The organism is Microbispora sp. NPDC049125 (genome assembly GCF_040802045.1).
Lineage (GTDB): Bacteria > Actinomycetota > Actinomycetes > Streptosporangiales > Streptosporangiaceae > Microbispora.
Genome location: NZ_JBEZDW010000004.1, coordinates 113,289 through 169,537, shown reverse-complemented (window position 1 = coordinate 169,537; position 56,249 = coordinate 113,289). Strand labels below are relative to the sequence as shown.

57 protein-coding genes and 1 riboswitch (2 of these 58 cut by a window edge) are annotated in these 56,249 nt (G+C 71.5%); of the genes, 26 read left to right on the top strand and 31 right to left on the bottom strand.

Annotation, left to right across the window (positions count from 1 at the left end; translation table 11 throughout):
• Both AB0B72_RS06625 and AB0B72_RS06620 read right to left on the bottom strand, forming a co-directional pair.
• Positions 1-584, bottom strand: partial view of a phosphatase PAP2 family protein gene (locus AB0B72_RS06625; protein ID WP_367737347.1) — the 5' portion only. It extends 193 nt beyond the left edge of the window; only the first 584 of its 777 coding nucleotides appear in the window; it begins with the start codon at positions 582-584; its stop codon lies beyond the left edge, outside the window.
• A gap of 198 nt (positions 585-782) precedes the next feature.
• Entirely contained in the window at positions 783-2,030 is a 1,248-nt protein-coding gene (locus AB0B72_RS06620; RefSeq protein WP_367737346.1) for an MFS transporter, read from the bottom strand.
• 70 nt (positions 2,031-2,100) lie between these two features.
• Here AB0B72_RS06620 and AB0B72_RS06615 point away from each other — a divergent pair, with 70 nt between their 5' ends.
• Complete coding sequence (locus AB0B72_RS06615; protein WP_367737345.1) at positions 2,101-3,069, top strand: ArsR/SmtB family transcription factor; 969 nt, start codon at positions 2,101-2,103, stop codon at positions 3,067-3,069.
• Positions 3,070-3,186: 117 nt separating this feature from the next.
• On the opposite strand, the gene AB0B72_RS06610 is transcribed toward AB0B72_RS06615, so the two are convergent.
• Positions 3,187-4,461 carry an MFS transporter gene (locus AB0B72_RS06610; protein WP_367737344.1) on the bottom strand — a complete coding sequence of 425 codons (1,275 nt, stop codon included), beginning with the start codon at positions 4,459-4,461 and terminating at the stop codon, positions 3,187-3,189.
• A 266-nt stretch (positions 4,462-4,727) separates the two neighbouring features.
• On the bottom strand, positions 4,728-5,666 hold the full coding sequence (locus AB0B72_RS06605) for an RNA polymerase sigma-70 factor (protein ID WP_367737343.1): 939 nt from the start codon (positions 5,664-5,666) through the stop codon (positions 4,728-4,730).
• 185 nt (positions 5,667-5,851) lie between these two features.
• Here AB0B72_RS06605 and AB0B72_RS06600 point away from each other — a divergent pair, with 185 nt between their 5' ends.
• The gene (locus AB0B72_RS06600) at positions 5,852-6,154 is read left to right on the top strand and encodes a hypothetical protein (protein ID WP_367737342.1); all 303 of its coding nucleotides are present in this window, start codon (positions 5,852-5,854) and stop codon (positions 6,152-6,154) included.
• A 13-nt stretch (positions 6,155-6,167) separates the two neighbouring features.
• Complete coding sequence (locus tag AB0B72_RS06595; protein WP_367737341.1) at positions 6,168-6,914, top strand: SDR family oxidoreductase; 747 nt, start codon at positions 6,168-6,170, stop codon at positions 6,912-6,914.
• Positions 6,915-7,031: 117 nt separating this feature from the next.
• On the opposite strand, the gene AB0B72_RS06590 is transcribed toward AB0B72_RS06595, so the two are convergent.
• Complete coding sequence (locus tag AB0B72_RS06590; protein ID WP_367737340.1) at positions 7,032-7,568, bottom strand: GNAT family N-acetyltransferase; 537 nt, start codon at positions 7,566-7,568, stop codon at positions 7,032-7,034.
• Between the two features lie 505 nt (positions 7,569-8,073).
• Here AB0B72_RS06590 and AB0B72_RS06585 point away from each other — a divergent pair.
• Both AB0B72_RS06585 and AB0B72_RS06580 read left to right on the top strand, forming a co-directional pair.
• Positions 8,074-8,724, top strand: a complete 651-nt coding sequence (locus tag AB0B72_RS06585) for a lysophospholipid acyltransferase family protein (RefSeq protein WP_367737339.1) — start codon at positions 8,074-8,076, stop codon at positions 8,722-8,724.
• Between the two features lie 132 nt (positions 8,725-8,856).
• Positions 8,857-10,461 carry a penicillin-binding transpeptidase domain-containing protein gene (locus AB0B72_RS06580; RefSeq protein ID WP_367737338.1) on the top strand — a complete coding sequence of 535 codons (1,605 nt, stop codon included), beginning with the start codon at positions 8,857-8,859 and terminating at the stop codon, positions 10,459-10,461.
• 183 nt (positions 10,462-10,644) lie between these two features.
• Here AB0B72_RS06580 and AB0B72_RS06575 read toward each other — a convergent pair whose 3' ends face one another.
• On the bottom strand, positions 10,645-11,874 hold the full coding sequence (locus tag AB0B72_RS06575; protein WP_367737336.1) for an ice-binding family protein: 1,230 nt from the start codon (positions 11,872-11,874) through the stop codon (positions 10,645-10,647).
• Positions 11,875-12,430: 556 nt separating this feature from the next.
• Here AB0B72_RS06575 and AB0B72_RS06570 point away from each other — a divergent pair.
• Entirely contained in the window at positions 12,431-12,820 is a 390-nt protein-coding gene (locus AB0B72_RS06570) for a lipopolysaccharide assembly LapA domain-containing protein (RefSeq protein ID WP_367737620.1), read from the top strand.
• A 128-nt stretch (positions 12,821-12,948) separates the two neighbouring features.
• Here AB0B72_RS06570 and AB0B72_RS06565 read toward each other — a convergent pair whose 3' ends face one another.
• Entirely contained in the window at positions 12,949-13,218 is a 270-nt protein-coding gene (locus AB0B72_RS06565) for a DUF3040 domain-containing protein (RefSeq protein ID WP_367737335.1), read from the bottom strand.
• A 134-nt stretch (positions 13,219-13,352) separates the two neighbouring features.
• On the opposite strand from AB0B72_RS06565, the gene AB0B72_RS06560 reads away from it, so the two are divergent.
• The 8 genes from AB0B72_RS06560 to AB0B72_RS06525 all read left to right on the top strand — a co-directional run bounded on the left by AB0B72_RS06560 (position 13,353) and on the right by AB0B72_RS06525 (position 20,893).
• Positions 13,353-14,534 (top strand): Rv2578c family radical SAM protein, encoded by a 1,182-nt coding sequence (locus tag AB0B72_RS06560; RefSeq protein WP_367737334.1) that lies wholly within the window; start codon positions 13,353-13,355, stop codon positions 14,532-14,534.
• 23 nt (positions 14,535-14,557) lie between these two features.
• The gene (locus AB0B72_RS06555; protein ID WP_367737333.1) at positions 14,558-15,232 is read left to right on the top strand and encodes a methyltransferase; all 675 of its coding nucleotides are present in this window, start codon (positions 14,558-14,560) and stop codon (positions 15,230-15,232) included.
• 121 nt (positions 15,233-15,353) lie between these two features.
• Positions 15,354-16,613, top strand: a complete 1,260-nt coding sequence (locus AB0B72_RS06550) for a glycosyltransferase family 4 protein (protein WP_367737332.1) — start codon at positions 15,354-15,356, stop codon at positions 16,611-16,613.
• Positions 16,614-16,848: 235 nt separating this feature from the next.
• A complete protein-coding gene (locus AB0B72_RS06545; RefSeq protein WP_367737331.1) occupies positions 16,849-17,748 on the top strand; it encodes an ABC transporter ATP-binding protein in 900 nt (299 codons plus the stop codon).
• Positions 17,748-18,473 carry an ABC transporter permease gene (locus tag AB0B72_RS06540; protein ID WP_367737330.1) on the top strand — a complete coding sequence of 242 codons (726 nt, stop codon included), beginning with the start codon at positions 17,748-17,750 and terminating at the stop codon, positions 18,471-18,473. The genes AB0B72_RS06545 and AB0B72_RS06540 overlap by 1 nt, the downstream gene beginning before the upstream one ends.
• 22 nt (positions 18,474-18,495) lie before the next feature.
• Positions 18,496-19,626 carry a sensor histidine kinase gene (locus tag AB0B72_RS06535; protein ID WP_367737329.1) on the top strand — a complete coding sequence of 377 codons (1,131 nt, stop codon included), beginning with the start codon at positions 18,496-18,498 and terminating at the stop codon, positions 19,624-19,626.
• A complete protein-coding gene (locus AB0B72_RS06530) occupies positions 19,623-20,228 on the top strand; it encodes a response regulator (RefSeq protein WP_367737328.1) in 606 nt (201 codons plus the stop codon). Before AB0B72_RS06535 ends, AB0B72_RS06530 begins: the two co-directional genes overlap by 4 nt.
• A 176-nt stretch (positions 20,229-20,404) precedes the next feature.
• Complete coding sequence (locus tag AB0B72_RS06525) at positions 20,405-20,893, top strand: cupin domain-containing protein (protein ID WP_367737327.1); 489 nt, start codon at positions 20,405-20,407, stop codon at positions 20,891-20,893.
• Between the two features lie 25 nt (positions 20,894-20,918).
• On the opposite strand, the gene AB0B72_RS06520 is transcribed toward AB0B72_RS06525, so the two are convergent.
• Together AB0B72_RS06520 and AB0B72_RS06515 are read right to left on the bottom strand one after the other, a co-directional pair.
• On the bottom strand, positions 20,919-22,145 hold the full coding sequence (locus AB0B72_RS06520; RefSeq protein WP_367737326.1) for a beta-ketoacyl synthase: 1,227 nt from the start codon (positions 22,143-22,145) through the stop codon (positions 20,919-20,921).
• Positions 22,146-22,331: 186 nt separating this feature from the next.
• Complete coding sequence (locus tag AB0B72_RS06515; protein WP_367737325.1) at positions 22,332-22,799, bottom strand: MarR family winged helix-turn-helix transcriptional regulator; 468 nt, start codon at positions 22,797-22,799, stop codon at positions 22,332-22,334.
• Between the two features lie 62 nt (positions 22,800-22,861).
• Here AB0B72_RS06515 and AB0B72_RS06510 point away from each other — a divergent pair, with 62 nt between their 5' ends.
• Positions 22,862-23,248, top strand: coding sequence for a 4-oxalocrotonate tautomerase family protein (locus AB0B72_RS06510; RefSeq protein ID WP_367737324.1), 387 nt, complete (start codon positions 22,862-22,864; stop codon positions 23,246-23,248).
• 122 nt (positions 23,249-23,370) lie between these two features.
• Here the strand turns inward: AB0B72_RS06510 and sigJ are convergent, their stop codons facing one another.
• Entirely contained in the window at positions 23,371-24,306 is a 936-nt protein-coding gene (gene sigJ / locus AB0B72_RS06505) for an RNA polymerase sigma factor SigJ (protein ID WP_367737323.1), read from the bottom strand.
• 164 nt (positions 24,307-24,470) lie between these two features.
• Between sigJ and AB0B72_RS06500 the strand changes: the two genes are divergently transcribed.
• Entirely contained in the window at positions 24,471-25,100 is a 630-nt protein-coding gene (locus tag AB0B72_RS06500) for an LUD domain-containing protein (RefSeq protein WP_367737322.1), read from the top strand.
• 100 nt (positions 25,101-25,200) lie between these two features.
• Complete coding sequence (locus AB0B72_RS06495) at positions 25,201-25,809, top strand: TetR/AcrR family transcriptional regulator (protein WP_367737321.1); 609 nt, start codon at positions 25,201-25,203, stop codon at positions 25,807-25,809.
• A gap of 82 nt (positions 25,810-25,891) precedes the next feature.
• Here AB0B72_RS06495 and AB0B72_RS06490 read toward each other — a convergent pair whose 3' ends face one another.
• Positions 25,892-27,721 carry a 2-isopropylmalate synthase gene (locus AB0B72_RS06490; protein WP_367737319.1) on the bottom strand — a complete coding sequence of 610 codons (1,830 nt, stop codon included), beginning with the start codon at positions 27,719-27,721 and terminating at the stop codon, positions 25,892-25,894.
• A 170-nt stretch (positions 27,722-27,891) separates the two neighbouring features.
• Between AB0B72_RS06490 and AB0B72_RS06485 the strand changes: the two genes are divergently transcribed.
• Positions 27,892-28,596: a FadR/GntR family transcriptional regulator gene (locus tag AB0B72_RS06485; RefSeq protein WP_367737318.1), complete on the top strand. Its 705-nt coding sequence runs from the start codon at positions 27,892-27,894 to the stop codon at positions 28,594-28,596.
• A gap of 21 nt (positions 28,597-28,617) precedes the next feature.
• Here the strand turns inward: AB0B72_RS06485 and AB0B72_RS06480 are convergent, their stop codons facing one another.
• A complete protein-coding gene (locus AB0B72_RS06480; RefSeq protein WP_367737317.1) occupies positions 28,618-29,433 on the bottom strand; it encodes an SGNH/GDSL hydrolase family protein in 816 nt (271 codons plus the stop codon).
• A gap of 170 nt (positions 29,434-29,603) precedes the next feature.
• Between AB0B72_RS06480 and AB0B72_RS06475 the strand changes: the two genes are divergently transcribed.
• Positions 29,604-30,827: an isochorismate synthase MenF gene (locus AB0B72_RS06475; RefSeq protein ID WP_367737316.1), complete on the top strand. Its 1,224-nt coding sequence runs from the start codon at positions 29,604-29,606 to the stop codon at positions 30,825-30,827.
• Here AB0B72_RS06475 and AB0B72_RS06470 read toward each other — a convergent pair.
• The gene (locus AB0B72_RS06470; RefSeq protein ID WP_367737315.1) at positions 30,802-31,470 is read right to left on the bottom strand and encodes a YigZ family protein; all 669 of its coding nucleotides are present in this window, start codon (positions 31,468-31,470) and stop codon (positions 30,802-30,804) included. The two genes, AB0B72_RS06475 and AB0B72_RS06470, sit on opposite strands and share 26 nt — an antisense overlap.
• Before the next feature lie 130 nt (positions 31,471-31,600).
• On the opposite strand from AB0B72_RS06470, the gene AB0B72_RS06465 reads away from it, so the two are divergent.
• Complete coding sequence (locus AB0B72_RS06465) at positions 31,601-32,338, top strand: GntR family transcriptional regulator (RefSeq protein ID WP_367737314.1); 738 nt, start codon at positions 31,601-31,603, stop codon at positions 32,336-32,338.
• Here the strand turns inward: AB0B72_RS06465 and AB0B72_RS06460 are convergent.
• The 3 genes from AB0B72_RS06460 to menB form a co-directional block, all read right to left on the bottom strand.
• A complete protein-coding gene (locus AB0B72_RS06460) occupies positions 32,325-32,960 on the bottom strand; it encodes a DedA family protein (RefSeq protein WP_367737313.1) in 636 nt (211 codons plus the stop codon). The genes AB0B72_RS06465 and AB0B72_RS06460 overlap by 14 nt on opposite strands.
• Positions 32,961-33,079: 119 nt before the next feature.
• Complete coding sequence (menD, locus tag AB0B72_RS06455; RefSeq protein ID WP_367737312.1) at positions 33,080-34,729, bottom strand: 2-succinyl-5-enolpyruvyl-6-hydroxy-3-cyclohexene-1-carboxylic-acid synthase; 1,650 nt, start codon at positions 34,727-34,729, stop codon at positions 33,080-33,082.
• Between the two features lie 163 nt (positions 34,730-34,892).
• On the bottom strand, positions 34,893-35,762 hold the full coding sequence (gene menB, locus AB0B72_RS06450) for a 1,4-dihydroxy-2-naphthoyl-CoA synthase (protein WP_367737311.1): 870 nt from the start codon (positions 35,760-35,762) through the stop codon (positions 34,893-34,895).
• 54 nt (positions 35,763-35,816) lie between these two features.
• On the opposite strand from menB, the gene AB0B72_RS06445 reads away from it, so the two are divergent.
• The 3 genes from AB0B72_RS06445 (at position 35,817) to AB0B72_RS06435 (ending at position 39,026) form a co-directional block, all read left to right on the top strand.
• The gene (locus AB0B72_RS06445; RefSeq protein WP_367737619.1) at positions 35,817-36,959 is read left to right on the top strand and encodes an AMP-binding protein; all 1,143 of its coding nucleotides are present in this window, start codon (positions 35,817-35,819) and stop codon (positions 36,957-36,959) included.
• A 38-nt stretch (positions 36,960-36,997) separates the two neighbouring features.
• The gene (locus AB0B72_RS06440) at positions 36,998-37,339 is read left to right on the top strand and encodes a hypothetical protein (protein ID WP_367737310.1); all 342 of its coding nucleotides are present in this window, start codon (positions 36,998-37,000) and stop codon (positions 37,337-37,339) included.
• A 325-nt stretch (positions 37,340-37,664) separates the two neighbouring features.
• Complete coding sequence (locus tag AB0B72_RS06435; protein ID WP_367737309.1) at positions 37,665-39,026, top strand: RNA polymerase sigma factor; 1,362 nt, start codon at positions 37,665-37,667, stop codon at positions 39,024-39,026.
• 179 nt (positions 39,027-39,205) lie between these two features.
• Here the strand turns inward: AB0B72_RS06435 and AB0B72_RS06430 are convergent, their stop codons facing one another.
• Entirely contained in the window at positions 39,206-39,601 is a 396-nt protein-coding gene (locus AB0B72_RS06430; protein ID WP_367737308.1) for a hypothetical protein, read from the bottom strand.
• A gap of 113 nt (positions 39,602-39,714) precedes the next feature.
• Between AB0B72_RS06430 and AB0B72_RS06425 the strand changes: the two genes are divergently transcribed.
• Positions 39,715-40,293 (top strand): TetR/AcrR family transcriptional regulator C-terminal domain-containing protein, encoded by a 579-nt coding sequence (locus tag AB0B72_RS06425; protein ID WP_367737306.1) that lies wholly within the window; start codon positions 39,715-39,717, stop codon positions 40,291-40,293.
• A 354-nt stretch (positions 40,294-40,647) separates the two neighbouring features.
• Positions 40,648-40,848: a DUF5999 family protein gene (locus tag AB0B72_RS06420; RefSeq protein WP_367737305.1), complete on the top strand. Its 201-nt coding sequence runs from the start codon at positions 40,648-40,650 to the stop codon at positions 40,846-40,848.
• Here the strand turns inward: AB0B72_RS06420 and AB0B72_RS06415 are convergent.
• The gene (locus AB0B72_RS06415; RefSeq protein ID WP_367737303.1) at positions 40,835-41,443 is read right to left on the bottom strand and encodes an alpha/beta family hydrolase; all 609 of its coding nucleotides are present in this window, start codon (positions 41,441-41,443) and stop codon (positions 40,835-40,837) included. The genes AB0B72_RS06420 and AB0B72_RS06415 overlap by 14 nt on opposite strands.
• Before the next feature lie 91 nt (positions 41,444-41,534).
• Here AB0B72_RS06415 and AB0B72_RS06410 point away from each other — a divergent pair, with 91 nt between their 5' ends.
• Positions 41,535-41,945, top strand: coding sequence for a hypothetical protein (locus tag AB0B72_RS06410; RefSeq protein WP_367737302.1), 411 nt, complete (start codon positions 41,535-41,537; stop codon positions 41,943-41,945).
• A 42-nt stretch (positions 41,946-41,987) separates the two neighbouring features.
• Here the strand turns inward: AB0B72_RS06410 and AB0B72_RS06405 are convergent, their stop codons facing one another.
• From AB0B72_RS06405 to AB0B72_RS06345, 13 genes are all read right to left on the bottom strand, one after another.
• Complete coding sequence (locus AB0B72_RS06405; protein WP_367737301.1) at positions 41,988-42,290, bottom strand: hypothetical protein; 303 nt, start codon at positions 42,288-42,290, stop codon at positions 41,988-41,990.
• A gap of 5 nt (positions 42,291-42,295) precedes the next feature.
• Positions 42,296-42,781 (bottom strand): hypothetical protein, encoded by a 486-nt coding sequence (locus AB0B72_RS06400; protein WP_367737300.1) that lies wholly within the window; start codon positions 42,779-42,781, stop codon positions 42,296-42,298.
• 104 nt (positions 42,782-42,885) lie between these two features.
• Positions 42,886-44,826, bottom strand: a complete 1,941-nt coding sequence (locus tag AB0B72_RS06395) for a hypothetical protein (protein ID WP_367737299.1) — start codon at positions 44,824-44,826, stop codon at positions 42,886-42,888.
• Positions 44,827-45,343: 517 nt separating this feature from the next.
• A complete protein-coding gene (locus AB0B72_RS06390) occupies positions 45,344-45,874 on the bottom strand; it encodes a hypothetical protein (RefSeq protein ID WP_367737298.1) in 531 nt (176 codons plus the stop codon).
• A 117-nt stretch (positions 45,875-45,991) separates the two neighbouring features.
• Positions 45,992-48,829 (bottom strand): aminomethyl-transferring glycine dehydrogenase, encoded by a 2,838-nt coding sequence (gcvP, locus tag AB0B72_RS06385; protein ID WP_367737297.1) that lies wholly within the window; start codon positions 48,827-48,829, stop codon positions 45,992-45,994.
• Between the two features lie 176 nt (positions 48,830-49,005).
• Positions 49,006-49,096, bottom strand: a riboswitch (glycine riboswitch).
• 188 nt (positions 49,097-49,284) lie between these two features.
• A complete protein-coding gene (locus AB0B72_RS06380; protein WP_367737296.1) occupies positions 49,285-49,902 on the bottom strand; it encodes a MerR family transcriptional regulator in 618 nt (205 codons plus the stop codon).
• Between the two features lie 155 nt (positions 49,903-50,057).
• On the bottom strand, positions 50,058-50,528 hold the full coding sequence (locus tag AB0B72_RS06375; RefSeq protein ID WP_157099272.1) for a bifunctional nuclease family protein: 471 nt from the start codon (positions 50,526-50,528) through the stop codon (positions 50,058-50,060).
• Between the two features lie 77 nt (positions 50,529-50,605).
• A complete protein-coding gene (locus tag AB0B72_RS06370; RefSeq protein WP_367737295.1) occupies positions 50,606-51,262 on the bottom strand; it encodes a MerR family transcriptional regulator in 657 nt (218 codons plus the stop codon).
• A 19-nt stretch (positions 51,263-51,281) separates the two neighbouring features.
• Positions 51,282-51,785: an FHA domain-containing protein gene (locus AB0B72_RS06365; RefSeq protein ID WP_367737294.1), complete on the bottom strand. Its 504-nt coding sequence runs from the start codon at positions 51,783-51,785 to the stop codon at positions 51,282-51,284.
• A 329-nt stretch (positions 51,786-52,114) separates the two neighbouring features.
• Positions 52,115-54,619, bottom strand: coding sequence for a sugar phosphate nucleotidyltransferase (locus tag AB0B72_RS06360; RefSeq protein WP_367737293.1), 2,505 nt, complete (start codon positions 54,617-54,619; stop codon positions 52,115-52,117).
• 2 nt (positions 54,620-54,621) lie between these two features.
• On the bottom strand, positions 54,622-55,188 hold the full coding sequence (locus AB0B72_RS06355) for a CDP-alcohol phosphatidyltransferase family protein (RefSeq protein WP_367737292.1): 567 nt from the start codon (positions 55,186-55,188) through the stop codon (positions 54,622-54,624).
• 10 nt (positions 55,189-55,198) lie between these two features.
• Positions 55,199-55,888: a response regulator gene (locus tag AB0B72_RS06350; RefSeq protein WP_367737291.1), complete on the bottom strand. Its 690-nt coding sequence runs from the start codon at positions 55,886-55,888 to the stop codon at positions 55,199-55,201.
• A protein-coding gene (locus tag AB0B72_RS06345) for a sensor histidine kinase (protein ID WP_367737290.1) crosses the window boundary here: on the bottom strand, positions 55,885-56,249 show its 3' end. Its footprint extends 1,291 nt past the window's final position; only the last 365 of its 1,656 coding nucleotides appear in the window; the start codon falls outside the window, past its right edge — the gene reads right to left on this strand; its stop codon occupies positions 55,885-55,887. The genes AB0B72_RS06350 and AB0B72_RS06345 overlap by 4 nt, the downstream gene beginning before the upstream one ends.

The following is a 56,249-nucleotide window of genomic DNA, read 5'->3' as shown; positions in this document are numbered from 1 at the left end:
TGAACCCCCACCATCACCCTCAGCAGCGCCGCCGCCCCTGCCAGCGGCAGAATCACCGCGGCGAGGCGAGGACGCAGCACGGCCAGCCCGACCGCGAGACCGGCGGCCAGAACGGCGTGGTTGCTCGGAAACGACCAGTCCCCCACCGGAGGACATTCCGCGATCGCCGCCCCCGCGCCCCGCACCACTCGACATGGCCGCTCCTCGTCCACCACCAGCTTCAACGTCTCACTGATCGCATAGGCGGCGACGGTACCGACACCGATCATGACGGTTGCGGCGGCACCGCGGGCGTCCCTGCGGCGAACGGCGATCCACCAGACCAGGACAAGCAGCAGCCCGAGGAGCACGAGGATGCCCTCCGTGGCGGTCTTCAGAGCCGTGGCCACCCATGACGGCGCGTCGGCCACCGCCACGGTCACCGAACGGTACACGGATGCCGAAGCGCCGCCCACCACCTTCACCGGACCGGCATCGCCCAACCCGCCCGGAGAAAGCCAGGCGACGACTCCCGCCCCCACGCCCAGCGACACAGTCGAGCCCAGCAGCCGACGGCCGAAATCATGCCAAGAGTCAGTTCTCATGGTCCCTGACCATAGGAACGACAGCAGCCGGAGACCTGGGCCGAAAGGCAGGGCCGGGCTTGGACGATCGTCAGGGTTGACAGCCCGCAGCCACTATGTCTGACGCCGGCTGCTCCCAAGGAAGCCTGGTGGACAGCGCAGGCCCGCCCTGAGATGGCTCGGCGCGCGATCAGGCGCCGCTGTTCCTCAGCCCCCGAGTCAGGCCCGCAGTTCGGCGGCCGCCCCTCCAGCGGCGGCCACGCCCGCGCCGCCCCGGCGCCGGAGACTCCACAGGGCTCCCGCCGCGGCCGCCGTCGCGCACCCCCCGGCCGCCGCGATGGCCAGGTGCGGCGTCAGCAGCTCGGCTGCGGCCCCGGTCACCGCGGCCCCCGCGGCCTGACCGGTCGCCAGGCCCGACGACAACAGCCCGAACGCCTGCCCCCGGCTCCGCCGCGGCACGGCTTCCAGAAACGGCCGCTGCAGCCCCAGCTCGTAGGACATCCCCATGGTCGCCACCGTGACCAGCGCCGCCGCCACCCATGTGCCGGGGCTCCACGCGAACGCGAGCAGCGGAGCACCGATGAGACACGCCAGCGGCAGGACCAGCCTCTCCCGCACCGGCGGCGGAAGCCTGCCGACCACGAAGCTGCCCGCCGCCATCCCGGCGGCCGCGGCGGCCAGCGCCACTCCCGCCGTCCCACGGCCCTCCATGTACGGCACGAGCGTCGCCTCCGCACCTCCCAGGCACGCCACCGGCAGCCACATGGCCAGCAGCAGCCCGCGCACCCGCCCGTCCCCGAGCAGCTCGCGGTTGACCCGCAGCGTCTCCCGCACCGCCCCGTCCCGGCGGGCCGGCCCTGCTCCCCTCGCGGGCACGGACGGCAGCCAGACCCGCAGCGCGACCGCACCCGCCACCGCCAGAACGGCGGCGAGGACGAGCGCGTTCTCCACCCCCGCCACGGCGAGCATCGCGCCACCCAGCGCGAGCCCGCCGATCTGCGCCCCTGCCGAGATCACGGTCATCACCGACCGGCCGAGCACGAACGCGTCCCCGCGCAGCAGGTCCGGCAGCAGAGCGCTGCGAGCCCCCCCGAAGACGGGCGTCAGCAACCCCGTGGCCAGCACAAGCGCGAGCATGGCCCAGACCGGCAACCCGGCGAAGGCCAGCACCAGGCACAGCGCGGCCCGCACCAGCTCCCCCGCGATCATCAAGGCCCGAGGTGGCAGCCGGTCGGCGAGCGACAGCAGGAACGTGGCACCGGCCAGATGGGGCAGGAACCCCGCCATGTAGGCGGCGGCCGACAGCCCCGGCGAGCCGGTGCGCGCGTAGATCAGCACGGACAGCGCGAGCATCTTGATCGAGTCGCCCGTGATCAGCAGCGCGAATCCCCCGAACAGCACGGGCACGCCCCTGACCGCGAACACCGCGCGGTAGGTGGCCTTCGGCACCTCCTGAACGTCTTCCATGCCGCGATGCTCGTCCGATGCCCATTCGCAAAGCTAAGCTTCCGGAAATATCCGAAAGGTTGAGGCTGGCATGATCCGGATCGAGGTCACCTCGCAGGACGTGATGGCCAGCAGGTTCGCCATCTCCCCGCTGGTCGAGACCCTGCACGCGCTCTGGGTGCTCGCGGGCAAGGCCGAGGCGGGGTACTGGCGCTCCTGGGCCGACCGGATGCGCGAGCCGTACGGCGAGCTGAAGGAGCCGGGGCTGCGTGCGCTGGTGGCGCTGATGCGGAGGGGCGGCTACAACGCCGACTGGGTGGCGCCGCCGCCCACCGGGGTGAACTCCCGCTTCGAGGAGGAGATCGCGGCGGTCCGGACCACGCCGCTCGCCCAGGCCAGGGAGGAGATCAGCCGGAACCTGCACGGTCTGCCGCCTCCACCCCCGGATGTCATGGCCACCCTGGACGACCCCCGGCTCGTCGGGATGGTCGCGGACGGCCTGGAGGTCCTGTGGCGGGAGGTGATCGCCCCTCACTGGCCCCGGTTCCGCGCCATTCTGCAGCGCGAGATCCTGCAGCGCGCCGGGCGCCTCGCCGCGTACGGCTGGGCCGCCGCCCTCGACGACATGCGCCCCCACCTGCGCTGGAACGGCGGCCACATCGAGTCGCAGTCGGCGTCCGAGGAGAAACACCGCCTCGACGGCCGCGGCCTGTTGTTCATCCCCAGCGTGTTCGCCGCCAAAGCGATCCCCTACCTGGAGAGCAACTGGCCGTACGCCCTGGTCTATCCCGCCCGCGGCGTCGCCGCCCCTCTCTCCGCACCCCGCGGCCTGAGCACGCTGATCGGCCGCACCCGCGCCCGCGTCCTCATGGAGTTGCGGACGCCCGCCACCACCACTCAGCTCGCCGCCCTGCTGGCGCAGAGTGTGAGCACCGTGGGCGGCCACCTCACCGCCCTGCGCGACGCGGGTCTCGTCACCGGCACCCGTGCCGGCCGCGGTGTCCTCTACCACCGTACGGAGCTCGGCGACGCGTTGGCCGAGCTCTCAACGCCGAGGTGACGACGTCGCGCTCTGCCTCGTTTGCGATTGTTCGCAGCGATGGTGATTCGGCGAGGCGAGCGGGCGCCTTTACGTTGTAGATTCACACAGGGCCCGATGAGCACCGGGCCTCTGGGATCAGTGGCCTGACTCTGGGGCCGGGTCAGTGCGGAGGCCGACGTCCGCCACCGGCGTCCCCTCCTCCGGGTGCCTCCGGCGTACGGGGGTGAACAGGGCGACCACCGCGATGAGCAGGCACCCTCCCCCGGCGAACGCGAAGACCGAGGTGGCGCCGAACCGGCCCGCCCCCCAGGTCAGGACGGCCGCTCCGAGGGGCCCCAGCGAGAAGTGGATGGTCCAGAACGCCGCAGTGACCCGCCCCAGCAGATGGTCCGGGGTCACCTGCTGGCGCAGGGACATCGAGCAGATCCCCCCGACGCTCACACAGGCGAGGAAGAGGGCCAGGATGACGGCCACGCCCCAGACGGAGCGCACGAACCCGAGACAGGCGATCGCGATCCCGGCCACGACCTGGGCGCCGATCCACGCGGGACCGAACCCGAGGATCCTGCGCAGGCGGGCCACCAGAAGGGCCCCGATCATGGTGCCGACCGCGGCGGCGCCGAGGACCACGCCGACGACGCCGTCGGGCCGGCCGAGATCGTGCTTCAGCCGGTAGATCACGACGTCGGTCAGTCCAAGCGTCAGAAAGATGAAGAACGACAGCAGGACGGTCAGGGCCCGCAGCACCGGATGGCGCCACAGGAACACGGCCCCGGCCAGGAGCCGGCGCCACGGCGGCTCCGCAGCCTCGGCCGGTGGGGGGTCCTCCCGGGTGATGCGGATCAGGCACATGCCGATCGCGGAGACGCCGAAGCTGACGGCGTTCACGGCGATCGCGGTGGTCAGGCCGAACCTGCCCGCCACCACTCCGGCCAGCATCGGGCCGAGGATCCCCGCCGCGGCGGCGGTCGCGTAGAGCCTGCCGTTGGCCTCGGTCACGTGCGCGTCGCCGACGAGGTTGCGGACCGCGGTCACGTAGGTCACCTGGAAGACCATGCCGACCGCCTCGGCGGCCGGCAGCACCACGTAGAGCAGCCAGATGTGCGGGCCGGAGATCCAGGCGAGCGGGATCAGCGCGTACAGGACGACCCTGACGAGGTCGCAGACGATGAGCAGGGCACGCCTGTCGAACCTGTCGGCGAGGACGCCAGCGAATACGCCGGTGATCACCGAGGCCGCGCCCGACACACCCGTCAGCAGGCCCATCTGCGCGACCGACCCCGTGGCGTTGAGGATGAGCAGGGGGACGGCGATGAGCGCGAACGAGTCACCCGCCACCGAGAGGGTCTGCGCTCCCCAGAACACGCCGAAGTCGCGGTCACGCCACAGCGCCCCCGATCGCGTAACCACTCCCTGCCTCTCCCCCGCCCCCATCGGCGCCCGGACGCGCCGCCGTGTCCCGACCTGTCCTGTCCACCGCCTGCGCGGTTTCGCCCCGGCAATCTGTTCCGGTACGCCCCGTCCGATGCGGACATACCGAATCACATCAGCCGCGAGCGGGTCCAGCGGGCCGACCTGAGCTGGAGTCGAGTTGAAGGCCGCGAAGGACGGCGTCTCCGATGCCGTCCGGCCGGGACGACATCGAAAAGCGTGGCGGGCGCCAGGTCGTTCCGGCCTCAGCGACTCACTGCGGTCTCCCGCTCCACGTGCGACAGCTTCTCGGGATTGCGCACGTGGTAGGCGCCGGTGACGTAGCCGTTCTCCACGCGCACCGCCAGCACTCCGTCGATCTCCCCGTCGACTCGCACGAGCAGCCCCGGGCCGCCGTTGATCTGCACCAGCTCGACCGACCTTTCCGCGTCGCGTTTCCACCAGCCGACGGCCAGCAGGCGAGCCACGTTGCCGACTCCCACAACGGGCCGGGGCAGGGCGTGCCTGACTCCGCCGCCGTCGCTGAGGGCGACGACGTCCGGCGCGAGGATGTCGAGCAGGCTCTGCAGGTCGCCGGTTTCGACCGCTCGCTGGAAGGCCTGGAGGGCCGCCCGGTGCTCGGCGGGGGAGCCGGTGCCGCGTGGCCGGCGCGCGGCGACGTGTGAGCGTGCCCGGCGGGCGATCTGGCGTACCGCGGCCGGGCTCTTGCCGACGGCTTCGGCGATCTCGCCGTAGTCCAGGCCGAACACCTCGCGCAGCACGAACACCGCCCGCTCGGTCGGCTGAAGCGTCTCCAGCACCAGCAGCATCGCCATCGAGACGCTGTCAGCCAGTTCGACGTCCTCGGCCACATCGAGCGCGGTCAGCAACGGCTCGGGGAGCCACGGCCCGACGTAGGTCTCCTTGCGCCGGTCCAGTGTGCGCAGTCGTTTCAGTGCCTGCCTGGTGGCGATCCGGATCAGGTACGCGCGCTGGTCCAGCACCGTGCCGATGTCGACGCCCGCCCACAGCAGCCAGCTCTCCTGCAGAACGTCCTCGGCGTCGGTGGCGGAGCCGATGATCTCGTAGGTGAGGGTGAACAGCAGGTTGCGGTGGGCGACGAACGCCCGGGTGGCCGAGTCCATGCGGTTGTCGCGAGCGAAGGGCCCGGCTGTGCCCGCCGGTCGCTCGTTCCGTTCGCTCATCGCTGGTTCCCGCCTGTTCGCGACCGTGCCATATCCATACGATCCCGGCCCCCACTGCTTTGTGACACCGGCGGCCGGTGGTCTATGTCACATGGGCCTGGCTGTCACAGGCAGCGGGCCGCCGGGTTCTCTTGCTCGAAGCGAAGCGCGTCATGGCGCGACACGACGAGTAAGGAAGCCCGAGCATGTCCACAACCACGACCGCGGACCTCCGGTCGCGCATGCCCAACCCCCTCCCGTTCCTCCCCGAGATGGCCGCGATCGCCGAGCCCCTGCACAGAGTGATCGCGAACGGCGTGATCCCCGCGGCCACCGTCAGCCTGCTGCAACTGCGCGCCGGTCAGATCCTCGGCAGGGCGTCCGAGCTCTACGACGACAAGGCGCTCTGGCATCTCATCATGGCGATCGCCCACATCGGCTTCTTCACCCCCGCCGCTCTCATCGCCAAACCTATCCCCGGCATGCCCCCCGGCCGGAACTACAGCTGAGAAGGGCTGGAACATGAGCAAGTTCGCAGTGGCAGGAGCGACCGGGCGGCTGGGCCGCCACGTCGTCGACGTCCTCACCGAACGGCGGCACCAGGTCGTGCCGATGTCCCGGGCCACCGGCGTGGACATCGTCACCGGGGAAGGCTTGGCCGAGGCGCTGGCCGGAGTGGAGGTCGTCATCGACGTCGCCTCGTGGCACGCCTCCGAGCAGGAGGCGGCGACGGACTTCTTCCGCACCTCGGCCCGCAACCTGCACGAGTACGGCCGCAAGGCCGGGGTCGCCCAGATCACCGTGGCCTCCATCATCGGTGTCGGCAACGCCACCGGCGGTTTCCTCGCCGCCAAGAAGGCGCACGAGGAACTCCTCCTGTCCGGCCCGCTCCCCGTTCGCATTCTGCGGGCCGCGCAGTTCCACGAGTTCGTCGGCCAGCTCCTGGACTGGCAGCAGGGAGACGTCGCCTACATGCCGGCCCTGCCCTCCCAGCTCGTGGCCTGCCGTACCGTGGCCGAGGAACTGGCCGGCCTGGCCACCGCTCCCGGCATTCCCGGACCGCCGATCCCCGAGATCGCCGGCCCGCGCAAGGAGATCCTCGCGGAGGCGGCCGCACTCCTCGGCGCCCGCCGAGGCGTCAAGGTCGTCGGCGTCGACGGCTCCGGCATGCCCGACGCCGAGATCGCCGCCAAGGGCGCCTTCCTGCCCAGCCCGCACGCCAAGCTTGCGGGCCCGACCTTCCAGGAGTGGCTCGACACCCAACCCTGACCTTGCCTTGTTCTCGGAACTCCACGGCCGGGAGTCCCGGGAACAAGGGCTTCCTTCGAACCTCGTCCTCAGGAGCTCATCGGGGACCCAGCGGGTCCCACCCGGAGCCCGGCCAGGTCAGGCGGCCGGGGCCGAAATCCGGTAGAGGACATGGCGGCGCAGGGGGCTGTCCTCGTCCAGCGCCGGATGATCGAAGTCGTCCTGGGGGTCCCTGGTCATCCCGATGCGGCGCATGACGGCCTGAGAGCGGACGTTGGTCACGCTGGTGAACGAGACGATCTCCGCGAGACCGAGCTCGCCGAATCCGTACGCCAGAGCGGCTCGCGCCGCCTCGGTGGCGTAGCCGTGCCCCCAGGCCGGCCGCGCGAGACGCCAGCCGATCTCCACACATGGCGTGAAGTGGGCTGTGAAGCGAGGGACGTTCAGTCCGGTGAAACCGATGAAGGCGCCGCCGGCCTCCACCGCCCACAGACCGAAGCCGCGTTCGGCGAACGCCGCCTCGATGCGCCCGGCGAGGGCGTCGCTCTCCGCTCGCGACAGCGTGGACGGGAAGTGCTCCATCACCGCCGGGTCTGCGTTCAGCGCGGCGAACGGCTGCCTGTCACCGTGCCTCCAGCGCCGCAGCACCAGCCGCTCCGTGGCGATCTCCGTCACCGCCGCTCCTCCCCCGCTCCCCCGGCCGTACGGCCGGCACCGGCGATTATCACCGAACGCCGCGACGGTCGCCACGGCCTTTCCGGGCGGGCGGAACTCGGGGCGGCCCGGCGGACGCCGGCGGCGGGATCGGCGATGACGCGAACATCACCCGGGGGGATGGAGCGGCAGGCGCCCGGAGTCGGATAGAGTCTCAAGTGGCCGATGTGGTCTGTGTCCCCCGGGCCGCAATCACCGCCTTCACGGAATACCGTTCGGCTGGAACCGTGTTGTGCATCTCGCCGAGGAGGCGACCGCCACATCGGCCTTCAGCGGGAAACGCCCCGCGAGACCCAGCGTCTCGCGGGGCGTTCGCGTCTGAGCCGCCGCCCTCTTGGCCGCCCGCACGCGGTGTGGCGATGGGCAGGAAGTACAACAACCGCTCCGGCGGGTTGCACGGTGCGGACACTGCGCCCCGCCGCCGCGCGGCCTAGGGTGGAGCGCATCACTTCGTGAAGGAGGGTCTGTGCTGTACCGCGTCGCCAAGACCATCAGCGGCCCCGTGATGCGCGCCCTCTGGCGGCCCCGGGTGGAGGGGCGTGAGCATGTCCCGCCTCTCGGCCCGGCGATCCTGGCCTCCAACCACCTTTCCGTGGTCGACTCCTACATCCTTCCGGCGGTGCTCACCCGGCCCATGCGGTTCGTGGCCAAGAACGAGTACTTCACCGGCAACCGGCTCATCGCCTCGTGGGTGCGGGCCATGGGGAGCATGCCCATCGACCGGGAGAACGTCTCGGCGGCGCAGGCCATGCTGGACAGCGCGGTCGAGGTGCTCAAGGCAGGCGAGCTGTTCGGCATCTACCCCGAGGGCACGCGCTCCCCCGACGGGCGCCTGTACCGGGGGAAGATCGGGGTCGCCTGGCTCACGCTGACCACCGGCGCCCCGGTCGTGCCGATCGCGATGCTGGGCACGGAGAAGGTGCTGCCGCCCGGGGCGTCGGTGCCGCGGATTCACCGCATCGGCGTGCGGATCGGTGCGCCGATGACGTTCACCGGCGACCCCGCCAGGGCCGCCGACCGCAGGATGGTCACCGACCAGGTGATGGAGGCCATCCGGGAGCTCTCCGGTCAGGAGTACGTCCCCAGGTACGCGGCGAGCGTGAAGGACTCCGCCTGATCCACAGGTGACACCGGCACTCTGTGAACGCGGCCCGCCCGCGCTAGGCTCGGCCCGACCGGAGAACGGTCGAATCGGACGACGTGGGGCGAGTCGCGACACAGGGGGTTACGCGTGCCACGAGGACGAACTTTGGCGATCACAACCGCCGCCGCCGTCGTGGTGGCGGGGGCCGCGGCCGGGGGCGCCTACTACGTGCTGCACACCCGGGGGACGCCGCAGGAGACGGCCCAGCGCTTCACCGCGGCCTGGGCCCGCGGCGACCTGGCGGGGATGAAGGCGGAGCTCGCCGCACCCGCCCCCGGCTTCGACGCGGCGTACGCCGAGCTCACCAGGAATCTCGGCGCGACCAAGGTGGCGGTGTCCGGCGTCCGGGTGAGCGCGCCCAAGGACGACCACGCCACCGCGTCGTACACGGCCACGGCGACGCTGAAGAACGTCGGCGACTGGACCTACCAGGGCGGGCTGCGCCTCATGGTGAAGGACCACTACTGGAAGGTGGACTGGTCTCCGGCCGCCGTCCACCCGGCTCTCGACGGCACCGGCCATCTGGCGCTCAAGACCACCTGGCCCGACCGCGCGGCCATCACCGACGCCGGAGGCGACCGCATCGACGGCGGCGACGCGGGCGGCTCGGTCCAGCAGCTCGTGGGCTACCTCGACAAGGCGACCGCCAAGGACGTCAAGACGCTCGGCGCCGCCTACCGGACCGGCGACGCCGTCGGCCGGGGCGGCCTGCAGGAGACGTTCCAGAAGCAGCTCGCCGGCACCCCCACGACGCAGATCGAGGTCGTCAAGGGGTCGGAGCACAAGAGCCTGCACACCATCGAGGGCTCACCGGGCAAGGAGCTGCGCACCACGCTCGACCTGCGTGTGCAGCACGCGGCCGCCGACGCCGTACGTGACCTCGACAAGCCCGCCTCCCTGGTGGCCGTACGGCCCTCGTCGGGGGAGATACTCGCCGTCGTCAACAACAAGGGCGGCTTCAACCGGGCGCTCGACGGACGTTATCCGCCCGGCTCGACGTTCAAGACCATCACGGCCGCCGGGCTGCTCGCCGAGGGCCTGACCCCCTCCTCGTCGGTCACCTGCCCCGAGAAGGCCAGCGTGGGCGGCCTCGACATCCGCAACTCCGACCACGAGTCGTTCGGGTCCCTGTCGTTCCTCGACTCCTACGCCCACTCCTGCAACACCACGTTCGCCCCGCTGGCCGCCAGCAAGCTCGGCGCGCAGAAGCTGTACGACCTGGCCACCGACTTCGGGTTCAACCGCCCGCTCAACATCGGCGTGCCCGCGACCAAGGGCAGCATGCCCAAGGCGACCAGCGACGCCGAGCTGGCGGCCGAGGCGTTCGGACAGGCCAGGATCACCTCCAGCCCGCTGGTGATGGCCACCGTGGCCGCCGCCGTGGCCGACGGGACCTGGCGTCCGCCGACGCTGGTGCCGTCCCTGAAGCAGAAGGCCGCCGCCAAGGAGCTGCCTGACGGGATCGCCTCGAAGCTGCGCTCGATGATGCACGCCGTGGTGACCAAGGGCACGGCGCACGCGGCGGGGCTGCCCTCCGGCACCGCGGGCAAGACGGGGACCGCCGAGTTCGGCACCGGCCCGAAGCTCGACTCGCACGCCTGGTTCATCGGCTTCCGTGGCGATCTGGCGTTCGCCGTGGTCGTCGAGGGCGGCGGGATGGGCGGGGAGGTCGCCGCCCCGGTGGCCGCCCGCTTCCTCAAGGCGCTCTGACTCAAGGACACCCTCGGCTCAAGGGCACGCTCGCTCAGGGCTCTGTCGTTCAAGCCCGCGCCGACGTCCGGGGCGGGCCTCGCATGACGGGGGCCCGCCGGAGGGTGTCCGGCGGGCCGTGCGAGGGACGGAAACGCCCGGCGAATCAGCGTCGGCCTCGTCCGCCGACGGCGCGGCGCGCCGTCAGTGGTGTCCGCCGGGGCGTGTGTGCGTGGCCGGCTGCCGGCCGTGATCCGCCTCGTCGGCGGTGGCGGGCGTCACGACCGCCATGTTGGTGCTGCTGTCCGCCCTGTGCTTGTGGAAGCCCCGGTGCCAGTGGTTGACGACGTCCCGGGTCTGGTGAGTCGCCTGGTTCCGGACCTTGCTGTCCTCGTCCACGTCCTCGTCATCGTTCCGGTCCACGTCGTCCTCGACCTTGGGGACGACCTTCTTCTTCACCTTCACGACGGCGGGCAGGCAGATGTCGTCCGGGCCGATGTTCACGGCGAGCGCCGGTGAGGTGCTGGCCGCCACGCCGAGGGAGCCGAGATAGCTGGCTGTGATCCGGTTCACCCCCTGCGGGAGGTTCACGAAGGTCACCACGGCCTGCCCGGCCGAGTTGAGCGGGACCGTCGCCAGCAGTGAACGGCCGTCTCTGAAGGCGACCGAGCCGGTGGGCACCGTTCCCGGCGCGGTCACCGTCGCGGTGAAGACGGTCTCCCGCCGCAGCCCCGAGGCGCATGACGGGTTCGTCGTCGCGACGGTCACCCCCGTCGCGCTCAGGGTCGTTCCCGAGCGTCCGGCGGGCGGAACCGTGCAGACGGTGCGGGTGATCGTGTCGGTGTCCAGGGTGACCGCGCCGTTGCGGGCCAGCGTCCGGCCGTTCACGGTCACGCCGGTGGTCACGGTGATCGAGGCCAGCGCGAGGATGTTGCCCGCGAACGACGATCCCGTCCCCAGCGTGGCCGAGCTGCCGACCTGCCAGAAGACGTTGCACGGCTGGGCGCCGTTGATGAAGACCACGTTGCTGGCCGACGCGGTGACCAGCGTGCTGGCCGTCTGGAAGATGAAGACGGCGTTGGGATCCCCCTGGCCGTCCAGGGTGAGGGTGCCGGTGATCTGGAAGTCCCCCGGGAGCGAGTCGTACACGCCCGGTGCCAGGGTCATGCCGCCGAGCTCCGCCGTCGGGAAGGTGACATCGGATGCGCGTCCCGCGGCGTCGAGGTAGGCGGCGGTCAGGTCCGCCTGGGCGGTCGCGGCGGTCCCGTCGGCGGTGTGGATGGTGCCGTCCGTCACGACACCGGGCGGAAAGCCGGTCACGGCGGAGCCGGGGCTCACCCCGAGATCCCCGGTGACGACGGTGCCACCGGTGTTGGTGACCGTCGATCCGGCCAGAACCGCGAAGGTGCCGGCGCTGCCGAGATCCACCGGCATCGGTGACACGGCATATGCGGCGTGCGCCGACAGCATGGCGGACCCCACGGCCACCGAGGAGACGAGGACCGCGGACAGCAGGGAACGTATTGCGTTTCTCGCGAGACGTGGGCGGCAGGCGCCTTTCATAAAGCCATCCCCCTGATTTGATATGCATGGCAATGACGCTTCCCTAATGGTGCGTCACAGTTTCTTCACCTTACTCAGGGAGTCGGGCGCCATTGTTTTCCGACATGCGCATGGCCCCATCATCCGATGCAAGGGAATTTCCACCCCATTTAGCGCGGCGGGCCACATATGTCCTGGCTGTCAGGCGCCGTGTGATCGCCTCGCACGAACAGCTGTGCAGTGGCGCCAGCCGTTTTCAGATTCCCGTCGCCCCCGGCAATCCTTCAGATTCCCGCGCTTCCACTCCTGACGCGAGGCGGCCCGCCTCGCGAAAACCAGCGCCATAGCATTTCCCGACATAAGGGCGTAGACTGGCTATATCCGGAAAGCCATGACACCCCCGCCTTGAGGTTGCCAGCGCCGGCTGCCGAAGGTGGATTTCGTGAAAATGCTCCAGCGCTTCAAGAACGAGCCCGCCGGCACTCCGGGATCGGCCGAGCACGCCGGGACGTCCGCCTCCCCAGGCGTGCCCGCCGAGGTGACGCCCGCCCCGGCCGCCGGACACGATTCCCCCACGGCCGCCGGACCCGTCCCTGTCACCCGTGTCAGCGTCGCGTGGGCAGGCGTGTGGGCCGCCGCGGTCGTGGCCGTCGCATTCATCGTTTTCATGCTGCAGAACACCGCCGGCGCCCAGGTGTCCTTCCTGGGCCTGCACGGCACGCTGCCGCTGGCCGTCGCGCTGCTGATCGCCATGGTCGCGGGAGTCCTGCTGACTCTGGTCGTGGGCACCGCGCGCATCACGCAACTACGCCGTCTGGCTCGTCCGCGCCGCCGATAGAAACAGGCAGGGACGATCCCGGCGCCCGCGACCGGCAGGGCCCGCGGGCCGAGGGCCGCCAGACCACGCCGAGATCTCTCAGAAGGCGTCCAGGACGGCGAAGGCCCCGACGACCCGCCGGAAAGAGATCACATCGAGAAGGCGGCCGCGTCGTTCCGCAGGGCCATGACCAGCAGGGTCGCGATCAATGTGGCCATCAGCAGCCAGCTCACCGCGATGATCACGGTGGAACGGTTCGGCATGCGCCGGTTGGCCGGTTGCGCCGCGCGCCGGGCGTGCCGTCCACGGTCCACGCGATGGTTGAAAGACTCCAGCCGGGCCGCGAGCTTGGGGTCCTCGTCCGTGAGGTGCCGCTCGATCATCGCAAGCATTCGCTCTTCGTCCTGCGACCAGGCCATGGCGCAACTCTCCAGAACGCACTGTGTGTGCCGACGTTCTGCCCATCCATAAAGATCGTTAGCCGTTTCGAGAGGCGCGATTTACCAAGACGCACGAGTTGCGATCTAGTTCGAACTCGTGTTCCAATCAGGTCATGCGCTGGGACAACTTGCGCCTGGCCGAAACGCCCGGTGGCGATCAGGCCGTGCCCCTGTTCGCGCGTGGCGCCGTCACGCGGACCTTCGACACGCCTGAGTTCCGGGGCATCACGTTCTACGAGATCCACGCCCGCTCCATCGTCAACCGCGTGCCGGGCGCGAGCCGGGTTCCCTTCGAATGGACGATCAACCCGTACCGGGGATGCAGCCACGCCTGCGTCTACTGCTTCGCCCGCAGGACGCACGAATACCTGGACCTGGACTCCGGGCGGGACTTCGACTCCAAGATCGTCGTCAAGGTCAACGCCGCCGAGCTGGTGCGCAAGGAGCTGGCCGCGCCGAAATGGTCCCGGCAGCCCGTCGCGATGGGCACCAACGTCGACTGCTACCAGCGGGCCGAGGGCCGCTACCGGCTGATGCCCGGCATCCTCGCCGCCCTCCGCGACGCCGCGAACCCCTTCTCCATCCTCACCAAGGGCTCGCTGATCCTGCGGGACGTCGACCTGCTCGCCGAGGCCGCCGACGTCACCGACGTGAACACCGCGGTGTCCGTCGGGTTCGCCGACGACGACGTGTGGCGATCGGTCGAGCCGGGCACGCCCGCCCCGCGCAAGCGGCTGGAGGTCTGCGCCACGCTCAACGCGCACGGCATCCCCTGCGGGGTGCTGATGGCGCCGATCCTCCCCTACCTGACCGACGCGCCCAGCGCCCTGGAGGCGACGGTGCGGCGGATCGCGGAGACGGGGGCCACCCACGTCACCCCGATCGTCCTCCACCTGCGGCCGGGGGCACGGGAGTGGTTCCTGGCCTGGCTGGCACGTGAGCACCCCCGGCTCGTGCCTCGCTACCAGGAGTTGTACGGCCGCGGCGCGTACGCGCCCAAGGCGTACCAGGAGCGGATCGCGCGTGAGGTCGGCGCGCTGGCGAGCCGGTACGGCGTCGGCCGCGCGGCCCCGCGAGACGCCCGCCGTGCCGCGGCGCGTGGAGGCGTCCGCCCAGGCGCCTGGACCGACACCGGCCTCGCGGCCGGGCCCGCGCCCCGGCCGCAGGACCGAACCGGCCCCCCGCCGCAGGACGGGGCCGGCCCCCGGCCCGGCGGTCCCCGGGAGAGCGCCGGAGGCTCCTCGCGAGAGCGCGGCCGGAAGCCCCCGGAGCCGGAGCAGCTCACCCTCCTGTGACCGGGCCGCTACGATCACCCGCCGTGGAGCAGTTCGTCCGGGCGCATACCCGGCTGGTCGCGGTGCCGTACGTCCCGGAGATCCGCCTGCACCTGGCCGCGCCGGGCGCGGCCCTCACCCGCGCGCCCACACCGGGCGAGCCCGAGCGGGCCGAGGAGCGGGACGGCCCGCTGTACGAGATCTGGGAGCGGACCGGCCGGCTGCCCTTCTGGGCATACGCGTGGCCGGGCGGCCAGGCCCTCGCCCGCCACCTGCTCGACAATCCCGGATTGGTCCGCGGCAGGACCGTGCTGGACGTGGCCACCGGGTCCGGCCTGGTCGCCGTCGCGGCGGCCCTGGCGGGAGCGGCCACCGTCGTCGCCAACGACATCGACCCCCACGCGCTCGCCGCCGCCGGTCTCAACGCCCGCGCCAACGGCGTCGAGATCGGCCTGACCCAGGGGGACCTCCTGGACGGCGCGCCCTCCGAGGACGTGGTGCTCGCGGGGGACGTCTACTACGAGAAGCCGCTCGCCACCCGGATGACGCCCTTCCTCGCCCGAGCCCCGGGCGTGGTGCTCGTCGGCGCGCCGGAACGGTCCTGCTCCTACCTGCCCGCCGAAGTGTTCGAGCAGGTCGCCGTGCACGACGTGCCCGCCTCGCTGGAGACCAGCCCGACGAAGCGCACGACGATATGGCGATATGTGACGTTAATGTGACCTATAAAGGCACAACATCTGCGAGTGCGATCACGTCCCAGGAAAGGGGGATCATCACCTACACGAACGGGGCGTGACTGTGGCATTTCCAGACCGTGCGGTAGCGAGACTGCGCCGGGTCGTGGCGAGGGCGATAGTGAGGGCGCTGGAGGCCAGGAACCGGCAGCGTGCCCGGTCGGCTCCGCCGCCCGACGGCCGGGAGGTGCGCATCCTCCTGTTGCATGCCAACGGCATGGGGGGCACCATCCGCACGGTGTTCAACCTCGCCGGCCATCTGGCCCGCACGCACGACGTGGAGATCGTCAGCGTGGTGCGCGAGGCCGAGGAGCCCTTCTTCCCGGTTCCCGCCGGTGTGCGCATCCGCTACCTCGATGAGCGGCTGCCGAGGCGCAAGGGGCTGCTGTCCCGCTTCCCGAGCAGGCTGGTGCCCGCCGACGAGGCCGCCTACCACTGGTTCACCCTGCGGACCGATCTCAAACTGGTGCGCTACATCCGCTCCCGCCGTCGCGGCATCTTGATCGGCACCCGCCCCGGTCTGAACCTCGTCGCCGCCCGCTTCGCCCCGCCGGAGATCGTCACGATCGCGCAGGAGCACGGGAACCTGTCCTCGCACGAGCCGCTCGTCCGCCGCCAGATCATGCGCCGGTACGGCAAGCTCGACGCACTGGTCACTCTCACCCAGGCCGATCTGATGGCGTACGAACGCGCCTACCAGCGAGCCGGGCGGAGCGGAGGGAGCGGACCCCGCACCCGGGCGCAGATCCCCAACGCCGTGACAAGGCTGGAGGGCGGCCTCTCCCCCCTCACCGCCAAGACGGTCGTCACCGTGGGCCGGCTGACGCACGTCAAGGGATACGACCTGCTCATCCGGGCCTGGGCCCACGTACACGCCCGGCACCCCGACTGGACCCTGCGCATCTTCGGCCGGGGCCCCCGCCAGGAAAAGCTCCAGGCGTCGATCGACAAGCGGGGACTGACCGGGCGGGTGCTTCTGGAGGGCCCGGCCGCCGACGTCGGGACCCAGCTCGCCGCCGCGTCCGTCTTCGTGCTCAGCTCCCGCCGTGAAGGGATGCCGATGGTCCTCCTGGAGGCGATGAGCAAGGGGTTGCCGGTGGTCAGCTACGACTGCCCCACGGGCCCGGCCGATCTGATCACCGACGGCCACGACGGGCTCCTGGTGAAACCGGAGAAGATCCACGCCATGGCCGACGCCATCTGCCTGCTCATCGAGGACGAGGACCTGCGCCGCAAGCTCGGCGCCCAGGCCCTGGAGACCGCCGCCGGCTACGACATCGACGTCATCGGCGCCAGGTGGGAGGAGCTGATCTCCGGGCTCGTGCAGGACCGTCGTGCCGCGCCGGACGGCGGCGCGAGCGGCTGATCCGAGGCGATCGAGGCGGCCTGCTCGGACTCATACGGCAGGCCGCCGGCGACGGCCCGCACCTCCGGTCCCAGCCCGTCGGAGATCGCTCTGGCGTCGCCATTGCGCGGCCCTGCCCGCGGTGCGTCACAATGTCTGTGCGCCTTTACAACGTAGATCAAGAGTATATTTGTCCCACCGGAGGACGGATCGATCGATCTACTGGCGCGGCGGCGCGCTTCCTACCGTTGGCGGCATGGACAAGCCCCCTGCTCCAGACGCGGTGTCACTGGTTTCGGTGACGAAGGACTACGGCTCCGTACGAGCCGTCGACCGCCTCACGCTCGCGATCCCCCGTGGCCAGACGGTCGCCCTTCTCGGCCCGAACGGCGCCGGCAAGTCGACCACCATCGGCATGCTCCTCGGCCTGGTCTCCCCCGACGCCGGGCACGCCCGCCTGTTCGGCGAGCCCCCCGAGGAGGCCGTACGGCATGGCAGGGTGGGTGCGATGCCCCAGGAGGGCGGGCTCATCCAGCGGGTCACGGTCCGGGAGCTGCTGGCCTTCGTGGGCGGCACCTACGCCACGCCGATGCCGCTGGACCGGCTCGTCGAGCTGGCCCAGATCGGCGGCCTGGAGGGCCGGCGGGTCGACAAGCTGTCGGGCGGCCAGGCCCAGCGGGTGCGGTTCGCCATGGCGCTGGCCGGGGACCCCGGCCTGGTCGTTCTGGACGAGCCCACCGCGGCGCTCGACGTCACGGCCCGGCGGGAGTTCTGGAAGGGCATGCGGGCCCTGGCCGACCGCGGCACGACGATCCTGTTCTCCACCCATTACCTGGACGAAGCCGACGAGCACGCCGACCGCGTCGTCGTGATCGACCGCGGCCACCTGGTCGCCGACGGCACGAGCGCCGAGATCAAGCGGGTGGTGGCCCTCACCACGGTGAGCGTGACCGCGGACGGCGAGGTCGCCCGGTTCGCGGAGCTGCCCGGCGTCCGCCGCCTGGAGGTGCGGGGCGACCGGGTCCACCTGCGCAGCAGCGACCCCGACGCCACGGTCATGGCACTCGCGCGAGCGGGAGCCGTACGGAACCTCGAAGTGACCCCGGCCGATCTGGAAGAGGCGTTCGTCGCCCTCACCGCGAAGGAGACCGTCTGATGCTCGGATACGTCCGCCTGGAGATGATCAGAATCACGCGGGACGGCGGGTTCGTCATCTTCGGCATCGCCATGCCGGTGGTCATGTACCTGGTTTTCACCAACCTCGGCCTGGCGCCCGGGGACAAGCAGCACGCGGCGGTGTTCACGATGGTCAGCATGGCCGCGTACGGCGCCCTCGGCGCGGCGTTCAACAACGGCAGCGGCATCGCCGAGGACCGCGAGGCGGGCTGGCTGCGCCAGCTTCGCCTGACTCCGCTCAGCCCCGCGCAGGTGGTCGCGGGCAAGGTCGTCACGGGCATCACGTCCGTGGTGCCCGGCATCGCGGCGGTGCTGCTCACAGGTGCGCTGGTCAACCATGTCACCCTCTCCCCCGGGCAGTGGCTGGCCGTCATCGCCCTGCTGTGGGCGGGGACCATCCCCTTCTCCCTGCTGGGGCTCGGCAACGGCTACCGGCTGACCGGCCAGACGGCCGCCATGGCGAACATCGCCACCATGATGAGCCTGGCCATCGTGGGCGGCCTGTGGGTGCCGGTCGACGGCTTCCCCGGATGGCTGCGGACGATCGCCGAGTGGACGCCGTCGAACAGCTACGCCGCCCTGTCGTGGAACGTCGCGTTCGGCGAGGCTCCCGGGCTCAGGGAGGTCGCCATTCTCGGCGGCTGGCTGCTGGCGTTCGGGCTGTACGCCGTCCACGCCTACCGCCGCGCCGGCCGCACGCTCTGAGCCTGTGCAATCATCGACGCCGATGGACAGGGACCGGGAGAGCTGGCTCAACCCCCTCAGCGAGGACGAGAAGGGGCCCGACGCCAAGGGCATGAGCATGTGGGTCGTCCTCACGGGCGGCCCTATCTGGGACGTCGTCCACGGCCGCTCGCACCCGCTGTGGCTCGCCTGGCCGGCGATACTCGCCGCCGGCGCGCTCTATGTGGCCACGTTGCGCCTCGCCTTCTCGGACGGCTGGAAGGCGACGCGGATCACGCTGCCCCTCCTGGCCGCCGTCACGATCGCGGGAGCGGCGGGATTCCAGGGCAACTGGGCCTACCTGCTCATCATGCTGTCCGTGGCCATCGGGACCACGGTGCGCGGCCGGTCGCTGCCGCCGCTGGCTTTCGCATTGTGCGCCGTCTCCGTGATCCTCCAGATCCGCGTCGGAGCCGGGCTGGCCGACACGCTGTCACTGGTCTGGGGGGTCTTCACCGCCGCCATCATTCCCGCGATCATCATCCGGCTCTGGGAGGCGATCCGCGAGCTGCAGCGCACCCGCCGGGAGCTCGCGGTCGCCGCCGTCGCCGAGGAGCGGCTGCGGTTCTCCCGCGACCTGCACGACGTGCTCGGGCACACGTTGTCGGTGATGGTGGTGAAGGCCGAGGCGGTCCGCCGGCTCGCCCCCGTCGACGCCGCCGCCGCGGCGGGGCAGGCGGCCGACATCGAGCAGATCGGACGCCAGGCCCTCACCGAGGTCCGCGCCACCGTCACCGGATACCGGGGGCGGGGCCTGGCGGCCGAGCTGGAGTCCGCGCGCACGGTCCTCGCCGACGCCGGCGTCGACGCCTCCATCAGCACCAGCGTCGTACGGCTCCCGCCCGAGACCGACGCCCTGCTCGGCTGGGCCGTACGAGAAGGCGTGACGAACGTGATCCGGCACAGCGGGGCACGCTCCTGCGGGATCGACCTGCGCCGCGGCGGGGGGCTCGTCCTGGAGATCCGCGACGACGGCTCCCCCAGCGCCGGAGAGCGTCCGGCCGGCGGGGGCAACGGCCTCGACGGGCTGCGTGAGCGGGTGACGGCCGTCGGGGGCGAGATGGAGGCGGGCCCGCTTCCCGGCCGGGGCTTCCTGCTCCGCGTCGCCGTGCCGGAGGAGGAGGACGCCACGTGATCCGGGTGCTGCTGGCCGAGGACCAGGGCATGATGCGGGGCGCCCTCGCCCTGCTCCTCGGCCTGGAGGAGGACATCGAGGTCGTCGCGCAGGTCTCCAGGGGCGACCAGGTCGTCCCCGCCGCCCTGGAGGCCCGGCCCGACGTCGCCCTGCTCGACGTCGAGATGCCGGGGAAGGGCGGGCTGGAGGCCGCGGCCGAGCTGCGCGGGCGGCTGCCCGGCTGCCGGGTGCTGATCCTCACGACGTTCGGCAGGCCCGGCTACCTGCGCCGCGCGATGGAGGCCGGAGCGCACGGCTTCCTGGTGAAGGACGGGCCGGTCGAGGAGCTGGCCGGGGCGATCCGCCGCGTCCTGCGCGGCGAGCGGGTGATCGACGCCGCTCTCGCGGCGGCCGCGCTCGGCACCGGGCCGAGCCCGCTGACCGAACGGGAGCGCGACGTGCTGACGGCGGCGGCCGACGGCTCCACGATCGCCGACATCGCGGCGGCCCTGCACTTGTCGGAGAGCACGGTACGCAACTACCTGTCCTCCTGCATCAGCAAGACCGGCACCAGAAACCGCATCGAGGCGGCCCGGTTCGCCCGCCACAACGGCTGGCTCTGACCGTTTTGCGTCCGGTCTCGCCTGCGTGCCCGGCGAGTCCGCGAGGGGAAGCGCCCTCATCCGCCCGTGAACCCGTCGCGCGGCATGCGTACGAGCCCGCGGATGTGATCGTCGCGGCGGCACGGAAGAGAAGGAAGAATCAGACCAAAGGATCAAGGCTGTAAACAGGGGGAGCTATGACATACCCGGACCCGTCATACCTCGGCGAGGGCGGCGAGATCAACGCGACGTTCCGGCCCGCGGACCACGAGCCGGACCTGACCTACCGATCCGGCAACACCGTGCACTACCTGGCGACGGGAGCCTCCACCAACGGGCAGTTCGGGCTCTACCGGTGGGAGATGGGCCCGGAGCCGAGCGGCCCCGACCGGCACTTCCACCGATCGATCTCGGAGTCGTTCTTCATCCTGTCCGGGACCGTGCGGATCTACGACGGCGCCCGGTGGATCGACGCCCAGCCGGGTGACTTCGTACACGTCCCCGAAGGCGGCGTCCACGCGTTCCGCAACGAGTCGGGCGCGCACGCGTCGATGCTTCTTCACTTCGCGCCGGGCGCTCCGCGCGAGGGATACTTCGAGGGCCTGGCGGAGTTCGCGATCTCGGGCCGGCCCAGCGACGAGGAGCTGGCCGAGTTCTACTTCCGCCACGACACGTTCTGGCTCTGACACGGCTTCGCCCGGGATTGGCCGTTCAGGAGGCGGCGGTGAAGGCCAGGGACGCGTTGTGCCCGCCGAAGCCGAACGAGTTGGCGACCGCCGCGGCCCACCGGCCGTGGCGGGGCCGCCCGGTGACGACGTCGAGCTTGACCTCGGGGTCCAGGTCGTCGAGGTTGCGGGTGGCCGGGATCGCTCCGTCGCGTATGGCGAGGATCGCGGCGATCGCGCCCATCGACCCGGCGGCCCCGCACAGGTGACCGGTCATCGACTTGGTCGCGGTGACGGCCGGATGCGTCCCCAGCGCCTCGGTGATCGACCGGGCCTCCGTCAGATCACCGGTGGGGGTCGAGGTGGCGTGGGCGTTCACGTGCCCGACGTCGAGCGCGTCAAGACCGGCGGAGGCCAGGGCGAGCCGGATCGCGCGCACCTGCCCGCCTGAGTCGGCGGCGGTGATGTGGTGGGCGTCGGAGGTGACGCCCGCGCCGGCGAGCGTGGCGTGCGCCCGTGCTCCGCGAGCGGCGGCGAACGCCTCGCGCTCCAGCACGACCAGCGCCGCGCCCTCGCCGAGGACGAAGCCGTCGCGCCCGGCGTCGAAGGGGCGGGAGGCCTCCCGCGGGGCGTCGTTTCGCGCGGACAGTGCCTTGGCCTGGGCGAACCCGGCGAGAGTCAGCGGGTGCACGCACGCCTCGGCGCCGCCCGCGATCACCACGTCGGCGCGGCCGAGCCGGATGAGGTCCAGGCCCATCGCGATCGCCTCCGCTCCCGAGGCGCACGCGCTCACCGGCGTGTGGGCGCCGCCCTTCGCGCCGAACTCGATGCTGACGACCGCCGCGGGCCCGTTGGGCATCAGCATGGGCACCGTGTGCGGCGAGATCTTCCGCGCGCCGGACGCCTCCAGGAGGTCGTCCTGGGCGAGGGTCGTCAGCACCCCGCCGACTCCCGTGCCGATGACCACGGCCAGGCGCTCGGGATCGACGCCGGGGGCCCCGGCGTCCGCCCAGGCCTCGTGCGCGGCGACGAGCGCGGCCTGCTGGCACCGGTCCAGCCGCCTGGCCCTCACCCGGCCGAGCACCCCGGCGGGGTCCACCCGCATCCTCCCGGCGATGCGCACGGGCAGGCCCTCCGCCCAGTCCTCCTCGATCAGGCCGATGCCGGACCGCCCTTCGAGCATGCCGGCCCACGTGGAGGCCACGTCACCGCCCAGCGGCGTGGTCGCGCCGAGCCCGGTGACCGAGACGCCCGCCCTCATCGCATGCCCCATGAACGCCCCCTTCGCACCGGAGACCACCCCCGGCCGATACCGGGGGCGCTCCAGGACAACGTTTCCAGGACGGGCCTATCCCGGCAGGCGGCCCGGCCGACCAAAATATGCCGGGAGATTTGTTGGCAATCATCACTCGGCGCCTCACCGGCCGGCCCCGTTCCCCGCACCCGCGTGATCTTCGGCTCAGCCGTGCATCCGCTTGCCCAGGGCGGCCTCGAAGGCACGCATCGTCCGCACGATCGTGGCGCGTTCGGCCGGTGTGAGACCGGACAGGACCTCATCCCACGCCACCGCGGTGCCCGCCATCCACTCGCGGATCGGCTCGGCGTACTGCGGTGCGATCGCGACGACCCGTCGTCGCCGGTCGGCGTCGTCCTCTTTCCGCGTCAGGACACCGCGGCGGGACAGGTCACCCACCATGAGGCTGACGGTCGTCGGAGCGATCTCCAGGCGTTCCGCCAGCAGGCTCACCGTGAGAGGGCCGTCGTACTGCAGGTAGGCCAGCAGTGACAGGTGGCGGGGTGCGAGATCGAGCGTCCGCAGCGCCTCCGGCATGGGCAGCCGCTTGGCCCGCCCGACGATCCTGGGCATCAGCAGCAGCATGGACCGCACCGCCTGGCCGGTGGTCATGCCGTCCGCGTCGTTGACCATCTGGGACCTCGCCAATTACATTTGACATCAAAGATAATTTGAGAGCAAACAGGAGACCTACGATGCCACATCTGACCGTCCGGGTCCTGGAGCCGCAGCTGCAGGGCAACGAAGCGGCCCTCATCGCCGCGCTGACCGACGCGGTGGTCGACGTGTACGGCGAGTGGGCACGCGACGTCGCGGTCATCCATCTCGACGGTGTACCCGCCGGGCGGTGGGGCCTGCGAGGCAAACCGGTCGACGAGGCCCCACCCGCGATCACGTTCGGTATCCGCGAGGCGGCGTTCACCCGTCCCGACAGCCGTGAGATCGCCGCCAAGCTCACGCGAACCGTCACCGACGCCGTCGCCGGCGTCCTCGGAGCGCACTTGCGCGACACCATCGCGGTCGAGTTCGTCGCCACTCCGGCCGGCCGCACCGCGGTCGGAGGTGTGATCGTCGACGACTAGGTGTTCCGTCCTGTGAGGCCGGGTGCGCGGCCGGCGGGTGACCGGCCACCGAGCCGTCGCCACTGCGCCGGGACGGAACCGGGGCAGCGGCGCACAGCGGGCCGGCGGGATGGGCGCGCGTGTCAGCCCGTCGTCCAGGGCCGGAGCTTCTCGGGGTTGAGTATCGCCCAGATGTGCTTGATGCGGTCGCCTGTGATGTCGAAGGCAAGCACCGCCGCGAGGGCGCCGTCCTGCCGGGCGACCAGGCCGGGCTGGCCGTTGACGGAGCACTCCGTGACCGTCAGGCCGGGCGCCCGGCCGGCCAGATCGACGCAGGCGCGCGCCACCCGCTCGCCGCCCTCGACCGGCTGGAGCACGGCGCTCACCAGGCCGCCACCGTCGGCGACGGCCGTGGCGTCGGGGTCGAGCAGGCCGATCAGGGCGTTGATGTCCCTGGCTTCCCATGCCTGTTTGAAGTCCCTGACGATGCGGGCCCGCTGGGACGGCGAGGCCGCGGGAGGCTGCGGCGCGCGAACGCGACGGCGGGCCGAGGAGGCCAGCTGGCGGCACGCCGCCGGGGTGCGGCCGGTGATCTCGCCCACCTCGGCGAAGGAGTAGCGGAAGACGTCGTGCAAGATGAACGCCACGCGCTCAGCCGGGGTCATCGACTCCAGCACGACCAGGAAGGCCATCCCGACCGACTCGTCCAGGGTGACCCGGTCGGCCGGGTCCGCGGTGAGGCCGCCCGGCCGCCCGCTGACCCACTCGCCCGGTTCGGGCAACGGCTCGGGGACCCATTCACCGACGTAGGTCTCCCGCCTGACCCGTGCCGAGCCGAGCACGTTGAGGCAGATGCGGCTGGCGACGGTCGTCAGCCAGGCGCCGGGCGACTCGATGGCGTCCTGCTGCTGCGGGGACAGGGCATACCAGCGGGCGTAGGTCTCCTGCACGGCGTCCTCGGCCTCGGCCAGGGATCCAAGGAGCCGGTAGGTGAGATTGATCAGGCGGCCCCGCTCGCTCATGACCGCGTTCGGGCCTGTACCTGGCCGGCCGTCTCCCGGCCCGGATCGGGTGGTCATGGTGCCGGCTGCTCCCTCGGTCGCGTCTGCCCTCTCACTGGTCCGACAAGACAGCGCACCGGAATGTGAGGCCGGCGCGTCGCCTCACATTCGCAGGGGTCGCGTTGTCGAACCAGTGAGACGGACACATCATCCGGCACACCACGACCAGCCCAGGAGGCCCCATGACCACCCCGATTCCGGCAACGCGGTTCGCCGACCCGGCGTCCGCCGAGCACCTGGAGCGGGCTGCCGGTGAGCTGGCCGCGCACGGGTTCACCGTCGAGATCCTGGACGACGCCGCCGCCGCGCGTGCCCGCGTCAAGGATCTGATCCCCGAGGGCGCCAGGGTGTTCACCGGGGCCAGCGAGACCCTCCGCCTGTCCGGCATCGAGGCCGACATCAACACCAGCGGGCGATACGACGCCGTCAAGCCACGCGTCCTGGCCATGGATCGCGCCAGTGAACGTGATGAGATCCGGCGGCTGACGTCCACCCCCGACGTCATCGTGGGCAGCGTCCACGCGGTCACAGAAACCGGCTCCCTCGTGGTCGCCTCGGGCAGCGGAAGCCAGCTCCCTGGATACGCCGGCGGCGCCGCCCGCGCGATCTGGATCGCCGGGGCGCAGAAGGTGGTGTCCGACCTGCCCGCCGCGCTGCGCCGCGTTGAAGATCACTGCCTTCCACTGGAAAGCGCCCGCGCCCAGGCGGTCTACGGGTGGCCCAGCGCCGTCAACCGCCTGCTCGTCCTCAACGCGGAACCCAGCCCAGGGCGGGGCACCGTCCTGCTGCTCCGCGAGGCGATCGGATTCTGAGGGACCGCACCCTCAACCGTGACCACCAGAACGAGGACGTCCCACCATGCCCTGAATGGAGGGAGGCAACCACACCGGACGGGTGTCTATAGTCAGTGAGGTGGCTGACTCAACGAAAACCCGGGCGCGGGGGGCCGACAACCGACGGCGGCTGATGACCGCGGCCGCCCGAGTCCTGCACCAGCAGGGCGTGGAGCGCACCACCATCGCCGACATCGCCGGCGCCGCCGGCGTTCCCGTCGGAAACGTGTACTACTACTTCAAGACCAAGGACGAGCTGGTCCAGGCCGCCCTGGCCGAGCATTCCGGATACCTCGCGGAGCTCACCGGCGATCTCGACAAGCTCCCCGATCCGCTGGAGCGCCTCAAGGCCCTGGTCGGTGTGTGGGTCAGCGAGCGCGACGTCGCGGCGCGATACGGCTGCCCCACCGGCACCCTGGCCGCCGAGCTCGGCAAACGCGCCGAGGGAGGCATGGACCTCGAAGCGGGCAAGGTCATCCGGTCGCTGCTCGACTGGGTGGAACGCCAGTTCCGCGAGCTGGGACTGCCCGGCCCCGGCGACCTCGCGATCACGCTCGTCGGGGCCTACCAGGGCATGTCCCTGCTGTCCAGCGCCCTGCGCGACCCGGAGATCATGACCCGCGAGGGAGACCGGCTCACCCGCTGGCTCGACACCTTGCCCGAGGGCGCCGGGCGCCTCGACTCCTGAGGTCCGGCTCTCCTCCGCCCGGCCCGCACCCCGTCCCGCCTTCCGCGTGGAGGCCGGACGGGTCATGCGGCCGGGCGGAAGATCAGCGGACGGGCGGGGGGCAGGGCGCCGATGCCCGGTTGACGGCGGCCAGGACGGCCCGCACGCAGGCCGCCGGGACGGAGACGTCCTGCCCGGCGCCCCAGCGGGTCACCCCGCCGACACGGCATTCGGCGTACGCCACGGCGGGGGCGCCGGTCTGCTCCGGCGAGGCGTGCCCGCCGTGGCGCAGGACCTCCACAGAGATCCCGGCGGCCGCCAGGGCCGCGGTGAACGCGGCGACCGGCGCCTCACCCGTCCCCTCACACCGGCGTTCCCCGTCGGCGACGCGCAGGTCACCGGCGAACCGGTGCCCGCCGTCGGCGGTGCCGGCCGTGCTCCACGAGCCCAGGGCGACCGGGCCCTTCAGCCCGGGAGCGAGGTAGACGTCGCGGAACAGCTCCCACAGGTCCGCAGGCGTGACCTCACGACCGGTCGCGTCGGTCGTCTCCTGCACCGCCCGGGACAGGTCGGCGCGCAACCCCTCGGGCAGGTCGAGGCCGTAGTGGGACCAAAGGAGGTGCGCGACCCCACCCTTGCCCGACTGGCTGTTGACCCGGATCACCGCCTCGTAGGTGCGTCCCACGTCGGCGGGGTCGATGGGCAGGTACGGCACGGCCCACGGCGCCTCACCCGGCGCGAGTCCCCGCTCGGCGGCGAGGCGGGCCTGCCGGGTGTGATGGGCGAGCCCCTTGCTGATGGCGTCCTGGTGCGTCCCGGAGAAGGCCGTGTAGACGAGCTCCCCGCCGTAGGGGTGGCGGGGGTGGACGGGCAGGCGATTGCACCACTCCACGGTCTCCCGGATGACGTCGATGTCCGACAGGTCGATCATCGGGTTCACGCCCTGGGAGTACAGGTTGAGGGCGAGGGTGACCAGGTCGACGTTGCCGGTCCGCTCGCCGTTGCCGAACAGGCAGCCCTCGACGCGCTGGGCCCCGGCCAGCAGTGCCAGCTCGGCGCAGGCCACCCCGGTGCCCCGGTCGTTGTGCGGGTGCACCGACAGGATGACCGCGTCGCGGCGGTCCAGGTTGCGATGCATGAACTCGATCTGGTCGGCGTACACGTTGGGAGTGGCGATCTCCACCGTGGCCGGCAGGTTATGGGTCACCGGCCGGTCCGGGCAGGCGTCCCACAGCTTGGTCAGGCCGTCGCAGATCTCCAGCACGAAGCCGGGCTCGGTGGCGTTGAACACCTCCGGGGAGAACTGGAACCGGATGTCGCCCCACGGACGGGCCTCGGCGAGCCGGGCCATCCGCGCGGCGGCCTCGTCGATCAGCGCCACGACCTCCGCCCTGTCGCGGCCGAGGACGACGTCGCGCCAGACGGGGGCGGTGGCCGTGTAGAGGTGCACCACTACGCGCGGCAGCCCCTCGATCGCGGCGAAGGTCTGGTCGATCAGGTCGGCGCGGGCCGCGGTGAAGACCACCACGGTGACGTCGTCCGGTACGGCGGCGGCCTCCGCCAGGTGGCGGACGAAGCCGAAGTCCGTCTGGCTCGACGACGGGTAGCCGATCTCGATCTCCTTGAAGCCCATGGCGACCATCAGGTCGAACATGCGGCGCTTGCGCGGGGTGTCCATCGGCTCGGCCAGCGCCTGGTTGCCGTCGCGCAGGTCGACCGGCACCCACAGCGGCGCCCGCTCGATGCGGCGGGAGGCCCAGTCGTGGCCGGACCGCGGGAGCTCGACCCGCTCGTGGGCCGGGAGATAACGATGGTGCGGCATGGCGCTGGGCCGCTGGGGGTTCCAGGCGGGGGCGTCCTGGGGCAGCGGGCCGCGCGGGGTGCGCAGCGTGGGGAAGACGGCGGGCACGGCGGAGCCGGCGTTGACACTCATGACAGGAAAGGTCCTTCGGTCCGGGGGCGACCGGCGGCACGGCACCCCGCGGCGGGGTGCCGGTCGTGTCAGGCCCCGCCGCGGCGGCCGAGAAGAAGGAGCGTCCGCTGCGTCACGGCGCTACACTAACCACAGTCGAACTCCTCAGACAAGCTGACAAGTGAGGTTTCATGTCGCTCGACGCCCTCCGGCCGAGCCCGCTGGTCGATCAGGCGGTCGAGACTCTGCGGGCCCAGATAGCCGGGGGCGCCTGGCCGGTCGGCACCCGGCTCCCCGGCGAGACAACCCTGGCCAGGACACTCGGGGTGGGCAGGTCCACGGTGCGCGAGGCCCTGCGCGCCCTCGCCGGGGCGGGGCTGGTGCGGGCGCGCCAGGGCGCGGGCGTCTTCGTCGTCGCCACCAGTCCGGTCGAGGACTGGCGGACCCGGCTGCGGCGTGCCGCCGTCACCGACGTCTACGAGGTCCGCATGCTGGTCGAGGTGCAGGCCGCCCGCCTGGCCGCGCTGCGAAGGACGCCGGACGACCTCACCGCGCTGGACGCGGCGCTCCACGCCCGCCACGAGGCCGCGCGGGCCGATGACGCCGCCTTCGTCGACGCCGACATCGCCCTGCACGCGGCCGTCGTGGCCGCCGCGCACAACCCGGTGCTCACCGACCTGTTCGCCGAGTTCGTCCCCGCGCTACGGCAGGGGCTGATCGACCTGGTGGAGCTGCTCGACCTGCGGGCCCACGACCCAGGCCCCGGCGCCGACAGCCACGCCGCCCTCGTGCATGCCGTACGGCTGGGCGACGCCGAGGCGGCCGGGCACGTCCTGCAGGACGAGCTGGACCGCACCCTGGAGCGGTTGCGGCACCCCGGGCAGCCCTCACGATGAGCGTCGCCGCCGGCGGACGGCTCAGGGCTGGACACCGGGGAAGAAGCCGGCGTCGAACGTCACCTTCGCCAGGGCCCGCTGCCCGTCGGCGTTGGGATGGAAGTAGTCCCAGGCGCTCACGAGCTTGAGCGTGTAGGGGAAGTTGAACACGGCTCCGCCGTCGTACCGGCAGGCGGAGCCGTACCGGGCGCAGGCCTGGCTGAGCTGCTCGTTGTAGTCGATCACCCGCTCGCGCACCCGCTCCCGGCGGGCCACGTCCTTCTTCGCCGTGGACGTGGGGTTGGCCAGCATCGACTGGCAGATGTGCCCGATGGCCCAGAACGTGCGGGCCCAGCCGTTGTCCCTGCCGACCCGCCACAGGCGCATGATGTCGGGGATGCTGGCGACGAAGACCCGCGCGCCGGTGGGCCGGAGCACGGCGAGGGCCTCGTCCACCCGGCGGCGGTAGGTCGCCACCGGGGTCATGTCATCGGCCGAGCCCACGCAGGCGTCCTGCGCGCCGATGAGGACGGTGACGTAGGCCGCCCCCCGCGCCGCCGCCTGCCGGGCCTGGCCGGGCAGGTCGGCGCTGGTCGAGCCGGGGACCGCGAAGTTGAGGTTGTGGCCCTTGATCCCCGGTGCGATCGCGAGCAGCCGCAGGTAGTGGCTGTCGACCGCGGGATTGTCACCCGCCGACCACGATCGGGAGGTGCACGCCACGTACCAGCCGCAGGCGTTGAATCCGGCGCTGATCGAGTCGCCCAGCGCGGCCATGACGGCGGGGGCCGTCCGGGCGTGGGCCGTGCCGGGCGCGAGCAGGAGCGACGCGGCCAGGACGGGCATGATCTTCTTGATCAATGGACACCTCCGGGAGATCAAAGGTAGAGATCACCAGGAGTTGTCCTCTATCGCCACCAGGGAAGGGGGGTCTACCGTGACCAACTTCCTATGACGGCTTGACACGGCGCCTCACGGCGTCACAGGGGGGCCCTTGTCGAACACGTTCAGATCGTGCGTAGAGTGAACCGGTGAGTGTCGCCCTTATCCGTCCCCTCGTGGTGCGCACGGTCGCGGTCAGCAACCCTCGCGATCTTCTCGCCCGCCTCCCCGACGCCGCGCCGTACGCCTGGATCAGGCACGGAGACGGTCTCGTGGGGTGGGGAGAGGCGGCGCGCGCCGTCGTGCCCACCGGACCGGGCCGCTTCGACCGGGCCCGCGACTGGCTCTCCTCCCTGTTCGACGGGGCGCGCATCGACGACGAGGTCGCGATGCCGGGCTCGGGGCCCGTCGCGTTCGGCTCGTTCACGTTCGACGCCGCCGCCGAGGGCTCGACGCTGGTGGTCCCCCGCGTGGTCCTCGCCCGCCGGGCGGGCAGATCATGGCTCACCACGATCGGGGACGACAGCGGCGACCTCGCCACTCCCCCGGCCGAGCCCGGCCGCATCCGGTACGGCGACGGCACGCTGACCGCTCCGGAATGGGAGCACCGCGTCGCCCAGGCCGTCCGGAGGATCAAGACCGGCGCGCTGGACAAGGTGGTGCTCGCCCGCGACCTGACCGCCACCGCCGACCGCGACATCGACCCCCGGGTTCTGCTGGCCCGGCTGGCCGAGCGCTACCCCGAGTGCTACACGTTCTCCGTAGGAGGCCTGGTCGGCGCCACCCCCGAGCTGCTGGTCCGGCACACCGGCAAGTCGATCGAGTCGCTCGTCCTGGCCGGCACGACCACGCGCGGCTCCGGCGCCGCCGACGACGCGGCCCGCGGGGCGGCGCTGTACGCCTCCGCGAAGGACCGGCACGAGCACGTGTGCGCGGTGGCGTCGGTCCAGGAGGCCCTCGCCCCCCTGTGCTCCGCCCTCCACGTGCCCGACCGGCCGGAGCTGCTGGTCCTGCCGAACGTGCAGCACCTCGCCACCCGGGTCACCGGCCGGCTGTCCGACGGCGCCTCGGTGCTCGACGTCGTGGCGGCCATGCACCCCACCGCCGCGGTCGGCGGCACGCCGACCGGCGCCGCGCTCGGCGTCATCCGGGAGCTGGAGGGCATGGACCGGGGCGGTTACGCGGGACCGGTCGGCTGGATCGACTCGCGCGGCGACGGCGAGTGGGGCATCGCGCTGCGCAGCGCGCAGGTGTCCGGCCGCCGCGCCCGGCTGTTCGCGGGCTGCGGCATCATGGCCGGGTCCGACCCGGCGGCCGAGCTGGCCGAGGCCCAGGCCAAGCTCCGGGTCATGCAGTACGCCTTGGAGGGGTGAGCCCTCCGGAGCCGCGGGGCAGGTGGACGAGGTCGCCGAAGGCCGCGGCCGCGCGTCCCGCGGTGACCGTGGCCAGCCAGTCCTCGAAGCCGGGCAGCCCGTCGAGCGTCACGGCGACCTCGAATGTGACGCGGGCGCCGTAGTCCACCCCCCGCAGCGCGTACGACGAGGCGCGCAGATCGCTTTCCAGCCGGCCCGCGTGCCCGTGGTCGATCGACACGGTCGCCAGTGTCGCCGGGACCATCTCCACCACCGTCTCCAGCGCGGCGGCCCGGTCGAGCGCCTCCCCGACGGCCCCGCCGTACGCGCGCGCGAGGCCGCCGGCGCCGAGCAGCACGCCGCCGAAATAACGCGTCACGACGGCGACGACGTCGGCGAAGCCGCGCCGGGTGAGCATCTCCAGCATCGGGGTGCCCGCCGTCCCGCCGGGCTCGCCGTCGTCGTCGGCCCTCCGCAGCCGCGTCCCGACGGCGTACGCCGTGCAGTTGTGCGTGGCCCCGGAGTGCAGGCGCCTGCGCAGCGCGATGAACTCCCGCGCCGCCTCCTCCGTCTCCGCCGGGGCGAGCGCGCAGACGAACCGCGAGCGGCGGACCTCGGTCTCGTGCTCGGTGACGTCCTTGATCGTGCGGTACGGCGTGGCCACCGGTTCAGCGTACCGAGCCGCCGCCTTTACAAAGTAAGCCATTCGGGGGTTCACCTTGATGATCAGGCGCCGTGACGTTTGTCCGGACATCCTGACGGCCGCTAGGATCGGGCCCTCCGAGGAGGAGCACATGAGCGAGCTGGAGATCGACCTCGACCGGTCCAGCCCGGTCCCCCTCTACTTCCAGGTGGCCGAGCAGATATCGGAGGCGATCGGGCGCGGCGACCTGGCCCCGGGATCGCGGCTCGACAACGAGATCCTGCTCGCCGACCGGCTCGGCCTGTCCCGCCCGACGGTCCGCCAGGCCATCCAGTACCTCGTGGACAAGGGACTGCTCGTGCGCAAGCGCGGCGTCGGCACCCAGGTGGTGCACGGACAGGTCAGGCGATCGGTCGAGCTGACCAGCCTGTACGACGACCTGAGGCGTTCCGGGCAGCGGCCGGCGACGCGGGTGCTGTCGATCGGGGCCGCCCCCTTGGGCGACGACCTGGCCCCCGTCCTCGGCCTGCCGCCGGGGACGGAGGTGCTGCGGGTGGAGCGGCTGCGCTACGCCTCGGGGGAGCCGCTGGCGCTGCTGCACAACTGGCTGCCGCCCGGCCCCGCGGCGCTGACGGCCGAGTCGCTGGAGGAGCGCGGCCTGTACGAGCTGCTGCGCGCGGCGGGGGTGCGGATGAGGGTGGCCAACCAGCGGATCGGAGCCAAGGCCGCCACCCCGGCCGAGGCGCGGCTCCTCGGCGAGCGCCGGGGCGCGCCCCTGATCACCATGGCCCGCACGACGTACGACGACCAGGGCCGGGCGGTGGAGCACGGCTCGCACGTCTACCGGGCGTCGCACTACTCCCTGGAGGTCACGCTCATAGAGCGCTGACCGTCTCCGGCAGCTCCTCGGCGTCCGCCTTGCCGGCCTTGCGCTTCAGCCACAGCGTGCTGCCGAGACCGATGAGGACGGCCACCACCAGGCCGACCCAGGAGAAGCCCTTGAGCCACTTGTCGGCCACCATGCCCAGGTAGTAGACGGCCGCGGTGGTGCCTCCCGCCCACAGGATCCCGCCGAGCACGTTCGCGACGAGGAACCGCCAGTACGGCATGTGCAGGGCTCCGGCGAGCGGCCCCGCGAGGATGCGCAGCAGCGCCACGAACCTGCCGAAGAACACCGCCCACATGCCCCAGCGGAGGAACAGCTTCTCGCCCTTGGCGATGTGCGCGGGGCCGAAGTGCTTGGGGAAACGCCGGCCGAGCCGGTCGAACAGCGCCCGGCCGCCCTTGCGCCCGATGAGGTAGCCGATGGAGTCGCCCACGATGGCCCCCGCGCTGGCGCAGACGCCGACCACCACCGGGCTGACCACCCCCTGGGACGACAGGAGGGCGGCGCTGACCAGCACGATCTCGCCGGGAAGCGGGATGCCGAGGCTCTCCATGCCGATGACGACGCCCACGAGCACGTAGACCCAGACGGACGGGATGGTCTGCAGCCACTCGTCGACGTGCATGTCACTCCTTCGGGGCGGGGAATCACGACCCATTGTGCCGCCCATGGGGGCATGCGACATCCTTCTGCGGGACCACGGCGAGTCAGCCCCGGGTACGAGCCGCGGCCCGCGCGCCTGCGCTAGGGGCGCATGGCGGCGCGCACGGCGTCCCGCATGGCGGCGTGGACGGCGGCGTTCCCCTCCCGGTCGGTCCGCGCCTCGACGAGCCGCAGGCCGTCCCCCTTGACCGCCTTGGACAGGTCGTCCGGCTCGGTCACCAGCGTGTACGGCAGGCCGGTGGCGGCCGCCAGGTAGGCGAGGTCCACCCCGTGCGGCGTGCCGAAGACCCGTTCGAACGGACCGGTGAGCGCCCCCTGCGGCAGCAGCGAGAAGATCCCGCCGCCGTCGTTGTTCACCACGACCAGGCACAGGTCGGGGCGGGGCTCGCGCGGGCCGAGGATCAGCCCGTTCTGGTCGTGCAGCAGCGTCAGGTCGCCGATCAGCGCGTACGCGGGGCCGTTGTGGGCCAGCGCCGCCCCGATGGCGCTGGAGACCAGGCCGTCGATCCCCGAGGCGCCGCGGTTGGCCATCAGCCGAAGGCCCCGGCGGGGCCGCATGGCCTGGTCGAGGTCCCTGATCGGCATCGACGACCCGCAGAACAGCAGCGACCCGTTGGGCAGAAGCTCGGCGAGGTCCCTGGCCAGCCGCGGCTCGCTCAGGCCGGAGGCGCCGAGCACCTCGTCGATCGCGTCCCGCGCCACCTGGTCGGAGTGCCGCCAGGAGCGCAGCCAGGCGTCGCCGCCGGAGGCGATGGGGATCTCCACCGCCTGCGCCACCTGGGTGGCCGACCGGGTCGGGTCGGGCCACCGGGTGAGGTCGGGCGCCACGACGATGTGCTCCTCGGCCCGCCGCAGCCACGACAGCAGCGGCCGGGAAAGCCCCGGCCGGCCGAGTGTGACGACCACGTCGGGCCGGTGGGCCTCGGCGAACTCCTGGTCGCCCAACAGGAAGTGGTAGGTCGAGACGGCGTGGTCGCCGTAGCGTCCGCCGCCGTTGGGCTCCGACAGGACGGGCCATCCCGCCATGCCGGCGGCGGCGACATACCGCCGCACGTTGACCGCGCCGTCCCCGACGACGAGGACGCCGCGGCGGGTGGGAGCCAGGTGCAGGGCCGCCGAGGGCGGCGCGACCCGCGCCCTGGTCCACGCACCGCCCGCGTCGCCCTCCAGCGACTCGCACCACGTCGCGTCGCCGTCGGGGATGAGCGGCTCGCGGAACGCCACGTTGAGGTGGACGGGGCCGGGGTCCATCGGGCCGGTGGCCCGCTGGTAGGCCCGGCACGCCAGCGACCGCCAGTAGGCCACCTGGCCGGGCCGGTCCTCCGGGACGCCGATCTCCGCGAACCACCGCACCGCCGAGCCGTACAGCTTGACCTGGTCGATGGTCTGGTTGGCGCCGGTGCCGCGCAACTCGGGCGGCCGGTCGGCGGTCAGCAGCAGCAGCGGGACGCCCGACTCGGACGCCTCGATGACGGCCGGGTGGAAGTTGGCGGCGGCGGTGCCGGAGGTGCAGACGAGGGCGACGGGACGTTCCGACCGCTTGGCGAGCCCCAGGGCGAGGAACGACGCCGACCTCTCGTCGATCCGCACGTGCAGCCGCAGCCGGGCCTGCTCGTGCGCGGCGAGGGCCAGCGGCGCCGAGCGGGAGCCGGGGGCGAGCACCAGGTCGGTGACCCCGCAGCGCACCAGCTCGTCCACGAGGACGGTCGCGAGCGCGGTCGCCGGGTTCACCCTCGCTCCCCGCGGACATCGGGAACGGCCGACGCCGCCACGCCCCGCCGGGCTCCGGCCAGGTTCCCCTGCACGCGGCCGCCTCCTCCCGTTCCCGAGGCCGCAAGCGTACGGCAAAACGGACAGATCGCCGTCACGGGCATCCTCATCGGCGCGGGGCGGGCTACGGGCGGCGGGGGAACTTCGAGAAGTCGGGCGCGCGCTTCTCCTTGAACGCGTCCCGGCCCTCCTGGGCCTCCTCGCTCATGTAGTAGAGCAGGGTGGCGTCGCCCGCGAACTGCTGCATGCCGGCCGCGCCGTCGGTGACCGCGTTGAGCGCGCCCTTCAGCATGCGGAGCGCGAGGGGCGACTTGTCCAGCAGCTCGCGTGCCCACTGGACGGTCTCCTCCTCCAGCCGCTCCAAGGGGACGACGGCGTTGACCAGGCCCCACTGAAGAGCGGTCTCGGCGTCGTACTGGCGGCACAGGTACCAGATCTCCCTGGCCCGCTTGAGGCCGACGGTCTCGGCGAGCAGCCACGAGCCGTAGCCGCCGTCGAACGAGCCGACCTTGGGGCCGGTCTGGCCGAACCTGGCGTTGTCGGCGGCGATCGTCAGGTCGCAGCACACGTGCAGGACGTGGCCGCCGCCGATCGCGTAGCCCGCCACCATCGCGATGACCGGCTTGGGGCAGCGCCTGATCTGCACCTGCAGGTCGAGGACGTTGAGCCGGCCGACGCCGTGGGTCGTGTCGTCTAGGTAACCGTCGTCGCCGCGGATCTTCTGGTCCCCTCCGGAGCAGAACGCCCGGTCACCCGCGCCGGTGAAAATGATCACACCGACCTCGGGGTCCTCCTGGGCGGCGTTGAACGCGTCGCGCAGCTCGAACAGGGTCGTCGGGCGGAACGCGTTGTGCCGCTCGGGCCGATTGATGGTGATCTTCGCCATGCCCTCGGCGGTCTCGTAGACGATGTCCTCGAACTCACCCGACCGCTTCCAGTCGACCCCGCTCACACCCGCTCCTCCGTCGTCGCTTACCGGCCGGTCACATCCCATGCCCGCGCCGGGACTAACCTTACGACCGTGCTCAGCCGTCCCGGAAACCGCCCGGTGCACGCCCTGGTCCTCCCTCCCGGGCCCGCGCTCTTCGACGCCGTACGGCACGCGCTGTCCGGCGAGGGCCCGGCGGTGCTCCCCCTGTCACCCGACCTGCCCCGGCCCTCGCTGGAGGCGGTGCTCCGCGCGCTGCGCCCCACCCACGTCGTCACCCCTGACGGCGTACGGCGGGAGCCCGGCGGGCTGCCCACCGACGCCGCCGTGATCATCGCCACGTCCGGCTCCACCGGCGTCCCCAAGGGCGTCGAACTGACGGCCGGCGCCCTGACCGCCTCGGCGCGCGCCTCGCTGGCCCGCCTGGGGGCCCGGAAGGGCGAGCGCTGGCTGTGCTGCCTGCCGCCCTCACACATCTCAGGCGCCCAGGTGCTCGTCCGGTCGCTGCTGGGCGGGACCGAGCCGATCATCCACGCCCGCTTCTCCCCCGGCGACGTCGCGGCCAGCGGCGCCGACCACGTGTCGCTGGTGCCGACCCAGCTCCGGCGCATGCTCGACGCCGGGGCCGGCGTCTCCGCGTTCCGCACGATCCTGCTGGGCGGGGCCGCCGCTCCCCCGGGCCTGCTCGCCGAGGCCCGCGCCGCCGGGGCCAGGGTCGTCACGACGTACGGCATGAGCGAGACGAGCGGCGGCTGCGTGTACGACGGCGTCCCCCTTGACGATGTGGATCTGGAGATCGGCGGCGACGGACGCGTCAGGATCCGGGGGCCGGTGCTCTTCTCGGGCTACCGGCTGCGCGACGATCGGCCCTTCGAGGACGGCTGGTTCGTCACCTCCGACCTCGGCGTCCTTGAGCGCGGGCGGCTGACCGTGCTCGGCCGGGCCGACGACGTCGTCAACACCGGCGGCCACAAGGTCGTGACCGGCGCGATCGCCGAGGTCCTCGCCGGTCACCCCGCCGTGCGGGACGTCGTGGTCGTCGGCCGGCCCGACCCCGAGTGGGGCGAGATCGTGGTCGCCGTCGTCGTCCCCCGGGCCGGAGGGGGCGAAGGGGCCGGTGGGGCGGGCCTCGCCGAGCTTCGCGCCTACGCCAAGGAGCGGCTGCCCGCCTACGCCGCGCCACGCGTGGTGGAGATGGTGCGCGAGATCCCGCTGCTACCTAACGGTAAACCGGATATGGTCAGCCTGCGGAACCGAAAATGACCTTCGCTCGTCTTAGGAGTAGGGAAGGGGGACGCCCGATGAAGCCGACTCGCAGGATCGCGATCTCCACGGGGATCGCCGCCGCCGTTCTCGCCGGCGGGGTGTCGGTCACGGCCGCCGCGTTCGCCGGGCGGCTGGAGCAGGGATCGAAGGCGGATCACCCCGCGACGGACGCGGGCCAGGTCTCACCGGCGACTCCTGGGCCGGTCACCATCACCGGCTCCGTCACGCCTCCCGCCGACGACCCCGACGTGGTGTCGAGGGAGCTCCCCGGAGACCCCGGTGAGGTGGGCGACTACTGGACCAAGGAACGTCTTGAGGACGCCGACCCCATGCCGATGCCCCAGGTGAGCATCAGCATCGTCACCCCCGGGAACTAGACAGCTCTCTGCTCATCGCGGTCGCGCGTCGTGTCGTCACGCCCCGCGGGCGCCGCGGCGGGCATCGACACCCGCTGCGCCCGGTCACGCCCCGGAGATCGCGTCCAGCGCCACGCGTGATCGGGATCGCCCGGAGGCGCAGCCGCGCCTCGGCGAGGCGCCCGCGCGAGACCGGCGGCGCCGGAAAGATCGCCCTCGAAGCGCGGTCTTGGGAACAAACTGGGCGCGCCGACGTTATTGATACTGGTGCGCAGAGCGCAGACGGCCGCCGCGCCCCTCCCAATCAGCTAAGAAACGACGAACTCCGTAAGGAGGAGGTGTCCTCATGCCCCGGACCGCCGTGGCGACCTCGCCCGAGCGCGGGACGACCCCGACGACTCTCGACCAGCTGCTGGATCGAGGCCGCATCCAGGGTCGCCTTTCCCTGGCGGAGCTGCGCGAGGCCTTCGCGGAGGCCGGCGTCAGCCCTGCCGAGGGCCGCTCGATCCTGCGCGGGCTCACCGAGGCGGGCGTGAACCTGGCCTCTGACAACGACCCGGACGCCGCACCCCGGACGGCCGGCACGGCGCAGGCCCCGGCCAGGAAGACCCGCAGGGCGGCGGCCAGGCAGGCCGCCGAGACCGCCCCCGGCCCGGCGGGCAGGCCTGTCAAGGCCGCGAAGAGGGCCGCCGGGGCCGACGCCGAGGAGCCGTACGACGAGGAGCCTTCCGCCGAGGAGGCGGAGGCCGAGGACACCGGCACCCAGGACCTCGACGACAACTCCTCGGTCATGGGCGACTCGGTGCACACGTACCTGAAGTCGATCGGCCGGCGCACGCTGCTCACCGCCGCCCAGGAGGTCGAGCTGGCCAAGCGCATTGAGGCCGGCCTGTACGCGGAGTACAAGCTGGAGTGTGCCCTGGAGGGCGGCGAGAGGCCGGCTCCGGGCGTCCTCGAGGACCTGGAGTGGGTCATCGCGGACGGCAGGCGCGCCAAGGACCACATGCTGGAGGCCAACCTCCGGCTGGTCGTGTCGGTGGCCAAGAAGTACACCGACCGCGGCATGGCACTGCTCGATGTGGTGCAGGAGGGCAACCTCGGCCTGATCCGCGCGGTCGAGAAGTTCGACTACACCAAGGGCTACAAGTTCTCCACGTACGCCATGTGGTGGATCAGGCAGGCCATCCAGCGCGGCTTCGCCGACTCGGCCCGCACGATCCGGCTGCCCGTCCACGTGCTGGAGATGCTGTCGAAGCTGTCGCGCGTGGAGCGCGACATGCACCAGCGGCTCGGCCGGGAGCCCACCCCCGAGGAGCTGGCGGTCGAGCTCGACAAGACGCCGGACCAGATCGAGGAGCTGCTCCGCACGAGCCGGCAGCCGATCAGCCTCGACTCCACGATCGGCGAGGACGGCGAGACCAGGATCGGCGACCTCATCGAGGACGTCGACTCCCCCGAGGCGTCGGAGGTCGTGGACCGCCAGCTGCTCGCCGAGCAGCTCAAGGGCGTGCTCGGCAACCTGTCGCCGCGCGAGGCGAAGATCATGAGCCTGCGCTTCGGGCTGGCCGACGGCAAGCCGCACACCCTCGACGAGATCGGCAAGCACCTGGGCCTCACCCGGGAGCGGATCCGCCAGCTCGAGAAGGAGTCGCTGTCGAAGCTCCGCCACCCGAGCAACACCCGTCCCCTGCTCGACTGGGCCAGCTGACCCCCACGCCCCTGGTCAGCCTTCCAGCGAGCGTCCCACGGCCCGTGCCGCATCGGCGCGGGCCGCACGGCTGTCCGGGGACGGCTCAGACCGGAGCGATCAGCGCGAAGACCACGCCCCGGGGCCATGGTTCGAGGCCCGCCAGCTGTACGAGAGGCGCGCCGTACGAGACGCGCGGGTCAGCGGCCTACGGCGGAGGCCCGGGGAACGCGGGGGATGTCGATCCGGTTGGCCTCCCGCAAGGTGCGCAGGCGGTTCACCTCGTCGGTCCACAGGGCGCCCTTGGGCGTGGCCCTCGCCTTGCGGCGGGCGATCCGGTCGTCGTACGCCTTGACTCCAAGGGTGGAGCGCTGGGCGGCCTCGGCGGCCCGCAGGGCCTCGGTCAGTGCGGCGTCGAGCACCAGCGCGGCCTCGCGCAGCTCCTCGACGGGGGCGCCGGAGGCCTGCACGGCCCGGTACCGCCGCTGCGCCTCCCGCGCCTTCCGCAGCGCTGAGCCGAAGCTCTTCCCGACCTCCTGGTCGGAGTGGTAGCGGACCTCCGCCTCCCGGCTCACCCGCGGACGGAAAAACGCCATCGTCAGCTCCTCCAACTCGAACACGCGTCGCTGCCCGTAGCGTACGCGTTCCGCGGGCCGGTCCGCACACCAGGAGGCGATGTCCTTTACGAAGTAAGGTGGAATGTGGCAGCATGATCGCCATGCCTGCCAAACGACCACCCGTCCCGCTGTCGCGGGAGCGCATCATCGACGCGGCGCTGCACATCGCCGACGGCCAGGGCCTGCGCCGGCTGACCATGCGCCGGCTCGGCGACGCGCTCCAGGTGGAGGCGATGGCGATCTACCACCATCTGCCCCGCGGCAAGGACGCGCTGATGGACGCCCTGGCCGAGCACGTCACCACCGTCCGGGTCGACCCCGGCGCGATCTCCGGCTGGCAGGACCGGGCGCGGGCCTGGGCCCGCGCGAGCCGTACTGCCCTGCTGGAGCACCCGGGTGTGCTGTCGCTGGCGCTGACCCGCCCGCCGAAGGGGTCGGCGCTGATCGCGATCCGGGAGCAGACCGAGCAGCTCCACGAGGCGGGGGCGGGCGACGCCGTGGGCGCGGTGCGGGCCCTGCGCGCCTACGTCTTCGGGAGCGTGGCGGTTGAGGTGCAGCAGTCCGGCTGGGCCGACCCGGACGCGACGGTGCGGGACGCGCGGACGGCCGAGGGCGAGCGCGAGTTCGAGGACGGCCTCGACGCCCTCCTCGCGGGCCTCGGCCATGCCTAGTCCCTTCGGGACGGCCGTCCGCGCCATTCGGGAGAGGTTGTAATCCGTCAGTTACCAGACGGACGGCGTGTCGAGGTTGGACCGTTATCGTCCATGGGGCACTCTTGTGTATTGGGTCACATCAGTGTGCGCAGACCGCTCAGGACATCGGCCGGGCCCCTACCCCGACCGGCGGAAATCGTCCGAACGGGCTATGTCACCCGGTGCGGCCAAGCCGCAAACTGGTGTAGTCCAGTGTGCTGCACGTCACCGTTACGATTCCAGCGTCCCTCGAAGACGAGGGGGGCGGTCGGTGACGGCGCCGCCGGCGATGAAACCGACACGAGCATACGAGAAAGACACGGAGCCCCGGCGATGTGCCCTCATGAACCGGCCTGTCCCACCGCTGAAGCGAAGGATCGAGAAGCCGCCCGCACGATAGCGTCGCACCCTGAGCAGGGATGGAGCCTGCTCTGCAACGGTGTCGTGCTGTTCGAGGACACCGGCGAGCTGCTTCCCGACGGCGGCGTCATCGCTCCCCACCGCCCCACCGACATGGCCATCAGCGCGGCTTAGCGTACGGCAGCCGCTCCACCAGCCACCGGACCACCTCCTCGCCCACCCGGGCGGGGTCTTTTTTGAGTTCGTGGCCTTCCCCCGGAAGAACCACGAGGCGCGCGGCGTCCGCCTCGTCCGGAACGCCGAACGGGTCCCGATCCCCGCTGACCACGAGCACGGGAGTCCCAGCGGCCCGCAACTCCTCCACTCGCGACCGCTCCGGCTTCCCCGGCGGATGCAGCGGGAACGCGAGCGCGATCACCGCTTCGGCCCCGGCCGCCCGCGCCGTACGGCACGCCACCCGCGCCCCGTTGCTGCGGCCTCCCTGGACGAGCGGCAGGCCGGGACGGCGCTCTCTCAGGACGGCGACGACGGCCAGCCACGCCTCATCCTGCTTGGCCGCCGGGCCCGGCGCCCGGGCGCCCCGCAGGCGGAACGGCTGGACGACCCGCGCCACCGACCCGCCGACACCCAGCACGGCCTCCCGCACGGCGAGCAGGTCGGGCGCGTCCACACCGCCCGCCGAGCCGTGGGTCAGGACCAGGAGGAACCGGGGGTCGGAGGCCTCGTCCAGCTCGGCCAGCGCCGGCCCGTGCGGGGTCGCGATCTGCATGGCGGCGACGCTACCGGCTACGACCCCAGCATGAGGCCGACCCTCCGGTGGGAGGATGCCACGGCCGTCCGCGAGGGAGCAGAATGTCAAGGTGCCGGATATCGCATCGCAGAACCCCGCAACAGGGCAGCCCTTCCCCTCGCGCTCGCAGGAGGGGACCACCCCGTCCTCCAGGGAGGACCTGCGCGCCGTCATCGCGGCCCGCCGCGACCTGGGGTCGGACTACGAGGACGCGCTGGTCGACTCGTTCCTCGACAAGCTCGACGTGGAGATCGCCGCCCGGGTCCGCAACGAGGTGGCGGCCCAGATGCACCAGCGGGGCGAGGCTCCCGCGAAGAAGGACAACAGCGCGGTCGGCGTGGCCCTGGGGTCACTCGGGATCGGCATCCCGCTGACCGGGATCGCGGTTGGTGCGGCCCACCTTCCCGGGCTGCTCCTCGCCTGGGGCGGCATCGTCGCCGTGAACATGGCCTACGCGCTCAGCCGCCGCTCCCAGCGCTAGGCGGCGGGGCCTGCGGACCGGCGAGGGCGGGGCCCGCGACCGTCAGGGCAGGCCGTACCGGCTCCTGATGGCCCTGGCCTCCTCCTCCGTCACCTGACGCGGTGTACCGGCCAGGGCCCGGCGCAGGTCGGCCAGGATCCTGTCGCCGGAGCTGCGGACGCGCGACCGGTACTGGTCGAGCTGGGTGTCGAACCGCTTGGCGGCCGGCCCCGACCACACGGTCCCCGACCGCAGCTCCTGGAAGGGCGCCTCGATGCCCTTCTCGACCTCTGTGATCAGCGGCTCGACGGTCCTCAGGGCGTCGCCGAGCGCCTCGTAGAGCGGGTTGGGCACCATTCCGGTCACGGTCCTCAGCCCGGCTTCCGTGTCGACGGCGACGGACTCGGCGAGGGGGCGCTGGCGTCGGTGATGAGTTTCGGCGCGATCAGCTTCATCAACGCCACCACATCCGCCGCGTTGTCCCGCCCTTTCACGCCGATATCCAAATCAATGCCGAGTGACGCCTTACCCCGGACGAGCAATGCGTAGGCGGCGTTTGTCTTGCTGTCCGAGTCTTTACGATAGGCGCCGATCCCTTGCGGCATGATTTCCGGCAATGGTGACGCACCGCTCTGGACCGCCTCCTCGACCTTCTCTCGGGAGCCGTTGAGCAGCAGGCCGATCGCCAGCACCTTCAAGCGACTGCCGTCTCGCTGGTAGACCGCGCAGTCTCCAGAACCAAGGCCGCCCGCAAGGGTGAGATCGAAGTCTCCACGCACAAGCGGGTCATGCACCCCCGTCATCAACTCCACTGCCTTGAGCGGGATGTAACCGCAGATAAACGGCGGCTCAGCCACCGCAGGCAGTGGAGTGCGGTCGACCTGCACTTCATCGCCCTGACATCCGGCTGAAAGAACGAAAGCGCACATTACCGCAAGACTCAAGGCGCGGAATCTCATCATCATCCGTACTGGGCGAACGCTGTGGAGAACCCCATGTTCAGGCGCCCCTGAACATCCCGCCAGGGCTTTCCTGCCAGCCCGTCGTAGAGCCAGCGATCGTAGGCCTCGACCTTCCGATACTTGTCGACGCTGTTGGTGGCACTCTCGTCGATCATCTCCTTCATCGTCATGATCGTCAGCCCATCAGCCTTCAGGAAGTTGTTGGGGTTGTCCCGGGGATCGTCACCCTTCTTAAGGCCCTCCAACGACGCCCAGGGATGGGTTTTCGCGGGCGGATCGGCAGAGCCGAACACACCGTGTCTCAACATGGCCTGAGCGGTGAGATCGTTCAGCAGCGTCCGGGTTTGATCGACGGCCGCATTGGCGTCACTCCGGGCCTTGCTCTCGGCGTCACCGTTGACAGCATCCTCGGCAAGACCGCTCAGGGCCCCGACTATGCCCGCCCCGATGGCCCAACTCGCCGCCTGCGGAATGGCGAGTCCGGTGTTCACCACCGCCATTAATATCTGCATGTTCTTCGCCTGCGTCTCGTCCAGTTCCTTGCCTTCTTCGATCTTGGCGAGGCCGGCGGCATCAGTGATCATCCCGAAACCTGCACCAGTCTGGCTCGCGGTGGTCAAAAGCGCGTCATCTCCGCGTCCAGCGGCCATCGCAGCGGCGCCGTGATCGAGGAGCCAGGCGGTGTAACTCGTCTGGGCGATCAGGACAGGGGCGAACGCCTTGGAGTCGGCGAACGTCTCCTTCATCACACTGCCCAGTTCCTCCTTGTTGAACTGCACCCCCCAGAAATTCTTGCCGGGGCCGTTGGGATCGCCGGCTCCCCTTACCCCCGCTTCCAGGACGCGACCGCCTTTTTGCGCGACGTTGTCGATATCGGCGATGTAGCCGGCGAGGAGGTGGCCGGTGGTGACTGGCGGGACCAGGGACTCGGGCGGGCGGCCTGTCTCGATGCGCTCGGCCTGCAGGTGCACGAACTCCGACATGAGTTTGGCCGACAGGTAACCGCGTGAGGGATGCTGCGGTGAGCCGTCGTGGTCGCGGAAGGTGAGCATGGCGGCCTCCAGCGCCTTTCCGAGCGCGAGGCCGCGGTCCTGCACACGCCGCTCTGTCAGATAGTGCTTCAGCATCGCGTCATCACCGGTGAAGAAGTCCTGCGCCGCGGCGGGATCACGGGCGAGGGCCTCCATGAGGGCCTCCATGACTCCCGGGTCGAGTGCGGCGGGGAACTGGGACGCCTTACGGTCCCAGGCGTCGATCTTCCGCGCGACCGATGTCAGGAATCGGGTGTCGTAGGTGCCGTGTTTCAGCGCCAGCGCGATCGCGTAGCCCTCCTGCCAGCCGACCCTGTCCCCGGACATCAAGCCGTCACGCCAGGCCGCCGTGAGATGAGAGCTCGCCGTGCCCAGGGCCTTGCCGAGGGCGATCTGCAGCCGCTTCGACCTCTTCCCTTCCAGGTCCTCCGTGGTCTGGGTCATGACCTGGCGGTATCTCGCGGGGCCCAGGGCGTTCATCAGGGCGGTGGTGAACGTCGCGTCGCCTGTGCGCTTCTCGAGCTCCGCCACTGTCCGCGCGTCGACCTGGCCGTTCTCGTCGACGCCGATGAGCGCTTTGACCGCGGCGTAAACGTCGGGATCATGCGCGGTCTTGCCGTACAGCGTCTCGTCGAACGCCGTCAGCCCTCCGGGAAGCACGCCGGAGGCCGTCCACTTCGTGCGTTCGGCACGGATCGTCTCGGTCCGGCGCCGCAGGTCCGGGCGGCTGCTCCCGATCCAGCTCCGTGTCTCCCGGAGCACACCCAGACCCGACACGTCGATGCCGACCCGGTCGAGAGCCTGCCGGAGGAGCGGCTCGTTGCGGCCGAGCACGTCCTCGGCCCGGCCGAGCCCCCGCTCCATCTCGTCCATCGCGTCGGGGTTGATCCCCGCGTAGCCGCCTTCCACACCATGCACCGGTGACGCCTGCGGGGCCGGGGAGGGAGCGACGGTGGGAGGCGCCTCCGGTCCGGTTGACCGCTGGGGAACCGGTGACGGCTGCGGCCTCGGTGCGGGTACCGGGTGGGGTTGAGTCATGAGGGCACGGGACTCCGGCATGGCAGGCGGAAAGTGACAACTCAGGCGGTCAGATTAAGCACTGAAGCTGGTTGCGTAAAGGTCCACTGTGGGCCATGCCGAGGAGAATCTCCCCCAAAGGGCGAACCGGTGACCCCAACCGCTGCGGCGAGGATTCTGTTATTGACAGGAAATCGCGGCACACTCAACTGTACGACCGACTTATAGATAGATGCCTGTCGGGATATCTATATTTCCGGAAATGCCGGTTACGGGTTTGCGGGAACCGGATCGCACGTGTCGTCAAGAACGTGATGACCCGGCTGCCCGCCTTGCCTGACGACACGCCACTACCGCGCCAGGTACCCGGCGGCGAAGAATCACTGGGTTCTCGTCGCCCCACGATCTTTCAGGCGCCGGTGCCCTCCATCGCGGGGCGGACCTCCCGGCCGATCCGCAGGCGCACCTGCTCGGCGAGAGCCGCGTCCGGATGGTCGAGCCCGTAACGCCAGACCGTCTCGGCGTCGGCGTCCCGCCCGCGCAGCGGGAGCGTGCGGGCGAGCAGCTCGATCGCCAGCGCGCCCGTCTCCGCGTCGCCGCCCTCCCTGCGGCCGTCCTCGACGGCGGCGGTGAACTCGGCGCACGCCATCTCCAGGTGGGCGATGCCGAGCAGGACCCGCAGGCGCGCCGGGTCGGACACCGCGGCCACCGACAGGGCCTCCAGCAGCACGTCCGCCGCCTGCTCGGGCTCCCCCTCACCCAGCAGCCGCTCCGCGAGACGCTCGACGACGATCGACAGGCCCTCGGCGGCCTCCGCCCGCTCGGGGGCCCCTTCGTCGCTGGCGAGCTCGGCGAAGATCGAGGCCGCCGCATCCAGATCGCCGGTCTCGGCGAATCTGCGCGCCTGGTCGATCCGCCGCCCGGGGTCGATCGCCGTCATCAGGGGGCCTCGCATCGGATCAGAGGTGAAGGGAAACGATCACCAAGATCTTAACCAGCGCGGCCCCCGCGCGGGAGTCACATGCGCAAGCCGTACCCTCCCGCTTCCCGCGCTTGACTAGTCCTCGTACGCCGCGAGGGGCGGGCACGAGCACACGAGGTTGCGGTCGCCGTACGCCTGGTCGATCCGGCGGACCGGCGACCAGTACTTGCCCTCGCGCAGCCCCGGCACCGGGTAGGCGGCGGCGTTGCGCGAGTACGGGTGCGCCCAGTCGTCCGCGGCGACGGCCTCGGCGGTGTGGGGGGCGTTGCGCAGCGGGTTGTCCTGCCGGTCGTACTCCCCCGACGCCACCAGGGCGATCTCCCTGCGGATGGCGATCAACGCGTCCGCGAACCGGTCGAGCTCGGCCAGGTCCTCACTCTCGGTCGGCTCGATCATCAGCGTCCCGGCCACCGGGAACGACATCGTCGGGGCGTGGAACCCGTAGTCGATCAGGCGCTTGGCCACGTCGTCCACGGTGACGCCGGTCTCCTTGGTGATCTGCCGCAGGTCGACGATGCACTCGTGGGCCACGAGGCCGTCCCTGCCGGTGTACAGGACCGGGTAGTGCGGCGCGAGGCGGCGGGCGAGGTAGTTGGCCGACAGGATCGCCTGCTCGGTCGCCTCGCGCAGCCCCTCGCCGCCCATCATCCGCACGTACGCCCAGGAGATCGGCAGGATGCCCGCCGAGCCGTACGGCGCGGCGGACACGTGCGCCGGGAGGTGCTCGGCGAGGTGCGCCTTGACCGCCACCGGCCCGACGCCGGGGCCGCCGCCGCCGTGCGGGATGCAGAAGGTCTTGTGGAGGTTCAGGTGGGAGACGTCGGCGCCGAACTCGCCCAGCCGGGCCAGGCCAACCAGGGCGTTGAGGTTGGCGCCGTCGACGTAGACCTGGCCCCCGGCCTCGTGGACCCGGTCGCAGATCTCCACGATCGTCTCCTCGTACACGCCGTGGGTCGACGGGTACGTCACCATGATCGCGGCGAGCGCGTCGCGGTGCTTACCGATCTTCGCGGAGAGGTCGCCGAGGTCGACGTTGCCGTCGTCGTCGCAGGCCACCACGACCACGCGCATGCCGGCCATGACGGCGCTGGCCGCGTTGGTCCCGTGGGCGGACGAGGGGATGAGGCAGACGTCCCGGCCGGCCTCTCCCCTGCTCCGGTGGTAGGAGCGGATGGCGAGCAGCCCGGCGAACTCCCCCTGCGAGCCCGCGTTCGGCTGGATCGACACCTTGTCGTAGCCCGTCACCTCGGCCAGCCAGCCTTCGAGGGTCTCGATCAGCTCGACGTACCCGCGTACCTGGCCGAGGGGTGCGAAGGGGTGGATGGCGGCGAACTCGGGCCAGGTGATCGGCTCCATCTCGGTGGTGGCGTTGAGCTTCATCGTGCAGGAGCCCAGCGGGATCATCGACCGGTCCAGCGCGATGTCCTTGTCCTGCAGCCGCCGCAGGTAGCGCAGCATCGCCGTCTCCGAGCGGTACGACTGGAACACCGGGTGGGTCATGAAGTCCGACGTCCGCGACAGGGCGGCGGGAAGGGCGTCCGGGGTCGCGCGGTCGATGTCCTCCACCGTGGATTCCGCGACCGCCCGGGAGCCGGTGAAGGCCGCCCACACGGCGAGCAGGTGGGCGACGGCGGTCTTCTCGTCGCAGGCGATCGCCACGTGGTCGCCGTCGACGTGGCGAAGGTTGATCCCGGCTTCCGCGGCGGCCGCGACGACCTCGGCCGCACGGCCGGGCACCCGGGCCAGCACGGTGTCGAAGAACTCCTCGTGGACGACCTCCACGCCGGCGTCGCGCAGCCCGGCCGCCAGGACGGCGGCGTGCCGGTGGGTCCGCTGGGCGATCCGGCGCAGGCCGTCAGGGCCGTGGTAGACGGCGTACATGGAGGCGATGACCGCCAGCAGGACCTGCGCCGTGCAGATGTTGCTGGTGGCCTTCTCCCGGCGGATGTGCTGCTCGCGGGTCTGCAGGGCGAGGCGGTAGGCGGAGCGGCCGTCGGCGTCGACCGACACCCCGACCAGCCTGCCCGGCATCTGCCGCTGCAGCCCCTCCCGTACGGACATGTAGGCGGCGTGCGGGCCGCCGAACCCGAGCGGCACGCCGAACCGCTGGGAGGAGCCGACCGCGATGTCGGCGCCCAGCTCGCCCGGCGACGCCAGCAGGGTCAGCGCCAGCAGGTCGGCGGCGGCGACCAGCAGCGCCCCCTGGGCGTGGGCCCGCTCGGCCACGGCGCGGAAGTCGGCGACGCGCCCGCTCGCGCCCGGGTACTGCACGAGGACGCCGAAGCACTCGGGCAGGTCGCCGGCGAGGTCCGCCTCGACGAGCGTGATCCCCAGGGGCTCGGCGCGGGTCGCCAGCACGGCCTTCGTCTGCGGCAGGGCGTCCACGTCGACCACGAAGACGTCGGTCTTCGCCTTGGTGGCCCGCCGGGCCAGCGTCATCGCCTCGGCCGCCGCCGTCGCCTCGTCCAGCAGGGACGCCCCCGCGACGGGCAGCCCGGTGAGGTCGGAGACGACGGTCTGGAAGTTGAGCAGCGCCTCCAGCCGGCCCTGGGAGATCTCCGGCTGATAGGGGGTGTATGCGGTGTACCAGCCCGGGCTCTCCAGCACGTTGCGCAGGATCACGCCGGGGGTGATCGTGTCGTGGTAGCCAAGGCCGATCATCGAGGTGAGCACGCGGTTCCCGGCGGCCAGGGCGCGCAGCTCGGCCAGGGCCTCGGCCTCGCTCGCCGCCTCCGGCAGGCCGAGCGGGCGGCTCGTGCGGATCGCCTCGGGAACGGCGACGGCCACCAGGTCGGCCACGGACTCGTAGCCGACAGCCTCCAGCATCCGGGCGCGATCGGCGTCGGACGGGCCGATGTGGCGGGTGGAGAACGGCGGGGCGGCCAGCTCGCGGAGCGTCGAACGATCGGTCATGACAGGGGCCTCCTGGACGGGTCGAGACCTGCGCGACCGGTACGCCCCCATGGAAGGGCCGGTCGTGGTGCGGTCTCCCCCTCTGTCATCGGACCTGAGAGCTTCACCGGGCCTGTCGCCCGGCTTTCCCCTTCGGTGAGGTCCACCTGGCTTGGTGGCCTGCTTTTCAGAGTCGCCTCGTCCGTGCGGTACCGGGTGCCTGAGAGATTCCGGGGAGGTTGCTCCTTCGGCGCCCCTGGTGACAGGGATCTCTCCCGCACGAGGTCATCGGCCTGAACCACTCTACCCGTACCCGATATCGGGAGCGACGCACCTCCCCCCGGGTGCACCCAGGTCAAAGGAGGTGACAGAGGAATATCGCGGGACGATCCGGGTAGCGTGCCTTCAGCTCCAGGGATCCGTCCTCCGGGCCGGCGTGCGCCGAAGCCGCCCGGGTCGTACGTCGTACGTGCCGTCTAACCGGTCTTGCGTGCCTTACGCCTGCGGGCCAGCTCGTCCGAGGGATGGTCCCCCTCCGCGTCGCAGGCGGCCTCCGCGCGCTCACCGGGCAGCTCGGCGAGCGATCCCTCCACCTCGCGCCAGACCCGCCCGAGCGCGATGCCGAACACGCCCTGGCCGCCCTGGAGCAGGTCGATCACCTCGTCGGCCGACGTGCACTCGTAGACGCTCACGCCGTCGCTCATCAAGGTGATCTGCGCCAGGTCGTTGACCCCGCGATCTCGCAGGTGCCGTACGGCGGTGCGTATCTGCTGGAGGGACACCCCGGTGTCGAGCAGGCGCTTGACGACCTTGAGCACCAGGATGTCGCGGAAGCTGTACAGGCGTTGCGACCCCGAGCCCTGAGCCGGTCTTATCGTCGGCAAGACCAGCTCGGTGCGCGCCCAGTAGTCGAGCTGCCGGTAGGTGATCCCGGCCGCCGCGCACGCCGTCGGCCCGCGGTATCCGACGTCGTCGGGCAGCGCCGTAGGCCGCTCGTCGAACAGCAGGCCCTGCTCGCCGGCGCGCTCCCGCGCCGACTGCCGGACCGGGTCGTGCTGGCCGGCCGACTTACCCTCGCCGCTGCTGACCGCCACTGCGGACCTCCGGCTTTCTCTCATCCCACGGTCTGATCTGGGGGTTCGCGAATTACAACCGTGGTTTCCCTTGCACCGTAGGACCGGGGCCATCGTCAGTCAACGACCCTGTCCGGCGCGTCGTGAAGCGTAATTTCCCGAAATGGCCAGGCACGTCAGCCGGCCCGGCCGAAGTCCTCGGGAGTGATTTTGTCCAGAAACTCCCGAAACTTTTCCACCTCGTCCTCCTGGTCGTCGGGCATGCTCACGCCCGCCTCCTGGACGACGTCCTCACTGGCGTAGATCGTCGCCCCGGTCCGCAACGCCAGCGCGATCGAGTCCGACGGGCGGGCGCTCACCTCGACGCCGTTCGAGAAGACGAGGTCGGCGAAGAAGATGCCGTCACGCAGGGCGACGATGTTGACGGTGCGCAGCCGCACCCCCAGAGCTTCGAGCACGTCACGGAACAAGTCGTGAGTCAGAGGCCTCGGCGGCGGCTCCTCCGCCTGGGCCAGCGCGATAGCGGTCGCCTCGGTCATGCCTATCCAGATCGGCAGGTACCGATCACCGCTCGTCTCCTTCAAGAGCACGATCGGCTGGTTGGTGGGCATCTCAACGCGAACCCCCACGACCTCCATCTGCAACACGGGCGGCTCCGTCTCAAAGCGTCGCGGCATATCACCAGGCATTCAACGTAACACCCACGAGGGAGGGGATGTGCCGGTCACCGCCCCACAATGCCCCGAACACTCCCGCGAAGTAACGCGTTGTGCAAATCCTGGAGATGTCCGGAGATCTCCCGGGCCGTCTCGTCGGCCTGGGCGATCGCTCCGGGGGCGCGGCGGCGCATCAGCGGGGCCACCGCCTGCTCCACGAGACCGGCCTCGCGCTCCACGACCGCCTTGACGGCACGCAGGTGACGCGCCTGGAGGCCGAACCGGGCGAGCGCCCCGACGCTGCGCGCGATCTCCAGCGCCTCGGCGTCGTACCGGCGGGCCACCGGGGAGACCAGGCCGTAGCCCTCCATCTCGGCCAGCGTGTCCTCGTCGATCCCGGCCGCCTCGATCAGCTCCTCGCGGCTCAGCCGTACAGGAGGGGCGTCGGCGGGCAGGCTCCGCGGGCGGGAGGCCTGCTCGTCCAGGTGATCCTTGATCACCCGGAGCGGCAGGTAATGGTCGCGCTGCGCCGTCAGTATGTAGCGCAGGCGCTCGACATCGTTGTGGGTGAACTTGCGGTACCCCGAGGGGCTCCGCTGGGGCTCGATGAGCCCCTCACCCTCCAGGAAGCGGATCTTGGAGACGGTGACGTCGGGGAAGTCGCCCTGCAGCAGGGCGAGCACCTCCCCGATGCTCATGAACGCCCGTACGGCCTGCGCGCTCATGACTCCTCCTCGTCACCGATCACGGGCCTCCCGGGCCACGTGTGAGGAACACCAGCCGGAACTTGCCGATCTGCACCTCGTCGCCGCCCACCAGGGGAGACTCCTCGATGCGCTCACGGTTGACATAGGTGCCGTTCAGGCTGCCGACGTCGCGGACCGTGAACTGGCCGCTGCGCCGGTAGAACTCCACGTGCCTTCTGGAGACCGTCACATCGTCCAGGAAGATGTCGCTCTCCGGGTGGCGACCCGCCGTAGTGAGATCGCTGTCGAGCAGAAAACGGCTGCCCGCGTTGGGGCCGCGCATCACGACCAGGAGCGCCGTCCCGGGAGGCAGCTGCTCCACCGCCGCCCTGTCCGGCAGCAGCGTCTGGCCCGTCTCCGCCTCCAGCGCCTCGAGCGAGATCGTCGAGGTCGTGTCGGCTGCGACGGGCGCCGGAGCGCTCAGCGGCGAACCGCATCGTGAACAGAAACGGGCATCCTCGGGGTTGGCATGACCGCACTGCGTGCAGTAGACGCTGGGCATCGAACGGCTCGGCCTCTCTCACGACTTGCTCATACTGCGAATGCCGCAACTTACGCTGATCAGGAACAAAGGTCAAGAAGCGTGGCTGGGCGTGGACTGACCAAAGCTACAGCCCACGCCCGTTCAAGGTCCATCCCGCCACACTGTGTTGAATTGCGCCGCCTCCGGCAGGGCCGATGTCACGGCGCGCAACGGTCACGCGAGGGGCGCGGCGGCGTCTGGACTGCGGAACGCCCGGAGCGAGGAACGAGCGAGGACGTGACGAAGGAAGATGTCGCCTCAAAGGCGCCCCCGAGCCCGTCGTGCCGGAGGCGCGACCATGAACACAGTCACGGCGCGCCGGCGGCTTGTTCGACCACTCGGGCCCAGTGTTCGAGCATGGTCTGTGCGGTGTCCATGTCGTGGCCTTCGGCCCACAGGTGGGTGACGGCCTCTGCGGGGTCGGGCAGGACGAGGGCCCAGCTGCCGTCGTCCTCGACGACCCGGACGCCGTCGGTGGTGTCGAGGCGGTGGCCTTCGGCGGCCTCGACGACGGAGCGCATCACGGTCCCCTTGTGCGCCCACGGGGTGGGGACGGTGCGCTTGAGCAGTTTGGCCTCGGGGATGCGGGCGTCGATCTGGCTGAGGGACAGGCGGGTGCGGGCGACCAGGCCGAGCAGGCGCAGGAACACGGCGAGGCCGTCGACGGTGGCGGCGAACTCGGGGACGATGAACCCGCCTCGCCCGTCGCCCGCGAAGATCATGTCAGGGTGACTGGCGGCGTGGGTGAGCGTGTCGAGGCTGGTGGCGGTCCAGTCGACCTGGACGCCGTGGAAGCGGCAGACCATCTCGGCGACCCGGGTGGTGGTGACGGGCAGCGCGACCCGGCCGCCACGGCGTTCGGCGGCCACGAGGTCGAGCACCACGAGCAGGGCGCGCTCCTCGCTGATGAGCTGTCCCATCTCGTCGACGAGGGAGACCCGCTCCCCCACGGGGTCGAACCGTACGCCGAAGGCGGCGCGGGAGGAGGCGACGAGCTCGGCGAGCCGCTGCAGGTCGCGGCGGCGCTCGGCGAGGGTCTCGGTCGGTGAGGCGTCGTCGAGCCGGTTGTTGACGGTCAGCACGTCGACGCCGACCCTGCCGAGGAGGCTGGGGAGCACCAGGGAGGAGGTGCCGCCGGCGCAGTCGAGGACGACCTTCATCTCGGCGTCCTTGACGCCGGTCATGTCGACGCAGGTGAGGAGTTCGCGCGCGTAGGTGTCGACGGCCCTGGCGGGGAAGGTGAGTTCGGCGATCTCGCCGGGGAAGGCCCGGCGGTACTCCTGGCGGGAGAAGACCCGTTCCAGCTTGCGCTGGGCCGCCTGGGACAGGTCGGCCCCGGTCTCGTCCATGAACACGATGTCGACGCTCTGCGGGTCGCCGGAGGTGGTGCGCAGGGCGATGCCGCCTTTGACGTTCTCGCGTGAGGTGTTGAACCGGGCGACCGGCAGGGCGGCCGCCTCCAGGTCGACGACGTTGATGGCGCTGGAGTTGAGCGCGCTGATCACGGCCCGCTTGAGGGCCCTCGCCGCGCGGGAGGCGTCGCGGGAGGTGACGACCGTGTCGCCCTTCCTGAGGGTGGTGGCGTACGCGCTGGCGAGCCGCACGCACAGCTCGGGGGTGATCTCCACGTTGACCAGCCCGGAGACGCCTCGTGGGCCGAACAGGCTGCGCTGGCCGCGCGACTCCCAGATGACGCTGGTGTTGACGACGGTGCCGGCCTCGATCGTCTTGAACGGGTAGATCTTCACGCCGGAGGAGACGTACGCCTCGGCCTCGATGACGCACTCGTCCCCGACGACGGCGTTCTCCTCGATCCGGGCGCCGGTCATGACGTCGGTGTTCTTGCCGATCACGCAGCCCCGCAGGTGCGCGGCCGGGCCGACGTAGACGTTGTCGTTGATCACGGCCCGGTGCAGGAAGGCGCCCTCCTTGACGACCGCGTTGCTGCCGAGCACGGTGTACTCCCGCAGCTCGGCCCCGGCCTCGACCTTCGCGTAGTCGCCGATGTACAGGGGGCCCTTGAGGATGGCGTCGGGGTCGACGGAGGCCCCCTCGGCGGCCCAGACGCCGGGTGCGAGCTCGAACGCGTCGAAGTCGACCTTGACCTTGCCTTCGAGGACGTCGGCCTGGGCCTTGAGGTAGCTCTCGTGGGTGCCGACGTCCTCCCAGTAGCCGTCGGCGACGTAGCCGAACAGCCTGCTGCCCCGGTCGAGCAGCCGGGGGAACACGTCGGACGACCAGTCGACGTTCTCTCCGGGGGCGATCTCGTCGAGCACCGACGGCTCCATGATGTAGATGCCGGTGTTGACGGTGTCGGAGAAGACCTGCCCCCAGGTGGGCTTCTCCAGGAAGCGCTGGATGCGCCCGGCCTCGTCCACGATGATGATCCCGAATTCGAGCGGGTTGGGCACCCGCTTGAGGCCGATCGTGACCAGCGCCCGGTTCTCGCGGTGGAAGCGGAGCATGTCGGTGAGGTCGATGTCGGTGAGCGCGTCGCCGGAGATGACGAGGAACCGGTCCTCGCGGAGCTTGTCGGCGGCGTTCTTCACGCTCCCCGCCGTGCCGAGGGGCACCTCCTCGGTCGCGTAGTGCAGCGTCATGCCGAGCTCGTCGCCGTCGCCGAAGTAGTTGCGGATGAGCGCGGCCAGGAACTGCACGGTGACGACCGTCTCGGTGAACCCGTGCCGCTTCAGCAGGCGCAGCACGTGCTCCATGATGGGCCGGTTGATGATGGGCAGCAGGGGCTTGGGCTGGTTGGCGGTCATCGGCCGCAGCCGTGTCCCCTCCCCGCCCGCCATGACGACGGCCTTCACGCTCACCCCTTCGTTAGCTGGCGCACCTGTACGACATACAACACCCCAGCCCACCAATACAGACCAGTTCCCCAGATGGCGAAGGCCCATCCGAAGACGGCGCAGATCTCGGCGTACCAGCCGTGGTGGGAGGCGAGGAAGAGCAGCGGGAACGCGTACATCAGGGCGGCCGTGCCGGCCTTGCCGAGGAAGTGCACCGGCAGGGCGGGGCCGTACCCGTGGCGGCGCAGCACCGGGGGGACCCACAGCAGCAGGACGTCGCGCAGCGGCACGGCCAGCGCGAGCCACAGGGGGATGGCGTCCCGCAGGACCAGCCCGACCAGGGTGGCGAGGATGTAGAGCCGGTCGGCGAGCGGGTCGATCAGCCGGCCGAGCCTGCTCGTCTGGTTCCACGTGCGGGCGATCTTGCCGTCGAGCCAGTCGGTGAACCCGGCGACCATCAGCAGTGCGATCGCCCAGCCGTCGGCCCTGGGACCCAGCACGAGCCAGAGGAAGACGGGCACGCCGAGCAGCCGCAGGAAGCTCAGCAGGTTGGGCACCGTCCAGATCCGGTCCTCAGCAGGGTTCACGCCCCAGACCCTACATGCCGGTGTCCCGCGTCTCCGGAGGCCCGTCCACAGGCTTGAACCCGGTGTCGACCAAGCCGAAGCGGTGGGCCAGCACGGCCGCCTGGGTGCGGTTGCGCAGCCCCAGCTTCTCGGTGATCGCCGCGATGTGGCTCTTCACGGTGGTGACGCCGACGTGCAGGCCGCCGGCGATCTCGACGTTGGACAGGCCCATCCCGACGAGGGTGAGCACCTGCGTCTCCCGGTCGGTGAGCGTGACCGGGACGGGCTCGGCCTGCCGCTCCGCCGCCAGGGCCCGCTCGACCACCCGCCGCAGCACCGACGGCGCGAGCGGCAGATCCCCTGTCGCGGCCCGCCGTACGGACTCGACCATGCGGTCCGGCGGGTCGTCCTTGACCAGGAAGCCGAGGGCGCCGGCGCGCAGCGCCGCGTAGAGGTCCTCGTCGGCGGAGAAGGTGGTCAGGACGACGACGCGGGCGGAGGGCTGCGCGGCGAGGATGCGCCGGGTGGCCTCCAGCCCGTCCACGCGCGGCATCCGCAGGTCCATGAGGATCACGTCGGGACGGTGCCGCTCGGCGAGCCGTACGGCCTCGGCGCCGTCGGCGGCCTCGCCGCACACCTCCAGGTCCCCTGCGGCCTCCAGCATCATCCGCACCCCGGCCCGCACCAGGGCGTGGTCGTCGGCGATGACCACGCGGATCACGTGAGCCTCCCGACGGACCACCGGCACTCCTGGGCGGGGGCAGAGTCCACCGGGCCGGCGGGCAGGGGCAGCGAGGCGATCAGCCGCCATCCACCGCTCCCGGCGGGGCCCGCGCTGAGCCGGCCGCCGAGGGCGCGGGCGCGCTCCCGCATCCCCGCGATGCCGTGGCCGTGCGACGGCAGGCCCCCGGCCGGTGACGAGCCGGGGCCGTTGCGCACCTCCACCGTCAGGGCGCCCGCCCCGGCCTCCACGGTGATCTTCGCCTCGGCGCCCGGTCCCGCGTGCTTCAGCACGTTGGTCAGCCCCTCCTGGACGATTCTGGCGGCGGACGCCCGCACGACCAGCGGAGCGCGGGCGGCCT

Coding starts and splice junctions, on each gene's coding strand:
- AB0B72_RS06535 (WP_367737329.1), top strand. CDS start 18,496: ATGGACAGGGACCGGGAGAGCTGGCTCAACCCCCTCAGCGAGGACGAG.
- AB0B72_RS06415 (WP_367737303.1), bottom strand. CDS start 41,443: ATGCAGATCGCGACCCCGCACGGGCCGGCGCTGGCCGAGCTGGACGAG.
- AB0B72_RS06490 (WP_367737319.1), bottom strand. CDS start 27,721: ATGAGTGTCAACGCCGGCTCCGCCGTGCCCGCCGTCTTCCCCACGCTG.
- AB0B72_RS06435 (WP_367737309.1), top strand. CDS start 37,665: ATGCCCCGGACCGCCGTGGCGACCTCGCCCGAGCGCGGGACGACCCCG.
- AB0B72_RS06365 (WP_367737294.1), bottom strand. CDS start 51,785: ATGCCCAGCGTCTACTGCACGCAGTGCGGTCATGCCAACCCCGAGGAT.
- menB (WP_367737311.1), bottom strand. CDS start 35,762: ATGGGATGTGACCGGCCGGTAAGCGACGACGGAGGAGCGGGTGTGAGC.
- AB0B72_RS06485 (WP_367737318.1), top strand. CDS start 27,892: ATGTCGCTCGACGCCCTCCGGCCGAGCCCGCTGGTCGATCAGGCGGTC.
- AB0B72_RS06520 (WP_367737326.1), bottom strand. CDS start 22,145: ATGGGGCATGCGATGAGGGCGGGCGTCTCGGTCACCGGGCTCGGCGCG.
- AB0B72_RS06420 (WP_367737305.1), top strand. CDS start 40,648: ATGTGCCCTCATGAACCGGCCTGTCCCACCGCTGAAGCGAAGGATCGA.
- AB0B72_RS06595 (WP_367737341.1), top strand. CDS start 6,168: ATGAGCAAGTTCGCAGTGGCAGGAGCGACCGGGCGGCTGGGCCGCCAC.
- AB0B72_RS06440 (WP_367737310.1), top strand. CDS start 36,998: ATGAAGCCGACTCGCAGGATCGCGATCTCCACGGGGATCGCCGCCGCC.
- AB0B72_RS06560 (WP_367737334.1), top strand. CDS start 13,353: ATGCGCTGGGACAACTTGCGCCTGGCCGAAACGCCCGGTGGCGATCAG.
- AB0B72_RS06545 (WP_367737331.1), top strand. CDS start 16,849: ATGGACAAGCCCCCTGCTCCAGACGCGGTGTCACTGGTTTCGGTGACG.
- gcvP (WP_367737297.1), bottom strand. CDS start 48,829: ATGACCGATCGTTCGACGCTCCGCGAGCTGGCCGCCCCGCCGTTCTCC.
- AB0B72_RS06515 (WP_367737325.1), bottom strand. CDS start 22,799: ATGGTCAACGACGCGGACGGCATGACCACCGGCCAGGCGGTGCGGTCC.
- AB0B72_RS06370 (WP_367737295.1), bottom strand. CDS start 51,262: ATGAGCGCGCAGGCCGTACGGGCGTTCATGAGCATCGGGGAGGTGCTC.
- AB0B72_RS06390 (WP_367737298.1), bottom strand. CDS start 45,874: ATGACGGCGATCGACCCCGGGCGGCGGATCGACCAGGCGCGCAGATTC.
- AB0B72_RS06540 (WP_367737330.1), top strand. CDS start 17,748: ATGCTCGGATACGTCCGCCTGGAGATGATCAGAATCACGCGGGACGGC.
- AB0B72_RS06430 (WP_367737308.1), bottom strand. CDS start 39,601: ATGGCGTTTTTCCGTCCGCGGGTGAGCCGGGAGGCGGAGGTCCGCTAC.
- AB0B72_RS06425 (WP_367737306.1), top strand. CDS start 39,715: ATGATCGCCATGCCTGCCAAACGACCACCCGTCCCGCTGTCGCGGGAG.
- AB0B72_RS06605 (WP_367737343.1), bottom strand. CDS start 5,666: ATGAGCGAACGGAACGAGCGACCGGCGGGCACAGCCGGGCCCTTCGCT.
- AB0B72_RS06615 (WP_367737345.1), top strand. CDS start 2,101: ATGATCCGGATCGAGGTCACCTCGCAGGACGTGATGGCCAGCAGGTTC.
- AB0B72_RS06620 (WP_367737346.1), bottom strand. CDS start 2,030: ATGGAAGACGTTCAGGAGGTGCCGAAGGCCACCTACCGCGCGGTGTTC.
- sigJ (WP_367737323.1), bottom strand. CDS start 24,306: ATGACCACCCGATCCGGGCCGGGAGACGGCCGGCCAGGTACAGGCCCG.
- AB0B72_RS06465 (WP_367737314.1), top strand. CDS start 31,601: ATGAGCGAGCTGGAGATCGACCTCGACCGGTCCAGCCCGGTCCCCCTC.
- AB0B72_RS06565 (WP_367737335.1), bottom strand. CDS start 13,218: ATGGCCTGGTCGCAGGACGAAGAGCGAATGCTTGCGATGATCGAGCGG.
- AB0B72_RS06500 (WP_367737322.1), top strand. CDS start 24,471: ATGACCACCCCGATTCCGGCAACGCGGTTCGCCGACCCGGCGTCCGCC.
- AB0B72_RS06575 (WP_367737336.1), bottom strand. CDS start 11,874: ATGCCGGTGGATCTCGGCAGCGCCGGCACCTTCGCGGTTCTGGCCGGA.
- AB0B72_RS06525 (WP_367737327.1), top strand. CDS start 20,405: ATGACATACCCGGACCCGTCATACCTCGGCGAGGGCGGCGAGATCAAC.
- AB0B72_RS06570 (WP_367737620.1), top strand. CDS start 12,431: ATGCTCCAGCGCTTCAAGAACGAGCCCGCCGGCACTCCGGGATCGGCC.
- AB0B72_RS06510 (WP_367737324.1), top strand. CDS start 22,862: ATGCCACATCTGACCGTCCGGGTCCTGGAGCCGCAGCTGCAGGGCAAC.
- AB0B72_RS06600 (WP_367737342.1), top strand. CDS start 5,852: ATGTCCACAACCACGACCGCGGACCTCCGGTCGCGCATGCCCAACCCC.
- AB0B72_RS06460 (WP_367737313.1), bottom strand. CDS start 32,960: ATGCACGTCGACGAGTGGCTGCAGACCATCCCGTCCGTCTGGGTCTAC.